Origin of the sequence: Lonsdalea quercina subsp. quercina (genome assembly GCF_000688655.1) — a bacterium.
GTDB classification, from domain to species: Bacteria; Pseudomonadota; Gammaproteobacteria; order Enterobacterales; family Enterobacteriaceae; genus Lonsdalea; species Lonsdalea quercina.
The window spans coordinates 1-57671 of record NZ_JIBO01000003.1 but is presented as its reverse complement, the minus strand read 5'-3'; the positions used below and the strand labels follow the sequence as shown (position 1 = coordinate 57671).

Annotated in this window: 44 protein-coding genes, 4 tRNA genes and 3 rRNA genes (1 of these 51 running past the window's edge); 26 read left to right on the top strand and 25 right to left on the bottom strand. The window is 54.9% G+C overall.

The genetic code is table 11. The features are described 5' to 3' along the window. From RZ35_RS02415 to RZ35_RS02400, 5 genes are all read left to right on the top strand, one after another. Nucleotides 1-338, top strand: the 3' portion of a protein-coding gene (locus RZ35_RS02415; RefSeq protein WP_026741867.1) for an ABC transporter ATP-binding protein. The gene continues 370 nt to the left of window position 1, outside the view; only the last 338 of its 708 coding nucleotides appear in the window; its start codon lies off the left edge, out of view; its stop codon occupies nucleotides 336-338. Between the two features lie 10 nt (nucleotides 339-348). After that, a complete protein-coding gene (locus RZ35_RS17595) occupies nucleotides 349-1164 on the top strand; it encodes an ABC transporter permease (protein ID WP_051625450.1) in 816 nt (271 codons plus the stop codon). Beyond that, nucleotides 1122-2780, top strand: coding sequence for an FtsX-like permease family protein (locus tag RZ35_RS02410; protein ID WP_081825681.1), 1659 nt, complete (start codon nucleotides 1122-1124; stop codon nucleotides 2778-2780). The genes RZ35_RS17595 and RZ35_RS02410 overlap by 43 nt, the downstream gene beginning before the upstream one ends. A gap of 25 nt (nucleotides 2781-2805) precedes the next feature. Continuing rightward, nucleotides 2806-4224, top strand: coding sequence for a sigma-54-dependent transcriptional regulator (locus RZ35_RS02405; protein WP_026741866.1), 1419 nt, complete (start codon nucleotides 2806-2808; stop codon nucleotides 4222-4224). Between the two features lie 5 nt (nucleotides 4225-4229). After that, nucleotides 4230-5540: a sensor histidine kinase gene (locus tag RZ35_RS02400; protein WP_051625448.1), complete on the top strand. Its 1311-nt coding sequence runs from the start codon at nucleotides 4230-4232 to the stop codon at nucleotides 5538-5540. Nucleotides 5541-5669: 129 nt separating this feature from the next. Here RZ35_RS02400 and RZ35_RS02395 read toward each other — a convergent pair whose 3' ends face one another. The 5 genes from RZ35_RS02395 to RZ35_RS02375 all read right to left on the bottom strand — a co-directional run bounded on the left by RZ35_RS02395 (nucleotide 5670) and on the right by RZ35_RS02375 (nucleotide 9830). Next, complete coding sequence (locus RZ35_RS02395) at nucleotides 5670-6638, bottom strand: alpha/beta fold hydrolase (RefSeq protein ID WP_026741864.1); 969 nt, start codon at nucleotides 6636-6638, stop codon at nucleotides 5670-5672. Beyond that, nucleotides 6628-7980, bottom strand: a complete 1353-nt coding sequence (locus RZ35_RS02390) for an MATE family efflux transporter (protein WP_036152479.1) — start codon at nucleotides 7978-7980, stop codon at nucleotides 6628-6630. Before RZ35_RS02390 ends, RZ35_RS02395 begins: the two co-directional genes overlap by 11 nt. Next, a complete protein-coding gene (locus RZ35_RS02385; protein ID WP_051625447.1) occupies nucleotides 7962-8651 on the bottom strand; it encodes an acyl-CoA dehydrogenase family protein in 690 nt (229 codons plus the stop codon). Before RZ35_RS02385 ends, RZ35_RS02390 begins: the two co-directional genes overlap by 19 nt. Continuing rightward, nucleotides 8648-8902, bottom strand: coding sequence for an acyl carrier protein (locus RZ35_RS02380; protein WP_026741862.1), 255 nt, complete (start codon nucleotides 8900-8902; stop codon nucleotides 8648-8650). Before RZ35_RS02380 ends, RZ35_RS02385 begins: the two co-directional genes overlap by 4 nt. Next, on the bottom strand, nucleotides 8880-9830 hold the full coding sequence (locus RZ35_RS02375) for a beta-ketoacyl-[acyl-carrier-protein] synthase family protein (protein ID WP_026741861.1): 951 nt from the start codon (nucleotides 9828-9830) through the stop codon (nucleotides 8880-8882). Before RZ35_RS02375 ends, RZ35_RS02380 begins: the two co-directional genes overlap by 23 nt. Before the next feature lie 257 nt (nucleotides 9831-10087). On the opposite strand from RZ35_RS02375, the gene RZ35_RS02370 reads away from it, so the two are divergent. The 17 genes from RZ35_RS02370 (at nucleotide 10088) to RZ35_RS02280 (ending at nucleotide 30882) form a co-directional block, all read left to right on the top strand. Then, nucleotides 10088-10387, top strand: a complete 300-nt coding sequence (locus tag RZ35_RS02370) for a hypothetical protein (RefSeq protein ID WP_036152478.1) — start codon at nucleotides 10088-10090, stop codon at nucleotides 10385-10387. Continuing rightward, entirely contained in the window at nucleotides 10374-11702 is a 1329-nt protein-coding gene (locus RZ35_RS02365) for a type III PLP-dependent enzyme domain-containing protein (protein WP_026741860.1), read from the top strand. Before RZ35_RS02370 ends, RZ35_RS02365 begins: the two co-directional genes overlap by 14 nt. 844 nt (nucleotides 11703-12546) lie before the next feature. Further along, entirely contained in the window at nucleotides 12547-13512 is a 966-nt protein-coding gene (locus RZ35_RS02355; protein WP_026741858.1) for a beta-ketoacyl-[acyl-carrier-protein] synthase family protein, read from the top strand. Beyond that, nucleotides 13509-15065, top strand: coding sequence for a class I adenylate-forming enzyme family protein (locus tag RZ35_RS02350; RefSeq protein ID WP_051625446.1), 1557 nt, complete (start codon nucleotides 13509-13511; stop codon nucleotides 15063-15065). Before RZ35_RS02355 ends, RZ35_RS02350 begins: the two co-directional genes overlap by 4 nt. Next, the gene (locus RZ35_RS02345) at nucleotides 15052-15315 is read left to right on the top strand and encodes an acyl carrier protein (RefSeq protein ID WP_026741856.1); all 264 of its coding nucleotides are present in this window, start codon (nucleotides 15052-15054) and stop codon (nucleotides 15313-15315) included. Before RZ35_RS02350 ends, RZ35_RS02345 begins: the two co-directional genes overlap by 14 nt. Beyond that, nucleotides 15315-16841: an AMP-binding protein gene (locus RZ35_RS02340; RefSeq protein ID WP_026741855.1), complete on the top strand. Its 1527-nt coding sequence runs from the start codon at nucleotides 15315-15317 to the stop codon at nucleotides 16839-16841. The genes RZ35_RS02345 and RZ35_RS02340 overlap by 1 nt, the downstream gene beginning before the upstream one ends. Further along, nucleotides 16795-18315 carry an AMP-binding protein gene (locus RZ35_RS02335; RefSeq protein ID WP_026741854.1) on the top strand — a complete coding sequence of 507 codons (1521 nt, stop codon included), beginning with the start codon at nucleotides 16795-16797 and terminating at the stop codon, nucleotides 18313-18315. Before RZ35_RS02340 ends, RZ35_RS02335 begins: the two co-directional genes overlap by 47 nt. 112 nt (nucleotides 18316-18427) lie before the next feature. Then, entirely contained in the window at nucleotides 18428-19576 is a 1149-nt protein-coding gene (locus RZ35_RS02330) for an acyl-CoA dehydrogenase family protein (RefSeq protein ID WP_051625445.1), read from the top strand. Next, the gene (locus RZ35_RS02325) at nucleotides 19569-20258 is read left to right on the top strand and encodes a hypothetical protein (protein WP_026741853.1); all 690 of its coding nucleotides are present in this window, start codon (nucleotides 19569-19571) and stop codon (nucleotides 20256-20258) included. The genes RZ35_RS02330 and RZ35_RS02325 overlap by 8 nt, the downstream gene beginning before the upstream one ends. Nucleotides 20259-20288: 30 nt before the next feature. Next, complete coding sequence (locus RZ35_RS02320) at nucleotides 20289-21329, top strand: 3-oxoacyl-[acyl-carrier-protein] synthase III C-terminal domain-containing protein (RefSeq protein WP_051625444.1); 1041 nt, start codon at nucleotides 20289-20291, stop codon at nucleotides 21327-21329. A 212-nt stretch (nucleotides 21330-21541) separates the two neighbouring features. Beyond that, nucleotides 21542-22654: an acyl-CoA dehydrogenase family protein gene (locus tag RZ35_RS02315; protein ID WP_051625443.1), complete on the top strand. Its 1113-nt coding sequence runs from the start codon at nucleotides 21542-21544 to the stop codon at nucleotides 22652-22654. Next, entirely contained in the window at nucleotides 22651-23511 is an 861-nt protein-coding gene (locus RZ35_RS02310) for a hypothetical protein (protein WP_051625442.1), read from the top strand. Before RZ35_RS02315 ends, RZ35_RS02310 begins: the two co-directional genes overlap by 4 nt. 946 nt (nucleotides 23512-24457) lie before the next feature. Then, the gene (locus RZ35_RS02300; RefSeq protein ID WP_026741851.1) at nucleotides 24458-25795 is read left to right on the top strand and encodes a cytochrome P450; all 1338 of its coding nucleotides are present in this window, start codon (nucleotides 24458-24460) and stop codon (nucleotides 25793-25795) included. A gap of 2 nt (nucleotides 25796-25797) precedes the next feature. Continuing rightward, nucleotides 25798-26484 (top strand): GIN domain-containing protein, encoded by a 687-nt coding sequence (locus RZ35_RS02295; RefSeq protein WP_455709675.1) that lies wholly within the window; start codon nucleotides 25798-25800, stop codon nucleotides 26482-26484. A gap of 709 nt (nucleotides 26485-27193) precedes the next feature. After that, nucleotides 27194-28129, top strand: coding sequence for a sulfotransferase family protein (locus RZ35_RS02290; RefSeq protein ID WP_026741849.1), 936 nt, complete (start codon nucleotides 27194-27196; stop codon nucleotides 28127-28129). 24 nt (nucleotides 28130-28153) lie between these two features. Next, nucleotides 28154-29452 carry an MFS transporter gene (locus tag RZ35_RS02285; RefSeq protein WP_200873741.1) on the top strand — a complete coding sequence of 433 codons (1299 nt, stop codon included), beginning with the start codon at nucleotides 28154-28156 and terminating at the stop codon, nucleotides 29450-29452. A gap of 35 nt (nucleotides 29453-29487) precedes the next feature. Next, on the top strand, nucleotides 29488-30882 hold the full coding sequence (locus RZ35_RS02280; protein WP_051625440.1) for a condensation domain-containing protein: 1395 nt from the start codon (nucleotides 29488-29490) through the stop codon (nucleotides 30880-30882). A 418-nt stretch (nucleotides 30883-31300) separates the two neighbouring features. Here RZ35_RS02280 and RZ35_RS17065 read toward each other — a convergent pair whose 3' ends face one another. The 3 genes from RZ35_RS17065 to dnaQ all read right to left on the bottom strand — a co-directional run bounded on the left by RZ35_RS17065 (nucleotide 31301) and on the right by dnaQ (nucleotide 33189). Then, complete coding sequence (locus RZ35_RS17065; RefSeq protein ID WP_455709677.1) at nucleotides 31301-31696, bottom strand: flagellar protein FlhE; 396 nt, start codon at nucleotides 31694-31696, stop codon at nucleotides 31301-31303. A gap of 555 nt (nucleotides 31697-32251) precedes the next feature. Then, nucleotides 32252-32328: transfer RNA gene (locus tag RZ35_RS02275), tRNA-Asp, on the bottom strand. Nucleotides 32329-32454: 126 nt separating this feature from the next. Further along, entirely contained in the window at nucleotides 32455-33189 is a 735-nt protein-coding gene (gene dnaQ, locus RZ35_RS02270; RefSeq protein WP_026741847.1) for a DNA polymerase III subunit epsilon, read from the bottom strand. On the opposite strand from dnaQ, the gene rnhA reads away from it, so the two are divergent. After that, on the top strand, nucleotides 33143-33709 hold the full coding sequence (gene rnhA, locus RZ35_RS02265; protein WP_026741953.1) for a ribonuclease HI: 567 nt from the start codon (nucleotides 33143-33145) through the stop codon (nucleotides 33707-33709). The genes dnaQ and rnhA overlap by 47 nt on opposite strands. Here rnhA and RZ35_RS02260 read toward each other — a convergent pair. Beyond that, nucleotides 33706-34428: a class I SAM-dependent methyltransferase gene (locus RZ35_RS02260; RefSeq protein WP_026741846.1), complete on the bottom strand. Its 723-nt coding sequence runs from the start codon at nucleotides 34426-34428 to the stop codon at nucleotides 33706-33708. The genes rnhA and RZ35_RS02260 overlap by 4 nt on opposite strands. A gap of 43 nt (nucleotides 34429-34471) precedes the next feature. Between RZ35_RS02260 and gloB the strand changes: the two genes are divergently transcribed. Then, on the top strand, nucleotides 34472-35227 hold the full coding sequence (gene gloB, locus RZ35_RS02255) for a hydroxyacylglutathione hydrolase (RefSeq protein ID WP_026741845.1): 756 nt from the start codon (nucleotides 34472-34474) through the stop codon (nucleotides 35225-35227). Between the two features lie 70 nt (nucleotides 35228-35297). Then, nucleotides 35298-36686 carry a murein transglycosylase D gene (mltD, locus tag RZ35_RS02250; protein WP_026741844.1) on the top strand — a complete coding sequence of 463 codons (1389 nt, stop codon included), beginning with the start codon at nucleotides 35298-35300 and terminating at the stop codon, nucleotides 36684-36686. Nucleotides 36687-36849: 163 nt separating this feature from the next. Here the strand turns inward: mltD and RZ35_RS02245 are convergent, their stop codons facing one another. Continuing rightward, on the bottom strand, nucleotides 36850-37635 hold the full coding sequence (locus RZ35_RS02245) for an endonuclease/exonuclease/phosphatase family protein (RefSeq protein ID WP_026741843.1): 786 nt from the start codon (nucleotides 37633-37635) through the stop codon (nucleotides 36850-36852). A 507-nt stretch (nucleotides 37636-38142) separates the two neighbouring features. Here RZ35_RS02245 and RZ35_RS02240 point away from each other — a divergent pair. Then, nucleotides 38143-38604, top strand: coding sequence for a hypothetical protein (locus RZ35_RS02240; RefSeq protein ID WP_026741842.1), 462 nt, complete (start codon nucleotides 38143-38145; stop codon nucleotides 38602-38604). A gap of 228 nt (nucleotides 38605-38832) precedes the next feature. Here the strand turns inward: RZ35_RS02240 and RZ35_RS02235 are convergent, their stop codons facing one another. The 15 genes from RZ35_RS02235 to RZ35_RS02165 all read right to left on the bottom strand — a co-directional run bounded on the left by RZ35_RS02235 (nucleotide 38833) and on the right by RZ35_RS02165 (nucleotide 57347). Beyond that, nucleotides 38833-39636 (bottom strand): hypothetical protein, encoded by an 804-nt coding sequence (locus RZ35_RS02235; RefSeq protein ID WP_026741841.1) that lies wholly within the window; start codon nucleotides 39634-39636, stop codon nucleotides 38833-38835. A 90-nt stretch (nucleotides 39637-39726) separates the two neighbouring features. Further along, a complete protein-coding gene (locus RZ35_RS02230) occupies nucleotides 39727-41181 on the bottom strand; it encodes a radical SAM protein (RefSeq protein ID WP_026741840.1) in 1455 nt (484 codons plus the stop codon). Then, on the bottom strand, nucleotides 41181-42455 hold the full coding sequence (locus tag RZ35_RS18150) for a glycosyltransferase (RefSeq protein ID WP_026741839.1): 1275 nt from the start codon (nucleotides 42453-42455) through the stop codon (nucleotides 41181-41183). Before RZ35_RS18150 ends, RZ35_RS02230 begins: the two co-directional genes overlap by 1 nt. A gap of 12 nt (nucleotides 42456-42467) precedes the next feature. After that, a complete protein-coding gene (locus RZ35_RS18145) occupies nucleotides 42468-43835 on the bottom strand; it encodes a glycosyltransferase family protein (protein WP_026741838.1) in 1368 nt (455 codons plus the stop codon). Between the two features lie 97 nt (nucleotides 43836-43932). Next, nucleotides 43933-44862: a sulfotransferase family protein gene (locus RZ35_RS02215; protein ID WP_026741837.1), complete on the bottom strand. Its 930-nt coding sequence runs from the start codon at nucleotides 44860-44862 to the stop codon at nucleotides 43933-43935. Further along, a complete protein-coding gene (locus RZ35_RS02210) occupies nucleotides 44846-46156 on the bottom strand; it encodes an aminotransferase class III-fold pyridoxal phosphate-dependent enzyme (protein WP_026741836.1) in 1311 nt (436 codons plus the stop codon). Before RZ35_RS02210 ends, RZ35_RS02215 begins: the two co-directional genes overlap by 17 nt. Before the next feature lie 25 nt (nucleotides 46157-46181). Next, entirely contained in the window at nucleotides 46182-47651 is a 1470-nt protein-coding gene (locus RZ35_RS02205) for a GMC oxidoreductase (protein WP_455709676.1), read from the bottom strand. Between the two features lie 222 nt (nucleotides 47652-47873). Further along, nucleotides 47874-49253, bottom strand: a complete 1380-nt coding sequence (locus tag RZ35_RS02200) for an alpha,alpha-trehalose-phosphate synthase (UDP-forming) (protein WP_051625439.1) — start codon at nucleotides 49251-49253, stop codon at nucleotides 47874-47876. After that, nucleotides 49250-50047, bottom strand: coding sequence for a trehalose-phosphatase (gene otsB / locus RZ35_RS02195; protein ID WP_235195071.1), 798 nt, complete (start codon nucleotides 50045-50047; stop codon nucleotides 49250-49252). The genes RZ35_RS02200 and otsB overlap by 4 nt, the downstream gene beginning before the upstream one ends. A 1937-nt stretch (nucleotides 50048-51984) precedes the next feature. Further along, nucleotides 51985-52061, bottom strand: a tRNA-Asp gene (locus RZ35_RS02190). A 65-nt stretch (nucleotides 52062-52126) separates the two neighbouring features. After that, a 5S ribosomal RNA gene (rrf, locus tag RZ35_RS02185) occupies nucleotides 52127-52242 on the bottom strand. A gap of 106 nt (nucleotides 52243-52348) precedes the next feature. Next, a 23S ribosomal RNA gene (locus RZ35_RS02180) occupies nucleotides 52349-55257 on the bottom strand. Nucleotides 55258-55453: 196 nt separating this feature from the next. Next, nucleotides 55454-55529 (bottom strand) — tRNA-Ala (locus RZ35_RS02175). Nucleotides 55530-55656: 127 nt separating this feature from the next. Beyond that, nucleotides 55657-55733, bottom strand: a tRNA-Ile gene (locus RZ35_RS02170). A 72-nt stretch (nucleotides 55734-55805) separates the two neighbouring features. Further along, nucleotides 55806-57347: ribosomal RNA gene (locus tag RZ35_RS02165) — 16S ribosomal RNA — on the bottom strand. Together the 16S, 23S and 5S rRNA genes with 3 tRNA genes alongside form the textbook arrangement of a ribosomal RNA operon. Nucleotides 57348-57671 lie beyond the last annotated feature (324 nt).

Below are 57671 nucleotides of genomic sequence, written 5' to 3'. Positions count from 1 at the left end.
CCATGGCGGATGCCGCGCTGGAAAAGGTGGACATGAAACACCGGGGCAGACACTACCCTTCCCAGCTTTCGGGCGGACAGCAGCAGCGCGTCGCGGTCGCGCGCGCCATTGTCGGCAACCCTTCCCTGCTGTTGGCGGATGAACCTACCGGCAACCTGGATTCACGCAATGCCGACGCCGTGATGTCGTTGTTCGATCAGCTTCATCAAACCGGTTCCACCATTTGCATCGTGACCCATGACCCTCGTTCAGCGGCCCGCGCCTTGCGACAAATAGAAATTTTTGACGGTATGGTGATTGACGACCACCAGCTGAAGCACCTCGCACGCGTGGTTTAAGGAGAAACCGATGTCGATGATTTTTGATTTGCGCTATGCATGCCGTCTCCTGCTGAAGCGCCCCGGTTTTTCCGTGTTTACCATGCTGATTATGGCGATCGGTCTGGGTATGTGCATATACATGTATTCGGTCATCAACGGGCTAGTGCTCAAACCGCTGCCTTTTCACGATGCGGAACGGATGGTCGTCGTCAGCCCAAGCATTAATGGCGTCCGGTTAGGCGACTCCCCTATCAGCTACATGGACTTTATGGATCTGAAGGCGAAAAGCCAGCGTCTGGAGCAGCTCGGCTACTATTATGGCGACGTCGCCAACATCAGCCTGGATGGACAAGCGTCGCGCTATATCGCCATTCGCTCAGAGCCCGATCTCTTTAGCTTCACGGGCGTGCAGCCCGAACTGGGGCGCATTTATAATCAGCAGGACACCGGGGAAGGCGCCAATCCCGTCGCCGTCATCAGCCATGAGATGTGGCAGAACTATTTTGGCGGACGTCAGGACATCCTGAACCGATCCTTCATGGTGAACGGCATCAGTACCCGGATCATCGGCGTCATGCCCGAAGGGTTCGCCTTCCCGATGAATAACCAGATTTGGCTGCCTTCGACGCTGAATCCACGGCACATTACCGTTGAGAATGCGCCGTCGATTCAGACCTTCGGCAAGATTAAACCCGGTTTTTCAGCGGAAGACGTCGACGCCGAACTGAAAAATATCATGGACGCGAGAGCCNGCAGTTCCCGGAGATCAATCGCGGCCGCTCAGCCTTCGTCATCACCTTCATGGACAGTTTCATGGGGGAAGATTCAAAACCTATCTTCCTGATCATGCTGCTGGCGGTGGGACTCGTCCTGCTTCTGGCCTGCTGTAATGTCGGCAATATGCTGTTGGTCCGCGCCATTGAGCGCAGCAAAGAAACCGCAATTCGCATCGCGCATGGCGCGCCTCCCCTGCGCGTGGTCCTGCAAATGATGTGGGAAAGCGCGATCATCTGCTGCATGGGAGGCGTGATTGGGCTATTGCTGGCCGGCTGGGGACTGTCTCTCACCAATACACTGATCGTCAGAGTGGTTCCGGACCAACCGCCCTTTTGGTGGCACCTCGGCATCGATGCCGCCACGGTGATGAAAACGCTTGCTCTGGTTGCGCTGGCCAGCCTGATGACCGGCGCGCTGCCCGCCTGGAAAATGGTCCACAGCAACGTTAACGACGTACTGCGCGATGGCACCCGCGGGGCGCAAAGCCGCAGCAGTAGTCGTATCAGTCGCGCCCTGGTGATTTTTGAAGTCGCCCTCTCCTGCGCGGTGCTGTGTATCGGCGCGCTGCTTTCACTGGTAGTCGCGCAGGCGTCTAAAATCGACTACGGCGTGCAACAACAGAACGTCTGGTCGGCCAAAGTCAGCCTGCCGGACAGAACCTATCCCACCGCGCTGGACAGCTATAATTTCGACAACCGCATCGTCGCTGAACTGAACGCCCAACCGGCGGTAGAACAGGCCGGGCTAATCAGCCGCTTGCCCGGTGAATTCACACCGACGAGCAATGTCGAAATCGAAGGAGCCAGCTATCTGCGTTCTAACCGCAATCAGTATCCGCGCGTAAACGATGTGATTGCCTATCCCGGCACGCTGGAAGCCCTCGGCGTCAACGCCCAGCTCGGTCGTTTACTGAATCTGCATGATGACAACCGCTCGCAGAAAGTCGTTGTCGTTACCCGTTCGTTCATCGATCGCTACCTGCCTGGGGAGTCGATGCCGATCGGCAAGAAAATTCGCTGGGTCGAGGGCGACGATCGAGACTGGTATACCCTGGTTGGCGTCATTCCCCATATCATTCAGGGCCGGCCTTTCGGACACAGCAAAGGCATGCCCACGGCCTACCGTTCGATGCTGCAAGCGCCGCAAGATCAGATGTCGATTATCGTCAAAGGGATGAATCACGAAGACCTCAGCCATACAATCCAGTCCAGCCTCAGCCGAATTGATAGCCAGCTTCCGGCCTATCAGGAGAAAACGCTACAGGAAGTGGTGGGAAGAAATACTGTCGGCTTGAGTTACATATCTATATTATTCAACCTGTTTGGCATTATGGCGGTATTGCTTGCCGGCAGCGGTATCTATGGGGTAATGGCGAAGACGATACATCAACGCTATGCCGAATTAGGGNCACGGCGCGCGTTGGGCGCAACGCCTGCCAATATCATCTCGTTAATTTTAATCCAGGGATGGTGGCAACTGGCGATAGGACTCGTGATTAGCCTGCCGGTGATCGGCGTCGTCACGCCGATGATATTGCGCATCTTCGGCAGTCAGGGCATAGCATTGACGGCGCTGTTTGTCGCTATGGCCTTGTTGATTGCCGCCGTCGTCACCGTAGCTACGCTGGTGCCGGCAAGACGGGCTATCCAGATACAGCCTATCGATGCGCTGAGACATCAATAACGAAGCAGGAAAGAGTGAGGGCCTCATGAAGTCGAGTTACAAGGTACTGGTGGCGGATGATGACATCAGCATCATCAAGACATTAAAACTGATGCTGAAGCTGCATCAGTTCGATGTCATCACCGCCACCCAGATGGATGAGGCGCTCATGCAAGTCCGGGAAGGCAAGCCCGATATCGCGTTACTTGACCTTAATTATCAACGTGATACCACCTCAGGCAACGAGGGCCTGGAGCTTATCGCGGAGATCAAACGGCTTGAGCCGGATATGCCGATTATCGTTATGACCGGCTGGGGGTCGATCGATATCGCCGTGGAAGCGATGAAGAAAGGGGCCGCCGATTTCATACAAAAACCCTGGGACAACGAGCGTTTGATTCAGGCGCTGAACGTGCAGCTGCAACTCGTGGAAGTCCTGAAAAAGCAGCGCTCCTTGCAACAACAAAACGTCCTGCTGCAACAGCAGCTCCACCCCTGTTTACAAGGTGAACTGGTGGCGCAGTCTCCGGCGATGAAGCAGGNGATGGCGATTTTGCAGCAGGTCATCCCGAGCAACGCCAGCATCCTGCTCACCGGTGAAAACGGAACGGGCAAAAGCATGCTGGCCAACTACATTCATCAGCACTCTACCCGCAGCGACGCCAGCTTCGTCTCCGTCAATATGGGCTGTATTCCTGACAGCCTGTTCGAAAGCGAAATGTTCGGTCACGTCAAAGGCGCGTTTACCGATGCCAAAACGCAGCGTATCGGCCGCTTCGAACTGGCGGATGGCGGCACCTTGTTCCTCGATGAAGTCGGCAATGTGCCCATCAACCAGNAGGCGAAACTGCTGCGGATGTTGGAAGAGCGCCAGTTCGAGAAAGTCGGCGCAAGTAAAACCCAGTCGGCCGATGTTCGGGTGATCTCGGCGACCAATGCCGATCTTGCGACGATGATCGAGGCCGGCGAGTTCCGCAAAGATCTCTACTATCGTCTCAACACGTTCGAAGTGCGCATTCCGGCGTTGCGTGAACGGAAAGAGGATATCCCCGACCTGGTCAAACGGGAGTTGAAAACCCTCACGGAGCGCTACCGCAAACCCACCTTCAGTATCACCGACGAGGCGATGCAAAGCCTGCAAAACTACGCCTGGCCGGGCAATATTCGAGAGCTGAATCACACGCTGGAGCGCACGGTGTTACTCAGCAATAATCACGTGCTGGACCCGCATCTCCTCCGGCTGGCGCTGCCTGCCGACCCGGAAAGAGCGTCGCCAAAAGCGGGGGAAAGCGCGCAGGCTGAAACGCCGGGCGCTCAGCAGGGCGACTTACTGACGCTGGAGGATATCGAGCAGGAGACCCTGCAAAAACGCCTCGCGGTTTACAACGGCAATGCTTCCGAAGCGGCCGAGTCCTTGGGGCTGAGCCGCAGCGCCTTTTATCGTCGTCTTAAAAGAACTGGCTGAATTCTATGTTCCGGCACTCACTGGAGTCATTACAGCAACGGCTGCTGATCATCGCCTCGCTTCCTTCGTCGCTGACGATTATCGTGCTGATGATCTGGAACGATTACTCCGGATACCTGATCGCCCTGGTGGCGCTGATTTGTCTGACGCTCATCGGCTATTGTTCGCTAATGACCCGGCAGGTGCTGAATTTTCAGCTGACGACGCTGACCAATCTGATCGAGGCCATCACGCATAACGACTTCAGCCTGAGAGGAAAGCGCCAGAAAACCGACAGTGAGCTGAATGGCCTGATTGATATGATCAACAAGCTCGCTTCCTCGATGCAAAAGCAGCGTCTGCACGTCAAACAGCAGCAGTACCTGGTAAGGAAGGTACTCAACAATATCGACGTGGNCATCGTGGCGCTGAACAGCGATCAGGAAATCGCGTTTGTGAACGAAACTGCCGTCTCCTTGCTCGGCCAGCCGGCAAAAGCGCTCAAGGGCCTCGCGCTGAACGAGCTGTCATTCCGCTCGCTCTTCGAACTGCCGGCCAATAGCGTGGTCGAGTACCAGTTTCCTAAGCGCCGAGGCCGCTACAAAATCATCCTGGAAAAATATTTCGAAGATGGGAAGAAGCAGCAACTATTGTTCATCACGGATGTGAGCCAGCTTCTTCGTGAGGAAGAGTATCGCGCATGGCGTAACCTGCTGCGCGTCATGAGCCATGAAATCAACAATACGCTGACGCCCATCGCCTCGCTGAGCCAGATGTTATTGTCGGCCGTGCCTGACGACGGCAAGGAGGAAAATCAGGATTTACGCGATGGCCTGGATATCATTAATGAGCGGGCCTTGAATCTGAAAAGCTTTGTGGACAGCTACCGGAAGCTCACATCGCTCCCCCTTCCCCAGAAAGCGCCGCATAATATCGATTCACTCATCAGAAAAATTCTCACCTTATTCGAACATCGCCAAACGCACATCATTTTCAGTGAAGATGTCGTCGTTAGTATCGATGCCGTTCAGATAGAACAGATGTTGATCAACATCCTGAAAAACGCCGATGAGGCGATGTCCTCTCCCGAAGGCGCCATTTATCTGAGCTGGAGAGTCATTGACAACGAGTTCTGCCTCAAGATCCTTGATGAAGGCTGTGGCATCGGCAACACGGAAAATATTTTCGTGCCGTTTTATAGCGTGAAGAAGAATGGCAGCGGCATTGGGTTGATGCTCTCGCGCCAGATTGTGGAATCCCACGGCGGTTATTTCAGCCTGACAAATCGGGAAGATCGACCGGGCTGTAAGGTCACCATCAAATTCCCGACGGAGTAAGTCTTTAAGACACAGGTGTGGCGATCTCCCCTGCTACGCAACAACCTATCGAGCTGGCGATGAGACGATGAAGCCATCACTACCGCCTGCGTCTTGGTTCAAAACGCTCAATGCTGTTTTCTGATGCGCTCACGAAGTCTGAATAAACTCGGCCACGCGTTGAATTAACTGCCGATCCCGGACAATCCCGCGATGTCCGCGGCGCTGAGTCATATAAAGTTGACCTGCCGCTGTCGCGCTCAGCAAATGAAAGGCCTGCGTCAACGCGATATTGCGGTCATCCTGGTCGTGGCACACCAGCGTGGGAACGGCGATCTGGGGCCAGCTCGCATAGGAAATGGTGTCCGGATGATGGCCATAGCGTTCGAGATACACCTTTTTTATCCGCTCGGTAAGCGCCGCCGGCACCCGATGAAAAGCGATGTAAGCGTCAAACACACAGGGCAGAGACTCCGGGCTACTAAGGATGACAAGCCGTCGGCAGTGCAACCGCTGCGTGGCGGCATGCAGCAACGCCGTACCGCCAAACGAATGGCCTAACGCCGCGCAAAAGACGCCGTATCGATCGCCCAGCAGACGTATGACGTTCACCAGATCGCTGAAAGCACAGCGCTCCCCCTCGGACTCCCCGTGAGCGGGCAAATCCGGGGCAATCACTTCATATCCGGCCTGCGTGAGCGACTCGATAAGCGGACGCAACATGACGGCCCGCGCTTCCCAACCGTGGATCAGTAAAACCCGTCGGGCCGGAGAAGACGCCCCGGAACTGTACACAACGACGCGCCGCCCGGCCCAGATCACCACCTCCCGTCGCAGCGAACTCAGCCACCGCGCATCGGTTTTCTTGCAGGGCATCCGGTGGGGATGCTCGAACAGGTCCAGGGCGTAAGCGGCCGCTTTGCCGGGCGCAAGCCAGCGCAGCAGCTGCAAGTCCAGCCAGCGTAGTCGGCGGCAGGTCGGCGCGTAGTGGTTTTCAGGAACGATCGGATTTTTGAGCAACAGCGCGGGCCGCCGCCGACGACGGACCAGAAAAACATGATAACGACGGTGCAACATCGCCGTTATCTTCAGCGCAGGCAGAAAAAAATCATAGAGCATGTTGCTGACCTATCCCGTGGCACAACTTCCCGTACTCATACGTAAAAACCAATAAATACAAGACATTAAAAATCAAGATACTCTTCATCAACCCCACCAGCGCCCCAGGTTGCGTCGCTACATACAGCACAATAGCCGCCATCAGGCTTTCCATGATGAACGTAATCAGCAACACCCGCTTTCCCCTGCCGAGCTGTTCAAGCATCGTCTGGATACTGGCAATCAGCGAAGTGATGAAAAACGTCGGCAGCAGCCAACGCATGATCGCATGGGCGCTTACGCGCACCTCGCTGTCAACGGACATCATATTCACCATGCCGGTTTGGGCGAGATACGCAGCCGCCGTCAGACCGATATACGTCAGCGCAATGCCCCCCAGCCCCTGACCCAGCCACCGATTGAGCTGCTGCGGGGAGTCGGTGGATAGCCGTTGATTGATCCCAATCGCGATGGCCGACCCCAGCGCTACCGCCGGAATAATAAAAAAGGCGCGTAGCTTCACCACAATGAGGAACCCGCTGGCATAGGCCGCGCCAAGCTGACTGAGCAGCGGAAACAGCACGGCGGAACTGGCAAACGCGAACAGCATGGTCAGGAAAATGGGCACGCCGGCGTCGGCAGTCATCGCCAGCAGCCTGGGCAAGAACGCCTGCGGCTGCGGGTCCGTTTTTCCCGTCACCGTGTTAAACAACCACCACGCCGAAAACGGTAATACGGCAAGGGCGGCAATCAGGTTGGCGTAGATGACCGCCATGAAGCCGTTCTGGTAACAATGCAGGCTGACAAAACAGACGGTCAGATTGATGACGATAAAGAGACAGACGCACAGCATACTGACAGCGGTTTTCCCCTGCCCCCTCAGGCCGGCGTTACACAGCTCCAGCACCAATAGGGGGATCACCGAAAGCAGATAAGCGGGAAGAAAATGGGAGAACAGCGCCGGCTCATCGTTCGGATAAATCACCTGCAACCCGGCGTCGCCTAAGCGGCTCCCCGTCGCCAGCACGACAAGCAGCAGGCCGCCGACGACCGAAAAAATCGCGCTGCTGTGCAGCACCCGGCCAGGCGCCCAGTGCGATACCGAGCGAGCGCTGAAAATCTGATTCGTGATCGTCAGCCCTTCCAACAACGCAATGAAGATGAAGTAGAAAGGCTGAAGCATGGACAACGTATACAGCGCCCGCTGCCCTCCGCTCTGCGTACCCAGGATCCAGATCGGTCCATTCTGCGACAAGGAGACCACCACGGCCGTCAGGATCATCGGCCACGCCAAAGTAAGGATCTGACGGATCTCTCCACCGGGCGCATAAGCCGCAGCGCGGATTAACCAAGGCTTTGCCATGCTTCATTCACCTGATTGACCGTGGAGTGCGCCGAGCCGGTTTTGCCGAACACGCAGTACACCATCATGGAAAAATGACTGAGGGTATGGGTGTTGCCGAGCAGGTAACCGTGTCCCCCCATCAATTTTTCGGCCTGCCCGCCGAGCTGGGTGATCGCGAGATGCTCTTGCTCCAGATCCTCAAAGTCCGCCTGCTCCACACGTACATTCAATTGTTCCTGTAGCTGAGTGATCTCTCCGTAGATGCTGGCGAAGCTGGCCTTGATCAGCGGATGCCGCGTCGTTTTCTGACCAAAGCTGATACGTTGATTCAAATGCGCGTAGGAGATATCCAGCATGCGGGCGACCACGCCCAGCCGCAGCGCGGCGGTCATCAGAGAAAGCCAGTGAGGCGCAGGGCGAGACCCTGTGACGGCGACCTTGCGGAGATGCATAAACGACAAAACGCGGTCGGCGGGCAGTTCCGTGCAATCATTGAGCGGAATATCTGCCCCATCAGGATCATAGAGACGTGCAGATGCGTCTCCGGGCAGAAGCCCTATTCCGTGACAGGTCAATCCCCCGGGCGTTCCCGTCACCAGCCCGGTGAAATGGAACAACGCATCAACAGGGTCAAGGCGACGGCCATAGGATGCAGCCTGGGTAAGTTTTTCCGCGCTTAACGCCATCATACCGACTGCGCGCCCTGCCAGGCGTCCAGCCACTCGACCAGCGAGCCTACGCTGGAAAAAGAGNGCTGACTGATGTGATCGGGGTCGAACATCAGCCCCTCGATGCTGTCCTCTAGCGTCAACAGGAATTGGACGAAGTTAACGGAATCCAAATCCAGATCGTCTTCGAAACGCGTCGCTTCCGTCACCGCCAGCGATGGCGTTTCGAGAACGTCCTGAAGGGCTTGCTTAATAACGCTTAAAGTTTCCATTTATATGACCTTGATGAGATTTGACGAGACTAATAGCGGATAAAGTGATTCCCATTCCGGCGGAAAAGGCCATCACCGTTTGATGGGAAGGTTCATTTTTTATGAGAGAAAGATGGTGAAATATATCTGAGCACCACAGATGACCGATGCGGGGGATCTGAGAAAGGTCGATAACCGACGTCCATCCTCGCGCTTGCGCCACTCTTTTTAACAAAGGAATATTCAGGTTATAAGGGATAACAATATCGGGTTCCTTATTCGCGTCGGAAAAACGCGCTAAAAAACGATTTAACTCCTCAAAAAATAGGGTGCGTAACTCACTCCGCTCCTGTTGCGTCATCTCGTCTTGGTTTTTATAAAAGCGATGGATATGTTCTATTTTTGTATCTCTAATTTCCCAATCGCCCTCTTCCTGACTTAATAAGCAGGCTGTCGACATTTCGCCCAGCAATCCCACCGGCATGCGATTAAACGACGCACTGAAGCTTTTTTCCCCGCTCAAAATAATAACAGGAAATTGATAACCATTATCGTCCATATGACATGCCAGATTAACGGCGCTCAGGCCTGATGCACAATGATTCATGCTGAGCGTAAAATACCGCCAGTGCGAGAGACCGCATTCAACGGCAATTTCACTCAGCCAGTTATCATCGAAAAAGGTATTATGGGTTTGTGTTTTGGTATAAATAATCATTCCGCCACGGTGACGCAGATCTGGATATTTCTCCAATAATGAAACCATCGTTTCTAAATGCATTTGCTGATGGCAAAGCCTATTCATCACCACACCATCGAGCGAGAAGACCCGATTTAACATGATGATATCCTTAGCTTTAAGTTGATGAGTCTCGCCAAGATCACCCAGATTGCAGCATTGCTGATAACGCATATTGCTACATTGAATATCCTTTATGTAGAGCGTCATCCATCATCATCCTTGTTTAATTCCAGCCGATAAACAGCTCTGCAAAAATAGTCTTCTTCGCGGGAAAGACTATTAGATTAGTGATGGCGAAAGTATCATCTTTTATAGAAAAATTTTGACTGAGATTGCCCGAAAATAATTTCACCCCTTTCATTCAATGACAATTTCAGTCAAATTCACACAAAAGTGACGGCGTAGTCTTCTGCCTAAATAGCAGTATTAAAATATAGAATACTTTTATTCTTCAGGGAGAAGCGATGGCTGACATCATTAATGAATTAATAACCATCATAACCAGTGAGCTTGAGAGTCTGGGTCTGGATGAGCACCGAATTAACCTGGTCCTGTCCGGACAAGAATTATATGGTTTTTCAGGCGTCCTAGATTCCGTCAAATTAGTTGAGCTTATTGCCGGACTCAATGACCGCATTGAGAAAATCACGGGAAAGAATATCGATCTTTTTGAGCGAATGGATAATGAATTTTTTGGTAATTTTTTAAACATTAATGCATTGAGCCATTACCTGGCAGAGAGCATTCAACATGCGCCACTCTAAATACGACAGTAAATACATTAATAAAATTAATATTGAAGGGGNCGAATATAATAACCTCGCCGATGCCGTAGGCACGCCCTGTTATATTTATAGCGCCGGTCAAATAAAGGACGACCTGCAACAACTCAAAGCCGCCCTGCCGCCCGAGCTTCATGTGTTCTTTTCGCTCAAAGCCAACCCCAACCTGTCAATAGTGCGCCTACTGCATCAACAGCAGGTAGGTTGTGAAGTTTGTTCGCTTCCTGAACTGGAAACCGCCCTGATGGCGGGCGTTCAGCCCGACGACATTATCTTCGTCGGACCGGCGAAATCGTATGAGGACCTCCGGCGGAGCGTCGAACTCGGCATTCACGCGGTGGTCGTGGAGTCCGCAGATGAACTGGCGATGCTCGATCGGATTGCCGCTGAACAGGACAAGCGCCCGCGTTTTGCACTGCGCATCAACCCGGACTTCGTTCCCGCCAAAGCGCGTCTCGTCATGACGGGCAAACCGCGGCAGTTCGGTATGGATGAGTCGCAGGCACTCAGCCTGATAGCGCAGCGAGACGCCTACTCTCACCTGCATTTTTGCGGCATTCATATCTATTTGGGCACGCGGATTCTGGACGCGGAAGCGATCGCCCGCAACACCCTCAACATCCTGCGCACCGCCGAAAAATTCCAGCTGGCAACCGGCAATGAACTGGAGTTTGTCGATATCGGCGGCGGGCTGGGGATCGCCTATCACGACAAAGAGACGCCGCTGGACCTCGCCTTGCTGGGCCGATTGTTGCAGGACCCCATCAGGCAGTTTCAGCAACGTCATCCGCGCGCCCGGCTGATCATGGAGTTAGGGCGATTCATCGTCGCCCGCAGCGGCGTGTTTATGACCCGCGTCCGCTACGTCAAATCGTCGCGGGGCAAACACTTTGCCATCTGCGACGGCGGCTCGAACTGTCATGGCGCCGCCGCCGGTTTGGGCGCGGTCATCCGAAGGAACTTTCGCACGGAGCGGCTCGGGGCGGAATCACCGGGCGCNCCGCAACAGCATTATGATCTGACCGGCCCTTTGTGCACGCCCACCGACATCATCGGCGAAAATATGCTGTTGCCTACGCTTGCAGCGGGGGATCTTATCGGTTTNTTCAATTCGGGCGCGTACGGTCCCACCGCGTCTCCCGTCTATTTTCTGAGTTTTGGCTACCCCGCCGAAGTGTTGGTCGATGGCGATCGCGCCGTCATGATCCGACGACCTGACGACATGGCTCATCTGCTGCGTCAGCAGCAGGCCGAACCCGTCTCGCTGTCCCCGATACGCGCGAAGCAGCGAGCGTAGCCATGCCTTTGTATTTCGATCGACACGGCATTCAGTGTTTTCATGCCGATCGCGTTCACCTTAGGCGCGATGCGGTTGCCGATGCGCCCGACATCGTGACCGACTGGCTGAAAGGCTTCTACGCCTCAAATGGGAAAGCGCACGGCGCAATGACGGAAGCGCAGACCTGGTTGCAGGCTCCGGTCAGAGTGAGCTTTGAGCAAATAGCGTCGCACTTGATCGCGCAGTTGGCGACGTACCACGACCTGAGAGCGGTCGATGTGGTCGTCGTCGCCCACTGGACCCCGGATTGTGTGATGGGCGGATCGGTCACCAACGCTATTCTGCATCGTATAGAGGCTCGCCACGCCTACGCCTTTGCCGTCAGCGATTGCGGGTTAACCGCGCCGTTTCAGGCGCTGTCGCTCATCGACCGTTACCTTCCTCCCCATCAGGGGAAAGCCCTGCTGGTGAGTCTCGACCAGCCGCTGCTGCTCCATCCCNCCGCCTGCTTCAGTCAGGAAACCGTCAGAGCCAGCGGCGCGGCGCTGTGGCTCGACCGACAGCCCGGCGAGGGACGCGTGGCGCTATCGCCCTATGCAGGGGCGAACACGGAGAAGCCAAAGTGCGCGGCCCCGGCCAACGCCCCACAAGAACCGGTTGTGGTGATTGGCACGCCGCCGCTCGGATTTCCGCCGGAGGCGGTGATCTCAACCCTCACGCCCGACCCGTCGCGCCTGAGCGCGGCCCCGTTTTATGCCTTGGCGGAGTACCTGCAAGCGAGCCTCGATGGGCCGACGGCGCTGCTCTCCACCGCCGATGGCGAAACGCCCCCCATGATTTACCTGGCTAGGAGGGAAACGGCATGAACATCATTGATGTCGCGACCGTCATCAACCCGGATCTCACGCCCTTGAATGCGCTTCAGGCGCGTTATCAGTGGGGTGAGCGCAACCACAAGATCTTCTCCCGCTTTCTAAAGCTGGAGTCGGCCTGTCTATTCCCCGAGGAGCCGTTGCCGCAGTTGTTGAAAGGCTGTCTTGAAAAGCTGCTCTCCCGGCATCCCGACAAGCGCAGTCGGATACGCTATCTGGCCTATGCGCACTCGCTGAACGCTACGTTTCCCTTTGGCGCCGACGGTCTGAGAAAAATGGCGGCCACTCTCCTGCCCGCACAGACGGAAGTGCTGTCCGCGACGCAAAACTCCTGCGCCTCGTCGTTTAACGCGCTTTCGCTGCTGACGCACTTGTTACCGGGCGAGGCGGAAGACGGCCCGCAGTATGCGGTCCTGTTGACGGGAGAAAAGTGTTTCCATCAAACGGTTCAATACGCCAATCAAAACGGGATCTTTGGCGAGGGCTGTACCGCACTCCTGTTGACGGATGATGACACGCAGCCGGGCTGTACGGTGCAAGGCGTCGGGCAGGCGATGATCGGCGGCATCGGCAGCCGAACTTATCAAAGCAGTGCATCGCTCGAAAATCGTTACGACCATGATTTTATGCCGACGATGATGCGCGCGATCCATCGGGCGCTGGCCGACGCCGGGATCGGCGCCGATCGGCTGGACGCCATCCTGCCCTATCACATGAGCCCGATCACCTTCGATCGCATCGCCGACCAGCTGAATGTGCCGCGCTCTCGGGTTTTCCGCACCCATCTCTACCGACTGGGCCACTGTTTTTGCGGCGATGGTTTTATCAACCTGCACGAATGCTGTTTCTCCCCTTCCGTCCCTCGCTCGGGCTACTTTCTGGCGGTGGCGGCAGGCGTCGCCGGCAGCTTTGGCGCACGGGTATTTCATCGTAAAGAGGATCGATCACCGAGATGAATGTTCAGGCTCTTATTCAATATCTGGACGATCGCCGTCAGCAGGATCCAGACAACGTGGCGCTCATCGACGAACGCGCCGCCATAACCTTCGCCGCATTACATCAGCGGGCGGAACAGATCGCGGGCTGGATGCAGCATCACGCGCTTTCCCGCGGCGATCGGGTGATCGTGCTGATGAGCAACAGCATCGATCTGGTCGCCTGCTTTTGGGCGACGCAGCGCTGCGGCGCCGTCTATGTGCCGCTCCATCCCGAAACCAAAGCGGAAAAACTGGCATGGATCGCCGACGACTGCGCGGCCAGCCTGATGATCGTCGATGCGGAGCGTGAGGAAGAAGCCCTCCGCGCGGCACCCCTGATGAAGGGGCGCCCACAGCGGCTGGTCGCGGGGGACGCCGCGTTCGCGGAGATCGCCCGCGCCGCGTACGCGTGCACGCTGCCGCCACCGTTAAGCCTCGATCTGGCCAGCCTGATTTATACCTCCGGCTCCACGGGGCATCCCAAGGGCGTCATGCTCACCCAGCGCAACATGATCGCCGCCTCGCAGTCCGTCGCTCACTATTTGCAGCTGGACGCGCGCGATCGCATTTACTGCGCCTTGCCGCTCAGCTTCGACTATGGCCTGCATCAAATCACGATGGCGGCACTGACCGGCGCGACGGTCATCATCGAAAAAAACTTCAGCCGACCGCTGTTCGCGCTCAACCGTTTAGTCCAACAAGGCGCGACCGTCTTTCCGCTGGTGCCGACAATGGTCAGCCTGATCGCGCGTTTGGGGCGGCGTTTCGACTTCACCTCGGTCAAAACGGTGACCAGCACGTCGGCGGCGCTACATGCGAACGATATCGCCACGCTGACGACGGCATTTCCGCAGGCGCGCCTCTTTTCCATGTACGGCCTGACCGAATGCCATCGCTGCACCTGGCTGGACCCACGAGAACTCAGCGCCAGAACGCTGAGCGTGGGCAAGGCGATCCCGGGGACGGAACTGTGGGTGGTGGATGACGCCGGGGCCGCGCACCGCCGCAACGCGACCGGCGAGCTGGTGATTCGCGGCGAAACCGTAATGCGTGGCTACTGGAACAACCCGCAAAAAACGGCCGAAAAATTACGGCCGGGGCGATTCCCCGGCGAGAGCGTGTTGTATACGGGCGACCTCTGTCGCCTTGACGAGGACGGCTTTCTCTATTTCATCAGCCGGATGGATGACGTGTTGAATGCCTGCGGCGAGAAGGTCGCCCCGCGAGAGGTCGAGGGCATCATTTCCACCCATCCGCACGTCACTCAGGTGGCCGTCGTCGGCATCCCGCATGCCGTTTACGGTGACGAAATCGTCGCGTGGATTGAAACCGCGCAGGCGATAGAACCCCGCGCGCTGCGCGACTGGTGTCAAGCCAGAATGGAGCATTATCTGGTCCCCCATCGCTTCCTTTTTTGCGACGCCTTGCCCAAAAACAGCAACCACAAAATCGATCGCCTGCGGTTATGCGCGCTCAGCCACCCCTCATCCCCCACGGCCGGTCTTTCAGGAGAGAAACATGCCGAACTATGAATCTCAGGTCATCGCCGCTATCGCGCTGGTGATGGAAATCGACGATACCTCAGAGCTGCATCGGAACACCCAGATAGAGCGGGATTTGGGCTTTGACAGTGGGTTGTACATTGAGCTGATCATGTATCTGGAAGACGCGATTGATTCGCTGCATTTGGATCCCGCGACGCTGGACATACAGCATTTTGAGTCCATCGGCTCCATTGCGGACTACATCGCCACCCGCGTCTCTTCTGCGGCATCGGCCTGATGGAAGGTCAATCGGCCCTGCTGGCGATCTTCGCCCGATTCAGCGGCTGCAAGCTGCCGGCGGCCATGCTGGGCGAGCGTCGTATGACGTTCGATGCGCTCTACCGCAGCGCTATGCGGCTGGCCGTCACGCTGCGCGCGCAGGGGGACGCGCCCGTCCTCATCTATGGTCACAAGGACTTCGGCTATCTGACGGCGATGTGGGCCTGTATTCTGGCGGGCAGAACCTTTATCCCGACAGAGGCCGACAACTGCGACGCGCGGATCCAGCAGATCCAGCATAGTGCGCAGGCGTCTCTCCTGCTCAATACCACTCAACGAGCCAATCCCGCGACCTGTCGGCAGCTCCCGGTGCGCGACGCAGGCTATCTGGCTGCGCCGCCGGACCTCTCCCGCGTCGTCAACACGGTCGAGGCGGACCAGAACATGTACATCCTGTTTTCATCGGGCACGACGGGACACCCCAAAGGCATTGGCGTGAGCTATGCCAATGTCGCCGACTTGACCCGCTGGTTACACCACGAGTTCCCGCTGGACGGCGCGGTCAGCGGCAATATCCGCTACTGCTTCGACGTGTCGCTCTACGAGCTATGGCTCTCCTGGCTATTTCTGAAGCCGCTGGTCATCCTCGACCACCAGCATTTATTCAACACCCGTCTGGCGATCCAACGCCACGCGGAGGCGGGAACGACCTGTTGGGTCTCGACCCCGAGCCTCACGCGGTGTTATCTCAACGACCGGCAGTTCAATGCCGACGCGCTCCCGGCGCTCAGGCAGTTTATTTTCTGCGGCGAGGTGTTAACGAAAGCGCTGGTCAACGCCCTGTGGCAACGCTTTCCCGGCGCGCGCATCACCAATACCTACGGTCCGACCGAATGCACCGTCGCCGTGACCGCCATCGATATCCACCCCCGCCATGTCGAGGATGAAAGACCGCTGCCGCTCGGCGGCGTTCGCCCCGGAACCCGCATCACGCTGTCGCCGCCCGGAGACGCTATCGGGGAGCTGATCATCAGCGGCAAAGCGGTAGGGTCGGGTTATTTGAACGCGACGCCGGAACAGCAGGCCCGCTTCTTCGTGAATGACCGGGGCGAAAAAGCCTACCGGACCGGCGATCGTGGCGTCATCAGGGACGATATTTTCTATTTTCAGGGCCGAAGCGACCGCGAGATCAAACTGCAAGGCTATCGCATCGATCTCAACGACATTGAACAGGTGCTCCTGAGTCTGCCCGGCGTGCGCGAAGCGTTCGTCGAGACCTGGCGCCGACACGGCTATCTACAAGGGATCTGCGCGTTTGTGCTCAGTGACGAGGGNGACGACACGGACTTTGCGCGGCTGGGAAACGCGATGGCGACGCGCATGCCGCCCTGGATGATCCCCAGGCGCTGGTACGCCATCAGCGAACCTTGCCTGAATTTCAACAGCAAGCTGGATCGACACGCGGTTAGCGCTGCGGCTCAGTCAAAAGGGAAATATTATGTTTACATCCATGATGCGGATGATCGGCCGGCAGCTTATCAGTAACCGCCGGATTGCCATCGTCAATGCACAGGGAAGCTGGCGTTATGCCGATATCGCCTCGCGGGTCGGCGCTATCTGCCGTGAGTTGGCGCGCATTCAACCGAAACGCGCGCTCATTTACGGTCATAAGGAGCGCGACACGGCGGCGGCGCTGCTGGCCTGCGCCTGGTCCGGCATTCCGTTTACCGTCGTCGATAGCGTCAACCCGCCGCTGCGTATGGAACGTATCGCCGCCCTCTATGGCATTGAGCTGATTCTGGACGGGCGCGAACATCCGAATACCGCGCCGACGGCCCCTGAGCCATTTCCCTGCCTATGCCTGCCCGCCCTGCCGGACGGCGCCCTCACCGGCGGCTACACTCGGCCTTCATGCGACAATCCGCTCTTTTATGTCCTTTCCACTTCCGGCAGCACCGGGCAGCCCAAAGGCGTGCAGATCGGTTGCGATCATTTCGGCGCATTTTTTGGCTGGTATCATCGCGTGCTGCGTGAGGCGGGCGCGGAGGAGGAAGGGCATCTCAATCATGCCCGGCTGTCGTTCGATATGGGGCTGCTGGATTTCTTCACCTGTTTTGCCTTGGGTCGGCCGCTCATCATGCTGCCGCATGAATATAACGCGCTGCCTCGTCTGAACCTCAACCTGATGGTCTCCGAGCCGGACGTCATCCTGTCGAGCGGGTTTTCTACCCCGAGTTTTTTGGACATCATGTGCAAGGATCCGCGTTTTAACGCGGAGACGTTACCGCATTTTCGGACCGTGATGGTCGGGGGTGAATACGTCTCTCCGCACCTGATCGATCGCCTGTTGGTCCGCTTCCCATCCCTCAGAATCTTACATGCCTACGGCCCGACGGAGACGACCTGTCTGACTCACCTCCATCCGATAGACAACACAACCGAGCAGGAGGCGGGCCTGCTCCCGCTGGGCCAGCCTTGCGGCACGCTGCGCGTCGCCATTGAAGACAGGCATCACAACGCGCTGCCGGAAAACGACATCGGGGAAGTCGTTATTTACGGCGATCAGGTCGGGCTGGGCTATCTGCCGGAGTCTCACCCTAACCATGTCGCCTTCGGCTCACGTCACGGCGTCCCGTTCTATCGCACCGGCGATCTGGGGTGGCTGGATGCGCAGGGCCATCTGTTTATCAAGGGGCGGCTCGACTCGCAGGTCAAGTGGCATGGCAACCGCATCGATTTGCAGGAAATCGATGCCGCGGCGTGCCGTTTCGTCCATACGGTCATGGCGACGACGCTGCCTGTCTATCAGGAGCATAAGTTGGCCGACGTACTCTTATTCGTCCAGCTCCATCCTCACATCGACAACGGCGAACATGAATTTCGGGTCCATTTATCCCATCAGTTGCCCCACTATATGGTCCCCACGAGCATTCGCTTTATTTCCGAATTTCCTCTGAATCAAAACGGAAAAATTGATCGCCAGGCGTTGTTGCACCGCGTCACCGCCGCGCTCAAATAGCATCAGCACACGCGTTCATTGCAAGCCGGGTAAAAAAAAACGTGATTAATCACTCTATTCTGTCACGTCTCAGGGTGATGAGCAGGCCGTCTGAATAGACAGAGGAAATGTCATGGAAATCAGTTCAACACATCATGCGCTTCGTGTATTAGCGATGACGACGTTCGATTCAGGCCGGGATATCGGGCGACGGTTGGAGGCCGATGCAGGCCATTACCGGCATACCGATGACTATGCGTTGGCGCCGCAGCTCAATCGTCTGGGGCTGCCCGAAAAGTGGAATCCCACGCCGCTGGTTCTGGAAAACGGCGACGTCTTGTATGAATTGACGGTTTCTCAACGCTGTTATTTTTATGAGGCGCTGGGATATATCGATCCCAACCTGATATTCGCCAGTCCCACACCCGGCATGGCGGGCTTTGTGATTGAGGCCATCGGCAGCAATGCCCAGCAAGAGACCTTCTTCACCCACTTCAAAACTAAACTAAGCCGCAGCTGCTTTGCCATGAGCGAACCGGGTCGAGGATCGGACGCGGGCGCTATTCAGACGCAGGCGCGGAAAGTGGACGGCGGATGGCGTATCAGCGGTGAAAAATATTTCATCGGCAACGGCCTTATCGCCGACATCGGCATTGTCTTCGCCCGTACGGCCGAAGGCCCTCTGGGGCTGAATATGTTTCTGTTTGAACCGGGCAAGGTCGATGGGTTCGAGGCTACCCGTCTTCCCGTTTATGGGGTTCCCGGCAGTAATATCTCGCACCTGCGCTTCGATGACATGTTTCTGCCGGAGGAGGCGATGGTCGGCGCACATCTGAACCCTGCTCAGCGCTTTTCTTCCGCCACCCTCGCGACGTTCGATAATCTGCGCCCCTGCGTCGGCGCGCTTGCGCTGGGTGTCGCCCGGGCGCTGTTGGATCACGTCGTCGACGCGGGCTATTTTCCGCGCGCTCAGGACGCGCGCCTGCGGACGATGCGCAGACGGTTGTCCGCCGGACTTTATCGCCTGTTGACCCTCGCGGAGCGCATAGATCGCGGCGAGCGTATCGGCCGGCTTATCGGCCTTGCCAAGGCGGACACCACCCTGCTGGCGGAGCAGTTGGTCAATGAGCTGGCCCACGCCTGCGACCCCGCGGTGGTCTGCGATCCGTTCTTTTGCAAAGCCTGGCGCGACATCAGCGGTTTCGAATACACGGAAGGCACACGCAATATTCACCTGCTGAACGCCAGCCACGTATTTAAAAGCGAGCCGGTTCATGCGTGACGTTTCACGATTCTGGATCGGCCAGCTGGGCCTGCTGCGCCTGAATATCTCGTGGCGGACGGCGAACGACTTCGATCTGGCTGGGCTGAGTTGCTGGCACGCGCTGCACCCCGAGGACATTGAGGCTCAGTCCCTGCGCATTGCGGCGTGCCCTTACGCGTGCGAAAACATCCACATCGCTCATCACCCGACGGTCGTAAACACCCTACGCAACCTGAGGAAGCACGACTCGGACTCACTGCTGTATCTGCACACCGGTCTGGCGAAAGAGTGCAAAACCGCCATGCTGCCCAATTTTATCTGGCAGACGGGCCAATACAGTGAAGTCCTTGGACTGGCGGTGGATCAGCCGATGCCGGGATGGTCTGAAATACAGCTGGCGGCCGCCATGGCGCAGGAGTACGGCGGTTGCTGGCTGGTGTTGGACGCTATTACCCGTTTCACCCCCCGCCCTGAACAGGCGTCGTCCCACCTGATGTATCTGCATTTCACTTCAGAAGCGGCGACGCTCAAGGCAGGGGGATGGCGCTGGGATATCGCCGCGCAGCCCGAAGCGGATCGCCTGAGCCTGACCGACTGGCTGACGCGGCCCGCAGAAGGCGATGTCCTGCTGGACGCCGTAGGCGAACATCCCCCTGTCACTCTGAAAGTCGAACAAATCAGGGAGCGGATATGTCGATGAAAGCCGCGAAATCAGCGGCGCTGCTGCCGGATGTCGAGTGTCCTCGCCCCCAACCGCCGCGCTGCGCAGGCGACGGATCTGACGCAGAGCACAGCGAGTTTTATCCCTTGTCAGGCGAGAGGCGATCTGATGCGTCTGACGATTAACGACATGGAGATCGTCTTCGCGCCGAAGATGCAGACGCTGGACGAAGCGGCGCGGGCGCTAGGGCTGACGCGAATAGAAACCAGAATGTTTGAGCGGTTCTACGGATTGCGGCAATTTCCTCATGACGAGAGCCAGAATTTGACCGCTCTAATCGAGCCTGCGTTGCAAAATATTGTCGGACGCCACGCCGCTATGGCCGATGACATCAAACTCTGCGTACATTGCCACACCATCCCTTCCGTCACCCCCTTCGACGCGCCTATTCTGCCCTCGCTGGTCAGGCGGGTAGTGGGTGAGCACGTCGAATATGCGGGATATACCATGAGTCATTGCGCCACCGGACTCGTGGCGCTGGAGCAGCTTGCCAGCTGGCTTGGCGACGATGAATACGCCCTGGTGATCATCGCGGAGAAGGCGTTCCATCCCAAAGTCCAGCTCATCGCCGACACCACCATCATGGGCGAAGCCGCCTGTGTTCTGCTGGTGTCGCGACGTCCCGGCCCGGTGCGCCTGCTCGGAACGACGACGACGCGCGATGGCCAGTTCAGCATCAACAGCGGGCACTTTACGGACGCCAGTCCGATGCATTTTCCACATAGCTACACCGATTTTGTGTGCCGCCACATCATCAAGAGCCTCGAGCACGCCGGCCTGGGCCTGAACGACATTACGCACATTGCGCCCCATAACGTCAACCTGGCGTCCTGGAAAGACATCGAAAGAACGCTGTCTCTGCCTGCCGGTAAAATCGTCATGGAGAACATCGCTCAGTACGGCCACTGTTTCGGCGCGGATCCTTTTATCAATTTGCAGCACCTGATCGAAACCAGACAAATAAAGCCCGGCGATAAAGTCTTATTAATCAGTATTGGCTTAGGGATTACGGCGGCCTCCGCCATTGTGGAATATGTTCCTGAAGTTTAATTAACGCGTCCAAATGCAATCTGAATCAATTCAATGATTCGGCAAGGAATAGACTGCATTCAGGATAGCGCTACGCTCAATCATTCGAGTGGCAGGACGGTGTCAAGAGCACGGATGCGCTGGCCAGGATCGGTAAATCTGGTCAGCCAACGCCCTTGCAACGTGAGCCTGACGAAGATATCGCGGCACCATGGATCGGCAGAGGGATAGTAGTGAAAAAGGATGAATATAACCTGAACGTATTGGATAACAGCCTGGATACCTTTCATTCCGCGGGTTTGATTATCGAAGATAACGTTGAGGAAGGTGTATTTCATATCAAGGATGACCTGTTATTAACGTTATCGCATACCGGCTTGCCCGATAAATACAATCCCTGGCGGGACCATGCCGCCTCACTGCCGTTTGATATGCGTCACTTCCCCACCTATTTACGCGTCGTGGAATATATTTCGCGAGCGGACGCCAGCTGTTTACTGGCCCTGCCCGGCACCTCTCTCGCCTGCCGGGCCATGCTGCTGCTGGGCGATGACGCGCAACAGGATCACTTTTTTTCCCGATTTCTGACACAGCCGACATGGACCTTTTTCGCCGTAAGCGAACCGGAAGTCGGCTCTGATGCCGCCTCGATTACGACCCGTCTGGACCACGCTGAACAAGGGCTAACACTGACGGGAAGCAAGATGTTCATCGGCGGCGCGCAAATGGCCAGCATCGGTCTGGCGTTCGCGCGGCACGACGACAGACCGCAGCTGATCATGGTGGAGCCGAAACAAGCGCCGGAGGCGATTACCGTCGAGCCGCTCGCGGCCTACGGTCTTGCCGGCGCGGGGTTGTCCCGGATCACGTTCGACGCGTTCCCCGTTCAGCCTGAACAGATACTGGGATTAACCGCCAGCCCATTACGACAGGGCATCAACGCGTTAACGCAGGTCTTCGAGAAGCATCGCCCCCTTGTCGCCGCCATGGCGCTAGGGACCGCGCGCGGTTTTCTGGAGGCGCTCGCCCAGGAAGATATTCACGAGAAAGATCTCTGGCGGCAGTACCACTCTCTGCATACCCGCCTGATGGAAGTGGGCGATCACTTTCATCAGGCGCGTTCGCGCGTCTGGCAGACCAGCCAGATTAAACGGCAGGCCACGGCGTTCGTCGAGCGGGTCGCCCATCGGCTTCCTCATCTTCTGCCCACGGAATATTGGGGGAATCAGCCGGGTCTCATGAAAAGATACCGCGATGCGTTTGCCTTCGAATACATGGAAGGGACGTCAAATATTCATCTGCTCAACGGCTGGTGCGGCTTCCTGGCCGATAAGGAGAAGGGATGAGCCTTAGCCTGCATCCCCGCGACATCCTCTGGAAGACGTTTGGCGAGCTTGAACCGTTTAACCCGGTCTGGCTCGATGAAGTCGACCACTGGGAAGGTTATATCGCGGCGTTTTTTCAGTCGAACGGCCTGCCGTGGGATCCCGCGCAAAGCCGTGTCGTCGAGTGTATATCCGCCGAGGACAAAGCGCCGTTCGTGCGCATGATGGACTCGCTGTTGCCGTCGCTTCAGGCACGCGCCGATTGTCAGGATATCGACGTGGTGATGATGGCGCACTGGACGCCAGACCTGCACCTGGGGACGTCCGTCGTTAATCACGTTGTCCACCAGCTGAATCTCAGCGAACAGAGTTTTGCGCTGGCCATCAGCGACCGCGGGCTGTCCGCCCCGCTTTTCGCTTTCGACGCGCTGCACCGCTACCTTCGCCACAGCGACCGGCGGGCTTTGCTGTTGATTGCCGACCAAAAGCACCTGCTCTATCGCTCCCCGCTGATGCAGGCGCTCGCGCCCCACAACAGCGCCTGCATCGTCGCCGTGAATCGGAGCAGCGAAGGCTGGCGCTATCTGGGCTACCAACGCCGCGAGCGGGATGCGTTAGGGCTGGCGGCGCATTGCGAAGGGTTAAAACAGCATTTTGGGCTGACGGATCGCTACCGCCTCGTTGCCAGTCCCACCTTGCTGTCCTCGCTGCCCGCGCACGGACACCCTATTCCTGCGGATGATCGCCTGTTATGCACCTCGCTATTTGCGGCCTTGGAGCAAAGCGACACGCGCTACGACCATCTGCTGCTGTTACAGGAAGAGACGACGATCACCGCACTGGCCTTTCAGGGCACGGAGAATCAAGCATGCGACTAACCCGCATGGTGGACGACATTCCCACGGAGCGCGTCGACGCGGTCGATGTCATTCAAGCGGCCGGCGGCAGCCGCAGCGAAGCCCGCGTGTTCAGCAAACTGTTCGGTATCGAACAGGTCGCCGCGCTGCCGCACACGGTCTCACTCCTGCACACCTTTTCGNCTCTGCTGGACAGACTCGAGGTCAGCGCCGAAGAGACGCCGGTGGATACGCTGATTTACGTGCATGCCCTGCCGATTCAGTCTGTCGAAGGGGAAGGCGTGACAACGGAGTTGGTGCGCCGCCATCCCGCCTTGAAGCAGGTAAAACGCCGCTACGAGATTGATCAGCACAACTGCGGCGGTGGGTTCTGGGGGCTGAAAATGCTCCAGACGCTCTTCCGAACCGGACTCTCGCAACGCGCGCTGCTGCTCCTGGGCGATTCGCTCAGCGTTTTTGGACTGGGGGAACGTTATATCCCCGGCTGCACAATTCTGGGAGACGGATTCGTCGTCATGCTGCTGGACAATCGGGATGACGGCATACAGCTGACGCCCCCTTTTGGGGAACATCGCGCGGAATTCTGGCCTGGACTATTTATCGAATCGCCGCAAAAAAGCGCCTTCTATGCCGAGCACAACGCGATGATGGCCCACGCGCTGAAAGAAATCGAATTTTCATTTCAGACCCATGACGTGCTGCTGCCGCACAATATCAACCGCTTGACCTGGCTCAACTTCACGCGGCGCAATCCTGAGTTCGAGGCACGTATCGATACCCGTTTATTGCCTGACGTGGGCCACTGCTGTGCGGCCGATCCCTTTTTATTGCTGAGCCGCCGATTGCAAAATACGCAGCCCTTATCAAAACGCTGCGGCCTGCTTTCCATCGGCGCAGGCGCTTTCATCGGCGCCTGTAACGTCATTCCAGACCCTCGGTACATCTCCGGAGACGATAAGGAGAAGACGTGATACGACCTTATGCATCGCTCCCCGCCGTTGTCGTCGATGAGCAGCGTTTACGCGCGATCGGCATTTTGAAAACGGTGGAAGAAGCCGTCGCGGCCGAGGGCGATCGGGTCCGGCTCCGGTTCGCCAACAGCGCCGATCTGGTCGTATTGGGAGGCGCCCGTCATGTGCGCGAGTGGCAGCAGAATGAAGAATGTTTCGGTAAGGACGTCATGACGCTGCCCTCCTCCGCGGCCGTTGGCCGCCTGCTGCTGGGAGATGCGCTCACGTTTGCTCAGGATGGCGACGAATGGCGCCGGATCAGAAAACTCACCGTGCAGCAGGTCAATCCGAAGTGCGCGTCGTTGCAGCGCGCCCTGACAGACAGCGCCGACTGGCTTGTCGAACAGTTCGCCACATCGGCGCCGGTGACTCTGCGCGCGCTGACGCTCGAATGGGCGGTACGCGCTGTAATGCCGCCTTTCATCGGGCATACCTGTACGCTCCAGGAAGGTCAACGCTTCGCCACGGAAACCCATCAGACGTTCTACGCGCTGATCCGGAAGGCCGCCACCGTCGATCGAGACACGTTGCTGCACGATCCCACGCTGCTGAATTATCGCGCACGCCTGCATACGCTGGTGGATGCGAGCCTGTGCGGCATCGCCGAGGAGCCGGATACCATGCTGGCCCAGCTTTACCACGCTCTCGACGTCGCCCGCCACCCAGAGCGTAAAGCGTCGCTGGCAAATCAGGNGATGGGTAATCTGTCCGGCAGCATCGATAACCCGGCCACCAGCCTGCAGTGGTGTCTCATCCATCTGGCACGGCATCCCGAAGCGCAGGCGCGGATCTATCAGGAAGCGCGCGCGCTGCCACGCGACGGGATCAGCCTGCAAAAATGCCCCATCACGCTGGCCGCCGTGAAAGAAGCATTGCGGCTGACACCGGTCTCATCGCTGGTCGAACGGACGGTATTGCGGGACATCGACATCGACGGTTACCGCCTTCCCGCCGGCACTGCGGTCCTGTTCGCCCCTTGGCTGGTGCATCATGACGCCCGCTTTTGGCCTGAACCGATGCGGTTCGATATCGATCGTTTTCTTCATGGTCCCATCCCGCCGTACCACTATTTTCCTTTCGGGACGGGCAAACGCCACTGCGTGGGGATGTCGCTTTCGCTTCATCAGCTGGTGATGACACTGGCTCGGCTCTCATTGAGCTGCCGCTTCCAACTAACGCCCGGAACGCGACCGGTGGACCTACGCCCGGAGTTTGGTCTCAACCTGGCGCCACGAGGCGATGTATCCCTAACGACCACGCCTCTGGCGACCCCGATTTCTGCTGATTCTTTTTAAATATGCGCTACGGAGGTCACATGACACGCTTGAACACCGTTTTTTCCATTGCCTTGCTTTATGGCGTCACCCTCAACGCCGCTTACGCGAATAAGATCGAGAAACGGATACCGATTGCTTCCTTCAACGAACTTGAATTATCTAAAGGGCTTAACGTCACTCTTAAATGCGCCGAGAAGCCTTATGCGGTGGCCAGTGCTTCCCAAAAAGNGTTGGATCAATTGCAGGTCAATTCGGCGAGCAAGAAGCTGAGCATGACGGGAGTGACCCGCGACGTAGAGGGGTGGGATCTTTCGGACAATAAAACGGACCTGACGATTTTTACGGATTACCCCGTGCAGTCGCTCAAAACCACCTTTGGCGTCAATCTGAAAGCCGATGCCTGCGCCCTCAGCTCGGATCAATTGATGGTCGATGGCAGCATGGGCGCGACAATCGCGCTGAGCGGCTACATCCAGCGCCTGGATGCCAAGCTTGCCATGGGCGCGAAGCTAATCAACGCCACCCACGATCTGGTGATCCAATCCGCGCATATGGATGTGGCGATGGGCGCGGAAGCAGACCTGTGCCGCGCACGGGAAATCTCGGGCAGCGCCGCCATGGGCGGGCTGGTTTATATAGGCACGGACACGCGCAGCACACTGTCCAGCGAGATGGGCGCAACGGTGCGGACCCGCGATTGCCAATGATCCTAAAGGGACCCGTCAACGCCTAAGACGTGCGGTCATCAGGCGCTGACGTAAGCAAGGCCTCAAACCATGAATAGCACTTGTCTCTGCGAGCCGAGTGCTATTCCCCTCAACCTTCGCGAACAACGATGAATAATACTGCGCCCTCTTCCCCGTGGTGGTTCGTATCAGCGGTCCCCCCCTCAGAATAGGTAACCTATCCAAAGGCGATCGTCCTCGCCTACATAACGAACCGTTCACCACTCGTGAGAGCCCAGAAAGACGCGAGCTTAAATTATTAATCATGAAGAGAGTAAGTGCTTTTATCACATCAGCGACGACTTAATCCGAAGACCAGGCATATTTTAAATATAGAGATAACATTAATTCACCCTCAGTAAAGATAAAATCAACCCTGTTGTTATCCTTATATTTTTATAAAAAAACCTCGACAGATTTATTTATTAATGACCTCAATGGACATCTGTTGGTTATTTAATTTTTATGCCTCATAAAAATAAAAAAATTAATCTCAGCCCGTGTTGATTATCACAACAGCCAATGCTAATTATGTATTCAGCGTAAATATTCTCGAGGGCGACTCAATGTCGCCTCATCACGTTCATTGTTTTGACTAGACGATATCGCCCACCGGCTTGTTTTTGCGACCCTATTATTTTGTCAGCGGGTGAGGTTCATTCGAAATATTCTTCCACGGAAAGGAGTCTTCATGTCTGGTCCATCCGCCACAATCACGCCTTGTGTACTGACGACCAACCCAGTGCTGCTGGGAGGCGAAAACCGTTCAGGCACGACGTTGCTCAGCGTCATTCTCGATTCGCATCCGGACCTTGTCGTCGGCCCGGAAATCGACTTCACGGAGCCGGTTAATCTTGGTCCGCACATTTTGGCCGTCTGCGACTTTTTGGATGCCAACGAAAATCTGCTCATCGGGGCCACAAAGGAGACGTTCGCCCCCGAGTGGTATGACGGCGTGCATTTCGTGGTGCAGTGTGAGCGCTTCGGCCTCGCTCGCGACGAAGTCAGAGCGTTGGTGAAGAACCTGATGGCCGAGTGCGGCCGGGATCTTTCCGCGCTTGAAGACCGCTGCCGTCTTATCGAGTTGATGGGAGAATGTCGACGCAAACAAACGGGGACGCAACGCTGGGGGCTGAAACTACAGCGCAGAATCAAGGATATTGGCACCTATGCCGCGATCTGGCCTGAGGCCCGGTTTATTCATATCGTCCGCGACGGACGGGATCTGGCGGCCTCTCACCTCAAGACCGTTCCCGATTGGGGATATCAGACGATCGCCGAAGCCGCCCACGGCTGGCTGGAGATTGTCGCCCATGCTCGTCTGACCGCACCGGACTCTCGTTATCTGGAGATCCGCTATGAAGATCTGGTGACCCAGCCTCGCGAGACGATTGCGCAAATGCTGGACTTTCTGGGACTGCCGTGGGATGAGGCGGTGATGCGCCATGCCGATCAGAACCATGCCCTGTTCGACAAGCCCTGGGGCCATCCTTCCGCTGAGACGGCGCGTCAACCGCTCTACCGGGGCCGTAATGGACGCTATCTACAGGACCTCAGCCCGACGCAAATTGCTGAATTCGAGCACATCGCGGGTGACGAATTGAAGCGTCTGGGCTACGAGCTGTAAGCTCATCAAAGAACGGCGGAGAGCATGGCGATGCAGGGTTTACAGGATGTTTCACAGCGGCTGCCCCGCAGCTTCCACCTACTTCTCGCTGGCCAATCGCTCTCCCTGGTCGGCACGCAGGTCACGCACCTTGCTCTCCCCCTGACTGCGATCAACCTCAATCATGCCAGCCCGTTCGAAACCGGCGTTCTGCTGGCCTGTAGCAGAACGCCGTACCTGCTGCTCGGGCTGTTTGCCGGTTTGCTCGTCGACAGCTACTCACACCGTCTGCTGTTGATGACGGCCAACATCATCATGGCGCTGACGCTGGCCAGCGTGCCGCTGGTTTTTTTTCTTTCCGGCCACGTCAGCATGTTGCATCTCTACACCGTCGCCACGCTGACCGGCGCCGCAATGGTGGTCGCCGACGTCACCTTTCTGGCCTGGGTGCCCGCGCTGGTGCCCTATCGGCAACTGACAAAGGCGCAAAGCCGACTGGAACTCGGGCAGTCCGCCGTCATGGTCATCGGCCTGCCGATCGCCGGATGGCTGATCGCGGCTACCTCGCCCGCATTGGCGATACTGGCCGACTCCGTCTCCTTCCTGCTGATGTCGGCCCTGCTTCCTTTTGTCGCCACCGCGTCGGCGCGTCGGCGGCTTAACGTCAGTTCTGCCGGTGACATCCCCACGGGCGGCGCGCTAACGCGTATTTTGAAGGAGGCGGCCGAGGGCATGCGATTTTTGATCCGTACGCCGCCGCTGCGCGCGTCAACCTTCGCCACCGTCACGCTGATCTTTTTCTACAGCGCCTATTCCGCTGTTTTCATTCTCTATCTCTCCGACCAGCTGAAACTGACCTCGACTGAAATTGGTATTGTGACCAGCGTTGCCGCCGTCGGCTGCGTCGTGGGGGCCTTGCTGGCCCGCCCGGCGGCAAGCGTTCTGGGCCTGGGCCGCACGCTGGNCGCGGCGATCCTCATCAGCGCCATCGGCGCCATGCTCTGTCCGCTGCTGCCGAACCTACTCGTCGTCGGGTTATCCCAATGCATCATGTGGGTCGGCATACAGACCTACAACGTCCATCAGGTCCCCATCCGTTATGCGTTGGCTCCGACGAAGATCCACGGGCGGGTGAACGCGAGCATCCGTACGCTGGTCTGGGGGCTGGCACCGTTAGGCGCCGTAGTCGGCGGCACCTGCGGGATGTGGCTGGGAACGCGAACGACGCTGTTTGTGACGGGCGTGCTGATCGCCGCCGCCGCCGTGTGGATCGTCATGTCGCCGTTGTGGACGGTGCGCGAACCTCAACTCGCTGCGCTCCGCAACGAAACCGCCAATGCCTGAGTCTTTTCGTCCTTCACCGATACAGGGAAACGATCATGAAGTTCACAGATATAGCCTCACTTAATCTGCCCGCAGGACGCCTCACCGCCTGGCGCGTTAACGGTCCTTCCGCCACCGACGACCGTTGGGTCAAGGACCCTCGCCGGGCCTCCTGCCTACAGGAAGCGAGCATCATGGGCGCGCTGGATGACAGGGAGAACAACGCGTCGACGGCCTCCTGGCTGGGATGCGCCTTTGATATGTCGGCCGACTTGAACGCTTCGGCTTTCATCACAGCCATCCGTCAATGGATCGACCGACATGAGACCTTACGCAGCCACCTTATCCCCCGCGCCGACCGCCGGTTAGCGCGCATGACGCTAAAACCTGGCGCCATCGAAGTACGCCCCGGCAAAGTCGGGAGCTTTACCGACGCTCAGCCGATGGCGAACCAGCTCGAAGCGCTGTTCGATCGCGAAGTCGGCCCCCTCGACTGGCCGGGCTATCTCTTTACCACCATTAGTCATTCTGAAGCGACGACCGTGTGTCTCGCGGTGGACCACACGCTGATCGACGGCTATTCCCTTTTCCAGATCCCCGGCGAGATCCATACGCTATACGACGCCGCCCTGTCGGCATCGGAAGAGTGCGCCGCCCAGCCTGCCCTTCCGCCCGTCGCCAGCTATCTCGACTTCGCCGAGGCGGAGCGCAAAGCGTCGGAGACGGTCACCGCCAGCCATGAAGGCATTCAGCGCTGGAAGACCTTCGTAGCGGAGGGAGACGGCCGCCTGCCGCCGTTTCCCCTCTCTCTGGGAGCGGTGGGCGATGGCCTGACCGAGCAACCGAGCGGCCACGCCAGAGTGTTTGATAAAGAGGAGGCCAACGCGTTTGCACAGATCTGCCGTTCCGCCGGAGGCGACATTTTTTCCGGGCTGTTGGCCTGTCTGGCAAAGTCCGCCAACGANCGCACGGGCCAGGAGGATTTTCGCACCATGATCCCCTTCCAGACGCAAACCGCTCAGCGCCAGCCGTCGGTAGGCTGGTACGTGGGTATGGGACCGGTGGCATTTCCTATCGACGGGAACTACTCATTTACTCAGGCGATGGGTGAGGCGGCAAACGGACTGGTCGGCGTCAAAGCGTTGGCCCAGATACCGATAACCCGCGTGGCCGAGCTTCTCGACCAGCCTCTACGCGACCCCTTTATGATCTCCTACATGGAGCTACGACGTATTTCAGGCGCGCGCGAGTGGGCAAGGTGGCAAGTCAAAAGCTTCCGCAGCCGCAGCGTCGACCCTGATGAAGTGTGTCTGTGGTATGTGCGCACGCATGACGGTCTGTTTATCAATTATCGCCATCCCGCCACGCCTCAGGCCGCCGTGGTGATCGCCGACTACCTCGCACGGACGAAAGATCTTCTGACATCGATTATCGCCACCGAATGCTGGTAAGGTGTTCTCTGCTTTCTATAGGGGGAAAGGTTTTCCTGGGAATGGAATGCAAGCGGTGAGCTGTAGGAAGGCATTATAAAAACGAAAAAACCGTATACATTTTTTAAACGTATGCGGCTTTTTCGTCCAGTTCGTTGAAAAATAGCAGAAAGAATTCGTTGTATTTTTGCAGCCTCGTTTTTGAATCATCTTCATGTTGGAACAGATTTCAAAAGGCGAAGGCAGAGTAACCCTTGAAGCCCACTATCAATGCTTAATGCAGCCACACTTGATACTGAGTAGAGATAACACCGCCTTCTTTCCTGTCATCAGCAATTATTATATGTATAGCTATGCAATCACCAATGATGACCACAGCACCTATGATTACTTATACCATCATGATTTTTAACTATTAATCAATTGGTTTGAATTTAGATCAATATGTCATGTTAACCGTCAGTTGAGCTGAACCGGTGGAAATAGGCGGAAAAGAATATCCACTATTGATCCGATACGCTAAATAGAAAGGCGTATTAGGTTTTTTTCCATCGGTATTAAAGAAGGTAGTGGTTCCACTTTTAATCCTGGTTACATCAAGGCAAGTACTATCATCACCATGACATAACCAAGCAATAAACGTTGCTTTTGACGGTATATTCCAGCCAATTGAATACTTCCAATCTACTTTGTTAATCTTGGCATTTGAAGGAAATATAGCAGATGAAGGAATAGAGAAATTAGTTGTATACGAAAAGTTAGGAGAGTAAATAACGATTCCTTGCGCTGACGAAGAGTATCCTTTGGCTGCATAGGCTTNCAAGCTACCAAGCATTAATGCACACGCTATTGTTTTTACTAAAATAGAAAAACATTTTGTAGATTTCATATGCGAATCCTTTACATGATAATAAAATAGAAGAAAATCATTATGTCCAGCCAGGTCAAACAAACATTAATCATCTTCTATTTAATTAGCTTCCCGACTAATTTATTAGTAAGTATTAATTTTTGGTTCAACTGACGAGACAGGTGTCATAATACAACCCCTTTAGCAATGGTCAACCAACACATCGCCATATTAATAAACGAGATATTCTTTATTTTTATACTATTTCTCGATGAGTTTATTTTTTGAATCGATCATTCCTGACAATAACGAAATATATTTATCACTAAGGGTTTGAGCGGATAATTACATTATGATGGGATATCGACTCTGCATAATATTGCTGTTCCCGATGGAAAACGCAGGCATTTCGTAGGACATTTTCGCCGGGCTTCCACTCTCCACCAGGGGCTCCATGAGAGCGAAAAAAAGCCGCATACCCTTTTAAAGGTATACGGCTTTTTCATCCAGCACGTTAAACAACATTCTGGGAAAGATAAGTGGCGGAACGGACGGGACTCGAACCCGCGACCCCCTGCGTGACAGGCAGGTATTCTAACCAACTGAACTACCGCTCCACTCTGCGCTCTGTGAGCGGCTTGAATACTAGAATGGCGCCCTTATCACGTCAATGCTTTTTCACGCTAACCGACTCTGTTTGCTCATATTTACAGCGCAAAGCCTCTCTTTCTCACAGATGGCGATCAATCACGCCACAGGCAGCTACCGCCTTTTTTCACGATCAGATCGAGTCTCTGTTCATGCGCCATCACTTCGTCATCGCTGGCATAGATCACCGGCAAGGCGGACGCCGGACGCACGATGCGCTGAATCGTGTCTGTCTGATTGGCCTGCTGCGTCCCTTCGTTTTCCATTGAAAACGCAAGCGACCGCTGGCCGCCGGTCATCGCCAGATAGACTTCTGCCAGTATCTCGGCATCCAGCAACGCGCCGTGCAGCGTACGTTTGCTGTTGTCGATCAGATAGCGGTCGCACAACGCATCCAGGTTGTTACGTTTGCCGGGGAAGAGCTTACGGGCCAACAGCAGGCTATCCGTGATTTTGCAGAAGGTTTCCGTCTTTGGAATATCCCGCTGCAACATCCGAAACTCGTAGTCCATAAAGCCGATATCAAACGCTGCGTTATGGATGACCAGCTCGGCGCCACGGATGAAATCCATGAAGTCGTCGGCAATGTCGGCGTAGGTGGGTTTATCGACCAGGAATTCGTCGCTGATACCGTGAACATTGTAGGCTTCCGGATCGATCAGGCGATCGGGTTTGAGGTAAACATGATAGTTGCGGCCGGTCAGACGGCGGTTGATCACCTCGACGGCGCCGATTTCGATGATGCGATGACCTTCGTAATGAACACCCAACTTGTTCATACCCGTGGTTTCGGTATCCAGGACGATTTGTCGTGTTATTTCAGTGCTCATCGTTTTCGTTTATGTCAGACTTGTGGTTTTCAGCATGGACAAGAGTCTACCAGAGATGCGTAAACAGGTAGAAATTTTCACCGATGGCTCCTGCCTCGGCAACCCCGGTCCCGGCGGTTACGGCGCGGTGTTGCGCTATAAACAGCACGAAAAAGAGCTCAGTGCGGGTTACCGTCTCACGACGAATAATCGCATGGAGTTGATGGCGGCGATTGTTTCGCTGGAGTCGCTGACGACGCCTTGCGACGTGACGCTCAGTACGGACAGCCAATACGTGCGTCAAGGGATCACCAACTGGATCCACAACTGGAAAAAGCGTGGCTGGAAAACCGCCGATAAAAAGCCGGTTAAAAATGTCGATCTCTGGCAGCGTCTGGATTTAGCCATCCACCAACACACTATTCAGTGGGAGTGGGTGAAAGGTCATGCCGGTCACCCAGAAAACGAGCGATGCGATCAGTTGGCGCGTGAAGCCGCGGGCGCGCCAACGCTGGATGACGTCGGTTACAAACAGGATTAATCCGGACCGCGACGATAGCTTTTCGTCGCGCCCACCGGACTGCGCATGGGCGCTTTTTTCAGTCGGGATCGCATCGGCGTCGGCGTCAACGGCACCGTACGTTTACGCGCCACGATCAGGTTCAAACACCCCAACAACGGCAGATGGTTGTTCCAGCGCCCTTGCCCTTGCTGACGCCAGGGCAACGCATGCAGGCTGGCGNGATGCACGATTTCATAGTTGAGCAGGTTCAGCCAGTCCTGCAAACGCATCTGGCTGAACATCCGGCTGCAATACGGCTGCCGATGCCGAATCCCCGGCACCATTTTTCCAAGCCCCATCAGACTCATCGGATTAAAACCGCTGATGATAAGCCAGCCGTCGTTAATCAGGACACGATCCACTTCCCGCAGCACGCGGTGAGGATCGCTGGAGTAAGCCAATGCGTGAATTAGCAGACAAGCATCTACAGACTTCTCTACAAACGGCAGCTGGCACGGGTCGGCGATGACATCCGCACGTGTTCGATTCGATGTGAGGTTGATTTGATGCGGGATCGCGCACTCAGCGCTTTTCATTTCGGCGCTGAGCGCGCCGACTTTCAACAGATGAAAACCAAAAATCTTCGGCCACCACGGCTGGAGCGCGTCATCAAGCGTATCGCGATAGAATGTCCCCCAGGGGATGGAATCCCAAGCATCAGGAGCCTCTACAGTCTGGACGGTTTGAGCTGGCTTCATGTTCTAGTATCTTCCACAGGTAACTGCAAACAGAGGACTCACCATGAATCTTATCAGTGTTCCCGCCCTCAAAGATAACTACATTTGGTTGCTGTGTAATCGACAGAAGCAGTGTGTGATTGTCGACCCCGGTGAAGCCGCGCCGGTGCTGACGGCGCTGGATGAGCAGCGACTGACGCCGATCGCCCTTCTTTTAACCCACCACCATCAGGATCACGTCGGCGGTGTGAAAGCCTTAGTCGAGCGCTTCCCCCACATTGATATTTACGGTCCGCAGGAAACGTCCCGCAGCGGAACGACACACATAGTGAAGGAAGACGACAAACTAACGCTGCTGAACTCGGAATTTTCTATTTTTTCCGTCCCTGGGCATACGGCGGGACATATCGCGTATTATAGCGCTCCATACCTGTTTTGCGGCGACACGCTGTTTTCCGCAGGATGCGGACGTATTTTTGAAGGCACACCGGAACAAATGTTTGAATCGGTTAGTAAACTTAACCAGCTACCGGATGAGACTTTGGTGTGTTGCGCTCATGAATATACGGTGTCAAACCTGGAGTTCGCCCATGAGTTATGGCCGGAGGAACCCACAATTGCCGACTATCTGCTAAAAGTCAGACAATTAAGGGAAAAAGGGCTGCAAACAGTCCCCACAAGCCTCGGTTTTGAACGAAACATTAATCTTTTCTTACGTTGTCATGACACTGATTTACAGAGAAAAATATTTAAAGATGTGAGTACCAGGGGCGATTGGCAGACATTTGCGCAACTAAGGGCCATGAAGGATCACTTCTGAAGGTTTTAGTTGTACGCAATGACCAATCAAAGTATGATCGTTCGTCTTTTGAGCAACTGTTGACAAAAATATGAAGGCTAAAGCGATACTTATCGCCTCGGTCTTGTTGGCAGGCTGCCAGGTTTCACCCCATGATACCTCTCAGCCCAAACAACATGCACAGAGTCTGTCTTCGGCCAGTCAAAGTGAAACAGGAAAATACGCGGATGGTCGAGAGACCGGGGCGCGATGGTTGGATGATGGCAACCTCGCGCAGCAGGACCTGTGGAATTTGATTAGTCGTGAGCTGAAGATGGAGGTTCCGGAAAACGCCCGGATCCGCGAACAGAAACAGCGTTATTTGAAAAATAAGAGCTATCTCCACGATGTAACATTACGGGCAGAGCCGTACATGTACTGGATAGTCGAGCAGATAAAGCAACGTAAAATGCCGATGGAACTGGTACTGCTACCCATAGTGGAGAGCGCTTTTAATCCAAACGCCCAATCGTCGGCCAACGCCGTTGGATTGTGGCAGATTGTCCCAGGAACGGGACGTCATTATGGATTGCAACAAGATAAATGGTACGACGGACGCCGCGATGTCGCCGCTTCCACGACGGCAGCATTAAATATGATGCAACGCCTTAATCGCATGTTTGATGGAGACTGGTTGCTAACCATCGCCGCCTATAACAGTGGCGAAGGCCGTGTGATGCAGGCCATCAAAGCGAACAAGGCAAAGGGGCGCCCAACGAATTACTGGTCACTGGCGCTCCCCTACGAAACGTCGATCTACGTACCTAAGATGCTAGCGTTAAGCGATATCTTAAAGCATAGCAAAAAATACGGCCTTGACCTGCCGAAAACGAATGAAGAACGTGCCCTGGCGCAAGTCGACTTAGGACAGNAAATGCAGCTGACCCAAGCCGCTGAGCTAGCCGGTTTACCCGTCACAAAATTGAAAAGCTACAATACGGGTTATAAACAGAATGTGACAGCGCCCAACGGGCCGCATTACATTATGGTACCGAAGGCACATGTCGAGCAGTTGAAAGACTCGCTGGCAGAAGTAGATATTGCGGCGGTTCAGCCGACGCGTCTGGCACAAACAACCCGGGGTTCTGAATATAAAGTCCGTACTGGCGATACGCTATCGGCCATTGCCAAACGGCTCAATGTCAGCACCAAAGACCTGCAAAACTGGAACAACCTTCGTGGTCACACGGTGAAAGCAGGTCAGACGCTTCAGGTCGCGAAAGCCTCTTTCGCCACGGCAGGGTCTGATGCCAGTAGTAAAAGTGGTTCGATCATCTACCATGTTCGTAAAGGTGACTCGCTGGCAAGTATCGCCAAGCGTCACGGCGTCGACATTGCAGATGTGATGCGCTGGAATACGGTCATTAACAAAAAGGCCAATATCCAGCCGGGTGACAAACTGACCTTGTTCGTCAGCAAAAAACAGACTCCCGATTCCTGATCGGCCACGTAAAACCAAAGCCTCTCTTAGGAGAGGTTTTTTTATGGGCGTAATACCGTGACAGAAACTGGGTGGTGAGAGGAGGGAACGAGCGGCGCTCACTCCAAGAGGCAGGCACCTAACGGGATACGGCGTCGTGGCGATAAGCCATCATCCCAAGTGATTACAGGCTAAATTCCACCCGCAGCGGATTGTGATCGGAAGCGTCTGTGACCAGTACCGAAGCGTGTGCAACGTTCAGCTCGCGATAGAAAACAAAGTCCAGAGGACGGCCGAACGCTCTGCGCCGCTGATCGTGGCTAAATGTCACTTCTTTTAGTCCCATCACCCCGGCAAAACGGTACAAAGCGTTGCTTCTCGGCTGACTCCATGCGTTAAAATCCCCCGCCATAATTACCGGTCCACGGTGGTGGTTTAGATGATCCCCGATTGCCTGTAGCTGCTTGGTATAGACCTCAACGCCGAAGCTGAAATTCACCGCGTGGATGTTAACGACCATTAACGAACGTCCGTCGTGCAGACGATAGATCGTCACCAGGGCGGATTTAGACAGCCGAAGCAACGGCTCACGCTCACGCAACGGGCAGCAGTACATTGGTTGCGCGGCAGAGAGCGTCATCACACCCGACGGGTGCAGCGGAAGGGAAAATGCGGGAACCTGATCGGCGGCAGGATAGTGGGAAGTGGCGAACTGAATTAACTCCGGCGAACTCTGCGCTTCCTGCAGTAACATGAGTTGAGCGTTATTGCCGAAGCCCTTCAGCACCGACAGCCAGTCCATCCGCTGTTGTTTGAAAATGTTCCAGACCAGTAAACGTAAAACGCCGTCCTCTAAAGGCAACGGACCGGACAACTCCGGCTGCCCGGCATAATGCATCACCACCGGGGGGAAAATTCTCTCCACAGGCTGCCCGGCAACATATCTCATGGCATAAGTTTTCTTTCGCACGTCTCGCCTGCTATCAAGATGACAGAGTGTCAGCTACTGCTTACTGCAATAGTGATAGTCCAGTTATAGGGGCTTTGTCGGTGAGTTTCAACAGCAGATTGGAAAACGGCAGGAGCCGTTTGGGGCGACTAGCGGGGTCAAAACAACCCAGGTTATCCCCAAGAAAAAAGAGAAAAAAACCTCTATCGCAATCACTTACGTGACATGAATGCGGCACCTTAATCGTCACGGTTTCCCCACTACTCATATTGTAATAAGAAGCTACGTCTCTTCGTCATGGCACCGTTCGCCAACACGGAGACACGGTATCCATCGAGAGCCTCTGGTCGATTAACCCCTTCCTCGACAACGGTTTGTTCAGCAGAAGGTTTTCGCCCTCTTATATAAGCCGACAAAATCTGACGGGCGAAATAATTATATTATTTTCAATGAGATAGCTATTTGCAATCATCGAAAAAAACCAAGATATTAAATCTTCCGCACCTATCATTAATCAAAAGAGGATCTATGAAATCAAAACTATTGGCTTGCTGTTTTTTGACGGCCGCTTTCCCACTGTTGGCCTCGGCTGGCGTAATCACGAAATCATCAACACCTTATCCGCAGTACGTTCCGTCAAGTGGCGTTCCGTCCACCTCGTTCAGCGCCTTCCACGTCTATTCCGCTGATTTTCCCAAGGGCAATCTGATCGTAACCAAGAGGTTACTTTCCGTTAGTTACCAAACGACAAAATTCCCCGCAGCGTATAGTGATAACGTGCAGCTGTGCTACTTCAACCCTTATCAAGCTTCGGCAGCAAGTTGTGTTCCGGCAAAGGCTGGCGCCACCGGTTCCACTGCGGCATTTGATAACCAAATTTTCTCAATCGGTGCGCAAATACAAATTCGTCATGAGCTGACCGGGAAACCTCGCTCTACGCTGCAACCTGCCGGCAAGGAATCCGTTACCTTCAACTATGGCGATTTGTAGTCAGTCTGCTGTGTAAGACTACAACATCGCGGAACTAGACCCTGTGAGCGAAGCCCCGGCACGTCTGTGCGGTTCTGAAGCGGAGATCAGTGGAGCAGGTCGAATACGCCGTAAACAGCAATAAAAGCCCTGAACAAAGGGTTCAGGGCTATCGGGTTTACCTTCTTTATCTTGGGATGCATCGACGCAATACGCCTGCATCATAGCGATGCTTAACGAGCATGAGCGCTAGTCACACGTCCCGCATTCTGCGACGGAAATATAGTCCGTGTAAATCTGCGGTGACCCAGAGAAAGAGGCCAGCTTTTTCCACTCTTCGTACATCTGCTTGGTGTCGCGATGCGCCTGGGCGAATTTATCGGTTTCCTGAGTGCCGATATCCGCTTCCGGATAAAAGACCGTCAATGCCTCCACGCTCTCAATCTCCATCATGACAACGTATTGATCCAGTCGGTTGCCGCGCTCCCCTTTCAGCAGGTGAAATTTCCAGCCGGGATAGTCTTCTATGCGGTGATGGTTCTCTGCGATAAAGCATTCGAATTCAGCGGGGGTGACCCCCGTTCGCAATGCCAGATTATGGATACCAATAATTCGCGCGGTCCTCTCCTCCCCCGGCCCTTGATGATAGCGGGGGCCAGGTTTCACCGTGCTTTTGTTGTTTTCGGCCAACAGCCGGTAGTCGGTGAACAACGTCGGCAATTCCGCGAAAGTGGCCAAATGTTTCCACACTTCGAGGATTCCCTGCGCTTCAGGCGTCTGTTGCCAGAACTGCTGAGCCAGCGCCGTCGGGTTGCCGTTTTCATCGACGTATAGGTCACGCGCCTCGGCGTTTTTCATTTCGAACAGCATCAGATATTGATCGGTACGTTCGCCGCGCAGCCCGCGCAACAAGGTCCAACGCCATCCCGGATAAATCGGCAGCTGAACGCCTTTGTCACGCACAAAGGCTTCGAATTGCGCGTTGGTGACGCCGGCTTCGGTATCAATGCCGATGTAATAAAAACTGAATACACGAGAAGAGAAATTCTGCATCACAATCATCCTTATGCGCCCTTACCGCGCCGACGGCAGAGACCAACGGCGGCGGTTTTTTGGCGTACATTCCGTATGTTACGAGATCCCTCATCCGACGCCGAGAGGCGTCGGACTCGATGTCTCGAACTGCGTGTTGATAATGGCCTCCACCAACACTCGTCCTTCCGGCGAGAGGGTGACCACCGCGTTGTCCACGGTCACTAACCCTTTTTCTTCCAAGTGAGTTAACGCCGCCGAAATGGTGGGATTGTCAAAGAAGCTCTCACCATCGAAGCGTTTTTTGAAGACCGCATCATCGACAGGGATCAGCGTTGATAACGCCATCTTGAAGGCATTGACGCGCTGCTGATGCGGGGAGAACCCCCGGACCGAGCCACACGGTAGACGCCCCGCGTTTAAGGCATCGCGGTACTCGTCATACTCCGTCAGGTTGATCATCTCAGAGCGACGAGACTTGGAGCTGCCGCCCAGCCCTATCGCAACCTCGGGATATTGTTTGTCCAGATCGGTGATCAGGCTTTTCCATTTCTCCGGCGGCAAATCACGTTTGTGGAAATACATGGTGGGATGTTCGAGATAGTCATCGGCCAGATAGCTCTCCACCAGCTCACGCATCTGGTACTGTTTTCCCAAACTGGGCATTTCGTTATCGCCCAGCGAAATCAATTTGCGCTGCCAGAGGTTTTTCCGTTTCGCCGACACGCCGCTGCGGGTTTCCATAAACTCTTTCATATGCAGCTTGGTGCAAACCACATGCGACAGGTCGTATTTCTTCACCATCTCCATGTCGTAGGCGACGTCATCCACTTTCTGCCCCATCAGCCCATACATCAGGTCGATGGTGATCAGCTCGTACCCCATCGCTTTGGCATTTTCCAACGTGGAAAAACACTCCGCCGCCGTATGTCTTCTGCCGCAGGCATGGATAAGGCGATCGTTGAACGACTGCGCGCCAAATGACAGCTTGGTGAACCCCAGTTCCTTCAAGATACCGAGATAATTTTCAGGCAGGCTGCCCGGCTCGCCTTCAAACCGCAAGGTAGCGGAGGAAAAGTTAAAGTTCTCCTTGTAAAACGCCATCAGCCGACGTAATTCGACTTCCGGCAGCAGCGAGGGCGTCCCGCCGAAGATATTGAATTCGCCGACGGGCGTATGGCGAAGGCTCGGGACATGTTTCAGCCACAGCTGGGCCTCTTTGATGTTCAGATCCACGACTTCGCTAAACAGCGCGCCCGCCTTGGCAGAATCCGGGTTGAGGATCACCGTGGGAAACTGGCAAAAATGACACTTATAACGGCAAGTTGGAATGTAAGCCCAGAGATGGATCTGCTCGGCGTTGCCGATTTCCACATCCATGTCTGCATGAAACGCCGATAAAGGGTAATCCTCAATATCGCCAGGAAAAACGTGGCAACCAAAGGGATCTTTGACGACATAGTCGAGCAACGTCGCATTCTCTTCCTTCTCCAGCACCTCACACACTAACGGCGTGGGATATCGGCTATCGAGATCGAGCAACGTATCAAGATGGCTCTTATTCATCAAAACNCCCCGCCATTGGCAAAATAGTTGTGCGCTTCGCCCGACTCGCGGTCTTCGCAGAAATAGTACACAAAGCGCAGGAAGNCTTTTTCATCCACGGTATCGAAACAGGCAGGCAGCGGCGGCGCGGAGCCGATATCTTCGCCGACAAAACGCCGCAGCGAGTTGAAGATTTCGTGTCTGAATTCAAAATAGAGTCGGAACGCCGGGGTTTTGTAGGCATGAATCGGCTTGAAGTCGACGACGCTGGTTTCATACTTGATTTGGTAGATACGTCGATAGAGACTTTCCGCCACCTCCGGCGTGAAGAACTCAATGACTTCGGGGTTGTCCACCAGCAGCGATGGATTGAGTAACACCGGTAGTACGATATTTTTCGGTATGTAGTCTTTGATCGAGTTGAACCAGGAGACTTCAGCCTGTTCGGGCGACAGATCCTGATAGTTTTCCAACGCGTGGTCCGTCGGGCGCACATCCTTCATGATGATGATGCCGTCTTTTCCATAGGCAGTCCCATTCATCACCTCGTACAGCAGTGTATCCACCCTCCGGCTGTTGATTTTAACGTAAGCTTCGGGCGCATAGACGGGTTTACCGCCGCAGGCGATGACCTTGATGCCGAAGTCCCAGTCGTCGGAGAGGTGTTCGACAAAGCGCCCTCCTTCCAACTGGTAGAAAATCTCGATGCCGCCAACCGCATCATACATCCGCTTTTCGACCGCAAACCCTTTGCCATCAGGGAAACCGCCGAACAGCGAGAACGAAAAGTGGCGGCAGCGCAGGGTTTTATCAATTTCACGATACAGGTTGGGGCGCAGCTCAAAATCCCGTTTGTCGTAGTAGTAATTACAGGTACCGAGATCGCCATGCTGTTCAAGCATGGTGTAAACCAGTTCGTCGATCCAATATTTATCCACCTCACAGTCCGCATCGGCGGAAACGATATAGTGCTTATGATCGATACCGTATTCGATATTACGGATACCGGCGCGCTGAGAGGCGTAATCCATGCCTTTTTTTCTGGCTGAAGAGACGCCCTGCGTGGTTTCATTGATGATATGTATTGTCAGGTCTTTATATTTATCCTGAGCTGCTTTGACTTTCTGAATAGAGTCATCCGTCGAATTATTATCAACGATAATTAATTCCATATTATCCAGGGTAAATATGCCGTATTTCGATGTCTGCCGATAAATAGAATCAATGACGGCTTCAATGCGATTCCCTTCATTATAAACCGGCAGCACAATGGATATATAAGTTTCTTTACGCATAACAACTCCCTATTACACATTAAAAACGTGGCCAAATATCTTGTTGGAAATGAGTTTTTCCCCGATATGGAAATTATGTTTCGCGATGAACTCTCGTTTCGACTTGTCGGCAACCAATCCATAAACACGTTGCACAAAATCATCGTCCGGCCAGCCGTCCTGGTCGGCAGAAATCGTCATCAGTTCGGTTTGAAAGCCGTATTGACCGTAGACCTCGTCGTAATACTCATAGTGAGTGGCGATGTAACACCGCTGGTGGCTGATCGCTTCCCCAATCGGATTGCCGTAGCTGTCGTAGTCGTACGATGTGAGAAAGGAGACGATATCGCAGGACTCATAGAGATCCTGAACCGTATACGCATCGCCGCTTTCGTCGATAAAGTCATGCTGCAATGCGCCGATGAAGTGGACAAACCGCTCCATTCCCAATTCGCTGACATAGTCTTTCAAATAACGAAAGTAGCGAGCGTCTTCTTGCTCCCCCCCCGCAATAATTAAATAGACGCAGGGCTCTTTATTATTTTTAACGCACAGCTCATTGAGTTTTTTAGTCAGATAGATATCTCGTTCCAGACGTTTCACAGGAACAAGTCGCGTCGTGCGCGCAATCAGAATATCGTTCTCTGAAATCCCAAATTCAGGGCGCAGGGATTTCCGCTTTTTATCGCCTTCGAAACAGTAGCAATTACGCATGACGTCAATATTAACCCCGCTCCATTCACTGAGCTTGCTGGCGAGGGCATCATTAAGCGTGACGTAATTGATATATTTCGTAGGAATCGGTTTCACGGCATACGGCCAGGGTTCGCCTCCGTATTTCCCACAGGCCGTTTCGCTGTTCCACATGAGATCGTGGTCGCGCCAGAGCACGAAACATCCGAGTCCGTTCTCTTCTCCGTAAGCGGCAATCGCTTTATACAGCGCATGGGTATACACGATATTTTCAGGCAGCGTGCCGTTTTCAACGACGACGTGAGTAATGCCTAATTCACGCCAGGTCGCCACAATGCGCTCGGATAAGGCGTCAGCGACCACATGAACATCCGCCAGCTTACGCGCTTTTTTTTCTTCGCTGGAAGGAATACTTCCATTGATCAACAGGTTATTCACGTCCTCGATAAAATACGGAGTGTAACCGGGCAGCTCGCCCTCCCCCGTCGCTCTCACCACCGTAAAGATCTGACCGAAGGCGCTCTTCTCTTTCTGCGTATAAGGCCTGCCGAAATTGCCTTTATCGATCTTGATGTCGAACCCAAGATCAATGAATGACTCGAAGCCTCTCTGATTGAGGCAGGAAGCCAGCTTGGCCGCTTCCACGGTAATACCGGAAACCGCGACGCCATCAAATGAAATGAATATGGCCCTATTCTTTACATCCATGAGTCTTTCCTTCGCTTAATTGAGTAATTCAGAACGACCTGAGTACGGCGCGAGCCGGCCCGAGGTTAAAATGAACATCACCGCGCAAGGAGCGTGTCTAGCGCGATTCATCCGAGAGCGTATAGCCCAGCCGTTTAAGCTGCGGTCCCGCCACCGCCTCGAACTCGGCGATCTGACGCGCTGACAAATCACGCTGATAACGCCCGACCGGGGACGTGGAGATCGCTTTGGCGGCGGCTTCCGCAGCGGGATGATCCCAAGGGTTTTCGAACAACACATGCGAAACCTCGTGATGCGCCAACACCTGGTCGCTCCACTCAACGCCGATAAAATCGGTCATCCGCTTGATAACCTCTGCCGGCGAGGTCACCAGATCTTCATAGCGAATCTCCAGATAGCGCCCCTGCGGCGCCACGGTCACGGGCCGGGAGACGATCTCTACCCAGCCGCGCGCCATTTCCGATGGCGTTTTGTATCCCCATTTGGGGACGGATTTGAGGTGGGAAGCGAAGAGATCTCGGCCATCACGGACGATATGGATAAACCGCGCTTCGGGCCAAATCCGCGCAAAATCATCAATGCGGGCGATTTTGCGCTGCAACTTTTGGCCCCAGAACAGGCCGCCGTATTTCCTGAGCCGATAGGCGCCGATCTTCTCGATCAGATAGCAGCGATCGACAAAGCGACTGAGATCGCTTTTGCGTTCGGCCATCGCGGCTTCGACCAGCTCGATCAGCTCGTCATTCGGCACGCCGGAACGCTGACACTGCTTAACGAAGTGCGCGCCATCAAACCAGAAGGGATCTTCCGTCTCCGTGCCCGGACCGAGCACGCGGGGATCGTTAGCGGAGAGCAGCCGCGCCGCCTCAAGGATGTGCGGTCCCAGATCGAGCGGCTCAAGAAAATCGATTTCAGGCGCGACGACCAGATCGGGATGCGCATCCAAAATAATACTTTGCAGCGTCGTCCCAGAGCGATTCTCCCCCCCTAGCAGCACGGGCGCTTTGACGTTAGCTTCTGGCTTCATACGACCCTCGACGAAAATTTAAGGCGTGAACGACATCCGCTTCCAGATCCACCTCAAAGGCCACGCCGAACGCAGAGCGCGCATAGTCTTTCCGCCGCTTCTCGTCAATCGCGCCCATGTCCCCGCCGGTGTCGTTTCCAGACGTTTTGACGGCCTCCAGCGACGCTTTGAAAATGGACACCGCATGCGCCAGCTCCGGCTGACCAAAGGCGAAATTGATCATGTGCGTACCGTTGCACTCTAAAAACAGGCCATGCGCAAAGCATTCGGCCGTCACCGCATCGGCCACCTTGGCATTAGCGAAAACCGTTTTAAACATCAGCGGCGGGCCGGTCACCCAAAGGGGAATGCCGACCTCATCCGCCGCCATCTGAAGCCGGCGGATCAACTCAGCGCCGGTTTTCAGCGCGGCGTCGTGAGGTCGCTCTTCCCTGAAGATCCGCAGCGCCACTAGCGCGGCCGCCATCGAAGTCACCTCTTTGTTGTAGGTGCCCGCCAGCCCGGCGGCATCGTAGGCGTTGATCAGATCCGCCTTTCCGGCGACGGTCGATAGCGCGAAGCCGTTGGCGAGGCCTTTACTGACAATCATCAAATCGGCATCCACCCCGCCATCTCCGTGAACGCCATGTGCGCCGTAACGCAGTCCGGACATCACCTCATCGAGAATGAAGGGAACCCCGGCGGCGCGGCACAGACGCCCCATCTCGTTAAAGTGGCTTTCCGGAAACCAGCCCAATTCAGGCGTGACGATGACGGCGGCGATACGGTCTCGCGCCACATCCAGCGCGGTGGAGAGCGCCTGCAGGTTGTAGCCGAAATGGAAGACATCCGTTTCCGGGTCGTAGCAAAGCTGACCAAACTGACGATGCCAGTCGTGCCAGCCGTGGTAGCCGCTGGACAGGACGATCCGCCGTCCGGTGTAGGCTCTGGCCATTCTGATCGCCGCCGAGGTGCCGTCCGNCCCCGTGCGGAAAAAGACCGCCTTTTCAACGCTGGGATAGCGCGCCACCAGTTGCTCGGCCAGCTCGATTCGCTGCGGGGAGAGCGTGGTCGGAAAGATGATGCCGCGCGACTGAATCTGATCGACCACGGCCTGATCGATTTCAGTACGCCGATGGCCGAAAAGTACGGTGCCGTTTGACGAGGTCATGTCCAGAATCGTTCGACCATCGCAGTCCTTTAGCCAGGCGCCCTTGGCGCTTTGCACTACGAATGGCGGGCGAGCGGAAATGTCGTATTCGCGGGCGGCGGTAGATGCGATCGCCCGTCGTAACTGCTGCTGATTATTATCCATCGTGTTTATCGCTCCTGAGTGGGGTTCAGCGCATCGCTACGGCCATGCGTCGCGCGTTGGCCATAATGGTGTGAGTTGGATTTGAGTTTCCGGCAAAGGNCATGACGGAGGCATCCATGACGTAGATGTTGTCGTAACCGTGAACGAGACCCGCGACGTCGACGNCCGACCGCGTGGCATCCGTCCCTGCCCGCGCCGTACCATGCAAATGCGAGCCGCCTTTGTTATGCACAGACGGTTCACGCTCTATCGTCTTCGCGCCGGCTTCTCTGAGAATTTCCTCCGCCCGCGCCGCCATAAAGCCAATACGCGCCAAATCGCTGTCGGAGTTTTTGTAATTGAACTTGATCAGCGGATTGCCAAACTCATCCTGATGCTCATCCAGAGTGATGCGGTTGTGGGACCACGCCTCTTCGCCCGCGAGATAGTGCAAACGGATGCGGCCGATGTTGCGGAGCGGTTCCGGGGAGGCCACCTCATACAGCAGTCCGCCAATACCGGTGGGGACGTCGGCGTTCTGATAAAAGTCATCGGTGTAGACGGACGCGGGCGCGCCTTGATGCGGGGCGCACAGCCCATCCTCCTTCGCCCAGGCAGGGTTAGAGCCGGTCGTGTAACCGGTGATTTTGAAGGAGAGACCGCGGCCAACCAGGTCGTGCTCGTTGCCGATGCCGCGCGGGGCGAGCACGGAGGTCGAGCGCAGCAGCAGCGCGCTGGTTTGAATGGCGTTGCCGCAGCAGATGATTTTGTTGACGGGAATGCTCAAATGTTCGGATGAGAATGGGATATAGCACTCCGCCGACTGGGCATGCCCTTCGTTGGAGAGCCGGATGCTATTCACCATGCAGCCGAATAGCACGGTAATGGATCCCGGCAGCGCCGAGTCGTCAATCACCGATCGGTTCAGAATCGACGCCTTGGCGCCCGTCGTACAAGAGCGGCTGTCGCAGGCGGAACAGAATTGGCATCCGTTGTCGCAGCCCGCCGGAATAATGGCGAGCGGCATGTTACGCGGGCGGTACCCCAGCGAAGCCATCGCATGGGCGATCTTCTTGCCGCGCGCGCTAAACGGATAGCTGCTGACGTCTTGCATCCCCAGCATGGATTCGATGTAGCCGTAATGTTCTTCCAGATCTTGCAAGGTGATGGGCCAATCCATCTCCATATCCGAATGCAGATAGCGGCTGATCCGCATATCCACATCGCGGTAGCGAAAGGTGATAGCGGAATAGAACTGCATACCGCCCCCGACGCAGCAAGCGGTCCAGGGGTTGCCGTCCTGTAACCCGGTTCCGGTGATGGCCCGGCTATATATGGACTGATGCGTCCCCAGCACTTCTCCCGGCGACGCCAGTCCGCCCAGTTCCAGAATCAGAACATCCTTGCCCTGTTCCGCCAGCGTACGCGCCACCGTCGCGCCGGAGGGGCCGGAGCCCACAATGACGGCATCGAATTGGTCAAAACGTCCTTGATAAGCGCTAATGTGCTTAATCATTGTCATGGTTCATTGCTCCTTCATTTAAAATTTCATCAACACATCAGACAGTCAGGGCCAGGGACCGCTGGCACTGCCGATCGTCGACAACGCATTCCTTGCAACCAACGCCGCCGAAAATGACGGGGCGGCACCGCCCGCCGCTACACCAGGAGTCATGGCCTTTCTTCCATTTGATCTGTTTTAGCGCGTCGTTACGGGATGCATCCTTGCCGAGCGCGCTCAGGCCCTCAAACACACACAGGGCATCCGTCCCGCGTCGCCTGCCAGGCGTTGCAGCGACAGGTCATCCACAAAACGATGTAGCCACACGTCGATGGAGGCATGCCGTAAAATGCTCAGCATGCTCTGGTGGCGTTCTATGCGTTCTTCGAGCGGCATCATTAAAGCGCGGTCCAGCGCGGCGGCGACTTCCCGCGGGTCGTACGGATTGACGATCAACGCGGCATCCAATTCCCTCGCCGCGCCGGCGAAGCAAGACAACACCAGCACGCCGGGATCCGTTTCCTCCTGGACCGCCACATACTCTTTCGCCACCAGATTCATCCCGTCTCGCAGCGGCGTGACGCAGGCGACGTGCGCCTGGCGATATAAGCCCATCAGTCGCCGGCGATCGCAGTTCTTGTTCATGTAATTCAGAGCCAGCCAGTCCAGCTCGGAGTAGCCGCCGTTTATGCGCCCGGCCAGCGCATCCAGCTGCTCGCGTATCTGGCGGTAACTTAAGATGTCATCGCGGGTGGTCGGCGCGAACTGGACAAACTGAACCCGCCGCCGATGCTCGGGATAATGTTTCAGCAGCAGTTCGTAAGCGCTGAAGCGCTCAGGTAAGCCTTTGGAGTAATCCAACCTGTCGACGCTGAAGATCGCTTTACGTCCCAGATGACGTGAGACCTGGTCTAGCAGATGAAGGTCGGAAGAGTTGTCCTCCGCCAGCTGTCTAAGCGGTTCAATCGCAACGCTGATGGGGTAAACGCCGCTGTTGACGATGCCGTCGCTCATTCCCATGCGGCTGGCGTAATCTCGAAAAGCCTGGTGATCTTCTTCGGTCTGAAAGCCCAGCAGATCGTAATCCGTCATGCTCGAGAACAGCTCACGGTGCGGCGGTATCGTCATGGCGATGACGCTAGACGGGAAAGGAATATGCAGAAAGAAACCGATACGGTTGTGGATGCCAATCGACCGACAGGCCTGGGCGAAAGGAAGGAGGTGGTAATCCTGTACCCAGATGATATCGTCCGGCCGAAGCAGCGGTTTCAGCATCTGCGCCAGACGACGGTTAACGCGCAGATACCCTTGGTACTCTTCATTGTCGTAGCGCGCCAGGTCGACGCGGTAGTGGAACGTCGGCCACAACGTGCCGTTAGAGAAGCCGCAGTAATATTGTTGATACTCTTCCGCGGTCAGCGCGGTCGTTGCGAAGGTGACGTTATTCAGACTTCGCTGTTCGACGCGGGTTGGACACTGTTCTACCTCGCCATTCCAGCCGAACCAGACGCCGCCGCTAAGCTCCAGTGCGGCCATCATCCCGCTGGCCAATCCTCCCGCGGGACAGTCATCNAACGCTGGGGGAACGCGATTAGATACCACCACAAGCCGGTTCATCGCGACACCGCCTTATCCGCACACGGCGGGTCGGCGAACGAGGTCAAACACGATAACCACTCCCCGACGGCATCGACACTCGCCAGTCGATGCCTCGCGCAGGTAGGGCCAGCGCCGATTTTAATCGCTATCCCNCCCAACGCCTGCGCAGCATCAAAACCCTGTTCGTCGGTGAGATCGTCACCCACGAAGACGGGGGTACGGCCCTGAAACGGCGTTTCCGTCATAAACGCCCGCAACGCGCGCCCTTTGTTCACGTTTTCAGGCTTAATTTCAACAACGCATTTCCCCTGCTGGGCCGCCCACTGGGGATAATCCTCAATCAGCGCTAAGGCGAGCCGGGCCGCTTCGGGTTCGAATTGCGGACACTGGCGGTAGTGCAACGCCACGGCAGTGTTCCCTTTGGCTTCGAGAAAAGCGTCGGGATGCTGACTCACCCAATACTTCAGTCGCAAACAGAGTTCTACGGGCAGACTGACCTCACTGCGATGAACCGTCCCATCCGCACGACGACGTTCGCCGCCATGAACTCCCGCCGCAGGGAGCAGCAACGGCGCCAGCAGACCATCGATATCCGCTAAACGCCGTCCTGAGATAATCCCTACGGCGCCATCACAGCCGTGAAACAGCAGGCGAAGAAGGGATAAGCGCGTCAAGGGAATGGAGGTGTCCTCTGGACGGGCGCAAATTTCCGCGAGCGTACCGTCGATATCGAAGAAAAACGCAGTGTCGCTAAGCCTCAATGCCGGCAGCGAATCTGGCTGATTCAAATCTTCATGGTTTTCTGGAGTCACGTTCACAATCCTCTCTTGGTGATAGCGAGTTCAGTACTGATTCGCCAAAAGCAGCCGTATTCCTGATGTCAGTAATTGATTCATTTAGACTCATCCTGAATTCGCTCACGGCTCTTTTCCCTGTGAGCGCCAGCATTCATGAATTAGCGTCTAGCGATATCCTTCACTGACGTGACGATATGGGTTCCGTCCCCCAGATGAACTTCTCATTTCTGGAGATAGCCGAAGATCATCGGGTACTTCCAGAAAATAAACATTGAATCAGTACCACCTGAGAAATTGGCGGACCTGAATTTGTATTGTTATTTATTTCACCAGATTGAAAACAAACACAATCCATCATCCATTTATTGCTCTGGGCTTAATTGGCTATAGATTCATTCGCCACTTCATAGTGATTTACGCGCAATGGATTGATTTTGGTATTAATTAAAAGATTTATACAAACCACATCATTGAATTCATCACAATTGCCATCAATCACATGACCATGCTGAGCGTCATACGTATATTTATATACGTTTCAGTCTCAACAGAACCCTTTTATAAAAAATAAAAATCTTATATGTCATGATGATAAACACAATCATCTGACGGATTAATACGCATCATGAATTGATGAATGTCTTCAGAAAACCAACGAAACATAAAGGTTTGGTTAACCAGATTCTAACCAAGTTGAATCACAAAGCAATTCTTAAATTTATGTTTTTCATTACACTCCGCTTAGGTTGTTACATTCATTAATAATGGTTCCTTAATGGATTCAAAATCAAAACTATAATTCATTAAGCGCCATAAAATTATATTCATGCTTTTTCAACATGCTGTGATTTAGTCTCAAAAAATAGAGACTTAACTCAGTGAAATGAAAATAAAAAGAGAGAGAGCGCATGAACAATCAAATAAACTCCAACTTCAACAATAGGAACATACTGAAAAACCATCATTGAATACTGTTTTAAAAAAGCATATCTTAACAAATATTCCTCTACAATCTCCTTCAACATCACTATTAGTTATTCAGAGATAACCCTATCTCCATCAATAGATAATTTATATAGGCACTTTAAATAAATTTAATGACTACATCTAATAAGTATTAATTGAGAGATAGTTTCTCCCCCTTAGTTACGGATGGTATTTTTTGGTTTTTTTATAGAAGTGATGGACTTAAAAATAATACCCGCACCGTTTAGCTGACCAAAAAATTACTTTATGACTTCAATAACTAAACCAGTGAAGACGATCAGGCTCGCGAGATCGATTCAGGCATCCCGCCCAAACGACAGTGAAGTCCCAGCAGTTCGTCAAAAGCCGGCGAGGAGTCCACAGGAAGGGGCGATCGCATAAAGAGGTCATGATAAGCGACAGAAGATATCCATCAGACCATGAGATGATTTTCTGGGATCTGAATGAACAATTATTGAGTGCAATATGGGCGCTTTGCTGAGCGTCAGTGAAAGATGGCTGAGGGATTAAGGCTCCTGGAATAGGAGGAAGGTATGCTCGGAGGATTTCCCCCAGTGCATCCTTTTGTAAGCGATTTGTCTTGATCGCAGTAGATAGCCATGGGGAGATTAAAGGGCAAATGTTTATCGGGAAGGAAGTGCAGCGCTGGCTAGTTGCCATACGCTGGAAACGGCAGGATAGGACAGCACTGCGCGATCAAAGAGCGATTCCAATCGTTTTCACAGGTATCCAGAGAGAAGACGTGAATCGCCTCTCATCAGGCGAGGGGGACAGTTGACAACACTCTCGCTAATTTCCGAAAAAGACAGTAGGAAAGATAAATGGGGTTTGATCTATGTGGATCATTTCACGCTTGAGTACCCGCTGATTATCACGGTATCTTAAGGACGAAAAAAAACCGTACCCCTTTACGGTAGTACGGTTTTTTCCATCTGGGCATGAAGAACATCCCAGGACAATATAAGTGGCGGAACGGACGGGACTCGAACCCGCGACCCCCTGCGTGACAGGCAGGTATTCTAACCAACTGAACTACCGCTCCACCGATTCTGTATCGTTACCGGATAATCGTCTTCCAGTAACCGGTGCTGTGCACCTTAAATTAATGCCTGGCAGTTCCCTACTCTCACATGGGGAGACCCCACACTACCATCGGCGCTACGGCGTTTCACTGCTGAGTTCGGCATGGGGTCAGGTGGGACCACCGCGCTATCGCCGCCAGGCAAATTCTGTTTCATTCCAGCCGTTACACTCTCTTCCCGTGCAACCACCAGAACCAATCTTTGAACAAGCTGAATCTCGTCTCTCTAAAAACACCTTCGGTGTTGTAAGGTTAAGCCTCTCGGGTCATTAGTACTGGTTAGCTCAACGTATCGCTACGCTTACACATCCAGCCTATCTACGTCGTCGTCTTCAACGGCCCTTCAGGGGACTCAAGGTCCCAGGGAAGACTCATCTCGGGGCAAGTTTCCCGCTTAGATGCTTTCAGCGGTTATCTCTTCCGCACTTAGCTACCGGGCAATGCCATTGGCATGACAACCCGAACACCAGTGGTGCGTTCACTCCGGTCCTCTCGTACTAGGAGCANCCCCCCTCAATCTTCCAACGCCCACGGCAGATAGGGACCGAACTGTCTCACGACGTTCTAAACCCAGCTCGCGNACCACTTTAAACGGCGAACAGCCGTACCCTTGGGACCTACTTCAGCCCCAGGATGTGATGAGCCGACATCGAGGTGCCAAACACCGCCGTCGATATGAACTCTTGGGCGGTATCAGCCTGTTATCCCCGGAGTACCTTTTATCCGTTGAGCGATGGCCCTTCCATTCAGAACCACCGGATCACTAAGACCTGCTTTCGCACCTGCTCGAGCCGTCACTCTCGCAGTCAAGCTAGCTTATGCCTTTGCACTAACCTCCTGATGTCCGACCAGGATTAGCTAACCTTCGTGCTCCTCCGTTACTCTTTGGGAGGNGACCGCCCCAGTCAAACTACCCACCAGACACTGTCCGCAACCCCGGTCAGGGGCCCACGTTAGAACATCAAACATTAAAGGGTGGTATTTCAAGGTTGGCTCCATGCAGACTGGCGTCCACACTTCAAAGCCTCCCACCTATCCTACACATCAAGGCTCAAGGTTCAGTGTCAAGCTATAGTAAAGGTTCACGGGGTCTTTCCGTCTTGCCGCGGGTACACTGCATCTTCACAGCGAGTTCAATTTCACTGAGTCTCGGGTGGAGACAGCCTGGCCATCATTACGCCATTCGTGCAGGTCGGAACTTACCCGACAAGGAATTTCGCTACCTTAGGACCGTTATAGTTACGGCCGCCGTTTACCGGGGCTTCGATCAAGAGCTTCGCCTTGCGGCTGACCCCATCAATTAACCTTCCGGCACCGGGCAGGCGTCACACCGTATACGTCCACTTTCGTGTTTGCACAGTGCTGTGTTTTTATTAAACAGTTGCAGCCAGCTGGTATCTGCGACTGGTATCAGCTCCGGGAGCAAGTCCCTTCACCAACGCCAGCGTGCCTTCTCCCGAAGTTACGGCACCATTTTGCCTAGTTCCTTCACCCGAGTTCTCTCAAGCGCCTTGGTATTCTCTACCTGACCACCTGTGTCGGTTTGGGGTACGATTTCGTGTTACCTGGAGCTTAGAGGCTTTTCCTGGAAGCTTGGCATCGGTCACTTCATCACCGTAGTGACTCGTCATCACGCCTCAGTGTTAATGATGTTCCGGATTTACCAAAAACATCCACCTACACGCTTAAACCGGGACAACCGTCGCCCGGATAACCTAGCCTTCTCCGTCCCCCCTTCGCAGTAACACCAAGTACAGGAATATTAACCTGTTTCCCATCGACTACGCCTTTCGGCCTCGCCTTAGGGGTCGACTCACCCTGCCCCGATTAACGTTGGACAGGAACCCTTGGTCTTCCGGCGTGCGGGTNTTTCACCCGCATTATCGTTACTTATGTCAGCATTCGCACTTCTGATCCCTCCAGCAACCCTCACAGGTCACCTTCGCAGGCTTACAGAACGCTCCCCTACCCAACAACACCTGAGTGTCGCTGCCGCAGCTTCGGTGCATGGTTTAGCCCCGTTACATCTTCCGCGCGGGCCGACTCGACCAGTGAGCTATTACGCTTTCTTTAAATGATGGCTGCTTCTAAGCCAACATCCTGGCTGTCTGGGCCTTCCCACATCGTTTCCCACTTAACCATGACTTTGGGACCTTAGCTGGCGGTCTGGGTTGTTTCCCTCTTCACGACGGACGTTAGCACCCGCCGTGTGTCTCCCGTGATAACATTCTTCGGTATTCGCAGTTTGCATCGAGTTGGTAAGCCGGGATGGCCCCCTAGTCGAAACAGTGCTCTACCCCCGAAGATGAGTTCACGAGGCGCTACCTAAATAGCTTTCGGGGAGAACCAGCTATCTCCCGGTTTGATTGGCCTTTCACCCCCAGCCACAAGTCATCCGCTAATTTTTCAACATTAGTCGGTTCGGTCCTCCAGTTAGTGTTACCCAACCTTCAACCTGCCCATGGCTAGATCACCGGGTTTCGGGTCTATACCCTGCAACTTAACGCCCAGTTAAGACTCGGTTTCCCTGCGGCTCCCCTATTCGGTTAACCTTGCTACAGAATATAAGTCGCTGACCCATTATACAAAAGGTACGCAGTCACCCTGATTAATCAAGGCTCCCACTGCTTGTACGTACACGGTTTCAGGTTCTATTTCACTCCCCTCGCCGGGGTTCTTTTCGCCTTTCCCTCACGGTACTGGTTCACTATCGGTCAGTCAGGAGTATTTAGCCTTGGAGGATGGTCCCCCCATATTCAGACAGGATAACACGTGTCCCGCCCTACTCATCGAACTCNCAATCCATGCCTCTTCGTGTACGGGACTATCACCCTCTGTCGTGCGACTTTCCAGACGCTTCCACTAAGACACAAACTGATTCAGGTTCTGGGCTCCTCCCCGTTCGCTCGCCGCTACTAGGGGAATCTCGGTTGATTTCTTTTCCTCGGGGTACTGAGATGTTTCAGTTCCCCCGGTTCGCCTCGCAACACTATGTATTCATGTTGCGATAGTGCAACGGATTGCACTGGGTTTCCCCATTCGGGTATCGTCGGGTATAACGGTTCATATCACCTTGCCGACGCTTTTCGCAGATTAGCACGCCCTTCATCGCCTCTGACTGCCTAGGCATCCACCGTGTACGCTTAGTCACTTAACCTCACAACCCGAAGGTGTTTCGTAAAACACTTCGCGCTGCGATTATTTGAGAGACTCTGATACAACTAAATCACATCTCAGTACTGCACGGAGAGATATGTTCAGCTGTATCGTTTCAAATTTCAGCTTGTTCCAGATTGTTAAAGAGCAAAATACTTCACAGCATACTGTCGCCAATACGCTCTGAAGTCTTTGTATGGTGGAGCTATGCGGGATCGAACCGCAGACCTCCTGCGTGCAAAGCAGGCGCTCTCCCAGCTGAGCTATAGCCCCAAACGTCACTTACAGTTACCTTTAGATACCACTCATGGAAGAGTTAATTTTTTCTTAGGCAAGGCATGCGAGGGCGACGTTTACTCTTGTAAACAAGCCTGAGCATAACGCAGCATAAGAGAAAATTTGGTAGGCCTGAGTGGACTTGAACCACCGACCTCACCCTTATCAGGGGTGCGCTCTAACCACCTGAGCTACAAGCCTATAAAGGTATTTCTGCTCGTTCTTCTTTCATCAGACAATCTGTGTGAGCACTTCACTAGCACTTCACTTTGGTAAGGAGGTGATCCAACCGCAGGTTCCCCTACGGTTACCTTGTTACGACTTCACCCCAGTCATGAATCACAAAGTGGTAAGCGCCCTCCCGAAGGTTAAGCTACCTACTTCTTTTGCAACCCACTCCCATGGTGTGACGGGCGGTGTGTACAAGGCCCGGGAACGTATTCACCGTAGCATTCTGATCTACGATTACTAGCGATTCCGACTTCATGGAGTCGAGTTGCAGACTCCAATCCGGACTACGACGCACTTTATGAGGTCCGCTCACTCTCGCAAGTTCGCTTCTCTTTGTATGCGCCATTGTAGCACGTGTGTAGCCCTACTCGTAAGGGCCATGATGACTTGACGTCATCCCCACCTTCCTCCGGTTTATCACCGGCAGTCTCCTTTGAGTTCCCGACCGAATCGCTGGCAACAAAGGATAAGGGTTGCGCTCGTTGCGGGNCTTAACCCAACATTTCACAACACGAGCTGACGACAGCCATGCAGCACCTGTCTCAGAGCTCCCGAAGGCACCAAGGCATCTCTGCCAAGTTCTCTGGATGTCAAGAGTAGGTAAGGTTCTTCGCGTTGCATCGAATTAAACCACATGCTCCACCGCTTGTGCGGGCCCCCGTCAATTCATTTGAGTTTTAACCTTGCGGCCGTACTCCCCAGGCGGTCGACTTAACGCGTTAGCTCCGGAAGCCACAGTTCAAGACCGCAACCTCCAAGTCGACATCGTTTACAGCGTGGACTACCAGGGTATCTAATCCTGTTTGCTCCCCACGCTTTCGCACCTGAGCGTCAGTCTTTGTCCAGGGGGCCGCCTTCGCCACCGGTATTCCTCCAGATCTCTACGCATTTCACCGCTACACCTGGAATTCTACCCCCCTCTACAAGACTCTAGCCTGCCAGTTTCAAATGCAGTTCCCAAGTTAAGCTCGGGGATTTCACATCTGACTTAACAAACCGCCTGCGTGCGCTTTACGCCCAGTCATTCCGATTAACGCTTGCACCCTCCGTATTACCGCGGCTGCTGGCACGGAGTTAGCCGGTGCTTCTTCTGCGGGTAACGTCAATCAGCGAACGTATTAAGTTCGCTGCCTTCCTCCCCGCTGAAAGTACTTTACAACCCGAAGGCCTTCTTCATACACGCGGCATGGCTGCATCAGGGTTTCCCCCATTGTGCAATATTCCCCACTGCTGCCTCCCGTAGGAGTCTGGACCGTGTCTCAGTTCCAGTGTGGCTGGTCATCCTCTCAGACCAGCTAGAGATCGTCGCCTAGGTGGGCCTTTACCCCGCCTACTAGCTAATCCCATCTGGGTTCATCCGATGGNGTGAGGCCCGAAGGTCCCCCACTTTGGTCTTGCGACGTTATGCGGTATTAGCTACCGTTTCCAGTAGTTATCCCCCTCCATCGGGCAGATCCCCAGACATTACTCACCCGTCCGCCGCTCGCCGGCAAGGAAGCAAGCTTCCTTCCGCTGCCGCTCGACTTGCATGTGTTAGGCCTGCCGCCAGCGTTCAATCTGAGCCATGATCAAACTCTTCAATTAAAAGCTTGATTTGCTAAGTTAATAGCGATGCTCAAAGAATTTACTGTTCATTCGTAATGAATTAACTGTTGTTCACTCTTCAAGACTTTTTCGTATCTGATTGCGATAGTGTCTTGTGAGTGCCCACACAGATTGTCTGATTAAATTGTTAAAGAGCGTTTCGTTGCCGCCGTGGCGACTAACGTGAGGCCGCGTATACTACGCTTACCTCATTCAGAGTCAACGACTTTCTTCGTTTTTCTCCGACTGTCACCGCGTCGCGTTGTCCGCTGCGCCGTGTCAGTGGGAGCGCATTATAGGGATCTCTCCGAGTTGCACAACCCC

Excerpts from the sequence above, each read along its gene's own strand:
- RZ35_RS02395 (WP_026741864.1), bottom strand. The coding sequence starts at position 6,638 with ATGCTCTATGATTTTTTTCTGCCTGCGCTGAAGATAACGGCGATGTTG.
- RZ35_RS02390 (WP_036152479.1), bottom strand. The coding sequence starts at position 7,980 with ATGGCAAAGCCTTGGTTAATCCGCGCTGCGGCTTATGCGCCCGGTGGA.
- RZ35_RS02385 (WP_051625447.1), bottom strand. The coding sequence starts at position 8,651 with ATGATGGCGTTAAGCGCGGAAAAACTTACCCAGGCTGCATCCTATGGC.
- RZ35_RS02375 (WP_026741861.1), bottom strand. The coding sequence starts at position 9,830 with ATGACGCTCTACATAAAGGATATTCAATGTAGCAATATGCGTTATCAG.
- RZ35_RS02370 (WP_036152478.1), top strand. The coding sequence starts at position 10,088 with ATGGCTGACATCATTAATGAATTAATAACCATCATAACCAGTGAGCTT.
- RZ35_RS02355 (WP_026741858.1), top strand. The coding sequence starts at position 12,547 with ATGAACATCATTGATGTCGCGACCGTCATCAACCCGGATCTCACGCCC.
- RZ35_RS02350 (WP_051625446.1), top strand. The coding sequence starts at position 13,509 with ATGAATGTTCAGGCTCTTATTCAATATCTGGACGATCGCCGTCAGCAG.
- RZ35_RS02345 (WP_026741856.1), top strand. The coding sequence starts at position 15,052 with ATGCCGAACTATGAATCTCAGGTCATCGCCGCTATCGCGCTGGTGATG.
- RZ35_RS02335 (WP_026741854.1), top strand. The coding sequence starts at position 16,795 with ATGTTTACATCCATGATGCGGATGATCGGCCGGCAGCTTATCAGTAAC.
- RZ35_RS02330 (WP_051625445.1), top strand. The coding sequence starts at position 18,428 with ATGGAAATCAGTTCAACACATCATGCGCTTCGTGTATTAGCGATGACG.
- RZ35_RS02325 (WP_026741853.1), top strand. The coding sequence starts at position 19,569 with ATGCGTGACGTTTCACGATTCTGGATCGGCCAGCTGGGCCTGCTGCGC.
- RZ35_RS02320 (WP_051625444.1), top strand. The coding sequence starts at position 20,289 with ATGTCGAGTGTCCTCGCCCCCAACCGCCGCGCTGCGCAGGCGACGGAT.
- RZ35_RS02310 (WP_051625442.1), top strand. The coding sequence starts at position 22,651 with ATGAGCCTTAGCCTGCATCCCCGCGACATCCTCTGGAAGACGTTTGGC.
- RZ35_RS02290 (WP_026741849.1), top strand. The coding sequence starts at position 27,194 with ATGTCTGGTCCATCCGCCACAATCACGCCTTGTGTACTGACGACCAAC.
- dnaQ (WP_026741847.1), bottom strand. The coding sequence starts at position 33,189 with ATGAGCACTGAAATAACACGACAAATCGTCCTGGATACCGAAACCACG.
- gloB (WP_026741845.1), top strand. The coding sequence starts at position 34,472 with ATGAATCTTATCAGTGTTCCCGCCCTCAAAGATAACTACATTTGGTTG.
- RZ35_RS02240 (WP_026741842.1), top strand. The coding sequence starts at position 38,143 with ATGAAATCAAAACTATTGGCTTGCTGTTTTTTGACGGCCGCTTTCCCA.
- RZ35_RS02235 (WP_026741841.1), bottom strand. The coding sequence starts at position 39,636 with ATGCAGAATTTCTCTTCTCGTGTATTCAGTTTTTATTACATCGGCATT.
- RZ35_RS02230 (WP_026741840.1), bottom strand. The coding sequence starts at position 41,181 with ATGAATAAGAGCCATCTTGATACGTTGCTCGATCTCGATAGCCGATAT.
- RZ35_RS18145 (WP_026741838.1), bottom strand. The coding sequence starts at position 43,835 with ATGGATGTAAAGAATAGGGCCATATTCATTTCATTTGATGGCGTCGCG.
- RZ35_RS02215 (WP_026741837.1), bottom strand. The coding sequence starts at position 44,862 with ATGAAGCCAGAAGCTAACGTCAAAGCGCCCGTGCTGCTAGGGGGGGAG.